Origin of the sequence: Paenibacillus sp. E194 (assembly GCF_000935845.1) — a bacterium.
Classification (GTDB): domain Bacteria; phylum Bacillota; class Bacilli; order Paenibacillales; family Paenibacillaceae; genus Paenibacillus_B; species Paenibacillus_B alvei_B.
The window spans coordinates 1-57,671 of the sequence record NZ_JMDX01000007.1 but is presented as its reverse complement, the minus strand read 5'-3'; the positions used below and the strand labels follow the sequence as shown (position 1 = coordinate 57,671).

At 46.3% G+C, this 57,671-nt stretch carries 56 protein-coding genes (1 of these 56 running past the window's edge); 27 read left to right on the top strand and 29 right to left on the bottom strand.

All coding sequences use genetic code 11. The annotated features are described in order from the left end of the window. The 3 genes from AZ66_RS02130 to AZ66_RS02120 all read left to right on the top strand — a co-directional run. Positions 1 to 262, top strand: partial view of a MerR family transcriptional regulator gene (locus AZ66_RS02130; protein ID WP_044353388.1) — the 3' portion only. It extends 548 nt beyond the left edge of the window; the window shows 262 of its 810 coding nt (coding positions 549–810); its start codon lies beyond the left edge, outside the window; its stop codon occupies positions 260 to 262. A gap of 129 nt (positions 263 to 391) precedes the next feature. Beyond that, on the top strand, positions 392 to 1,168 hold the full coding sequence (locus AZ66_RS02125; protein ID WP_052648342.1) for a CPBP family intramembrane glutamic endopeptidase: 777 nt from the start codon (positions 392 to 394) through the stop codon (positions 1,166 to 1,168). 101 nt (positions 1,169 to 1,269) lie between these two features. Next, on the top strand, positions 1,270 to 1,854 hold the full coding sequence (locus AZ66_RS02120; protein ID WP_044353384.1) for a Crp/Fnr family transcriptional regulator: 585 nt from the start codon (positions 1,270 to 1,272) through the stop codon (positions 1,852 to 1,854). A 7-nt stretch (positions 1,855 to 1,861) separates the two neighbouring features. Here the strand turns inward: AZ66_RS02120 and AZ66_RS02115 are convergent, their stop codons facing one another. Together AZ66_RS02115 and AZ66_RS02110 are read right to left on the bottom strand one after the other, a co-directional pair. After that, on the bottom strand, positions 1,862 to 2,560 hold the full coding sequence (locus AZ66_RS02115; protein WP_044353397.1) for a DUF4386 domain-containing protein: 699 nt from the start codon (positions 2,558 to 2,560) through the stop codon (positions 1,862 to 1,864). A 282-nt stretch (positions 2,561 to 2,842) separates the two neighbouring features. Continuing rightward, positions 2,843 to 3,421, bottom strand: coding sequence for a TetR/AcrR family transcriptional regulator (locus AZ66_RS02110; protein WP_044353383.1), 579 nt, complete (start codon positions 3,419 to 3,421; stop codon positions 2,843 to 2,845). 240 nt (positions 3,422 to 3,661) lie between these two features. Here AZ66_RS02110 and AZ66_RS02105 point away from each other — a divergent pair, with 240 nt between their 5' ends. Next, positions 3,662 to 4,819, top strand: coding sequence for an MFS transporter (locus AZ66_RS02105; protein WP_442950265.1), 1,158 nt, complete (start codon positions 3,662 to 3,664; stop codon positions 4,817 to 4,819). 56 nt (positions 4,820 to 4,875) lie between these two features. Here AZ66_RS02105 and AZ66_RS29585 read toward each other — a convergent pair whose 3' ends face one another. The 6 genes from AZ66_RS29585 to AZ66_RS02075 all read right to left on the bottom strand — a co-directional run bounded on the left by AZ66_RS29585 (position 4,876) and on the right by AZ66_RS02075 (position 11,912). After that, positions 4,876 to 7,131 (bottom strand): M56 family metallopeptidase, encoded by a 2,256-nt coding sequence (locus tag AZ66_RS29585; RefSeq protein ID WP_052648341.1) that lies wholly within the window; start codon positions 7,129 to 7,131, stop codon positions 4,876 to 4,878. Further along, a complete protein-coding gene (locus tag AZ66_RS02095; RefSeq protein ID WP_044353381.1) occupies positions 7,128 to 7,505 on the bottom strand; it encodes a BlaI/MecI/CopY family transcriptional regulator in 378 nt (125 codons plus the stop codon). The genes AZ66_RS29585 and AZ66_RS02095 overlap by 4 nt, the downstream gene beginning before the upstream one ends. 277 nt (positions 7,506 to 7,782) lie before the next feature. Further along, positions 7,783 to 8,271 carry a hypothetical protein gene (locus tag AZ66_RS02090; RefSeq protein ID WP_044353380.1) on the bottom strand — a complete coding sequence of 163 codons (489 nt, stop codon included), beginning with the start codon at positions 8,269 to 8,271 and terminating at the stop codon, positions 7,783 to 7,785. A gap of 20 nt (positions 8,272 to 8,291) precedes the next feature. Further along, positions 8,292 to 9,125 carry a hypothetical protein gene (locus tag AZ66_RS29580; protein ID WP_052648340.1) on the bottom strand — a complete coding sequence of 278 codons (834 nt, stop codon included), beginning with the start codon at positions 9,123 to 9,125 and terminating at the stop codon, positions 8,292 to 8,294. A gap of 244 nt (positions 9,126 to 9,369) precedes the next feature. Beyond that, positions 9,370 to 10,584 (bottom strand): spr1629 family repressor/antitoxin, encoded by a 1,215-nt coding sequence (locus AZ66_RS02080; protein ID WP_044353379.1) that lies wholly within the window; start codon positions 10,582 to 10,584, stop codon positions 9,370 to 9,372. A gap of 137 nt (positions 10,585 to 10,721) precedes the next feature. Beyond that, a complete protein-coding gene (locus tag AZ66_RS02075) occupies positions 10,722 to 11,912 on the bottom strand; it encodes a coenzyme F420-0:L-glutamate ligase (protein ID WP_044353378.1) in 1,191 nt (396 codons plus the stop codon). Between the two features lie 126 nt (positions 11,913 to 12,038). Between AZ66_RS02075 and AZ66_RS02070 the strand changes: the two genes are divergently transcribed. The 3 genes from AZ66_RS02070 (at position 12,039) to AZ66_RS02055 (ending at position 16,294) form a co-directional block, all read left to right on the top strand. Continuing rightward, on the top strand, positions 12,039 to 12,926 hold the full coding sequence (locus AZ66_RS02070; RefSeq protein ID WP_197081639.1) for a LysR family transcriptional regulator: 888 nt from the start codon (positions 12,039 to 12,041) through the stop codon (positions 12,924 to 12,926). Between the two features lie 145 nt (positions 12,927 to 13,071). Continuing rightward, entirely contained in the window at positions 13,072 to 13,824 is a 753-nt protein-coding gene (locus AZ66_RS02065; RefSeq protein WP_044353377.1) for a suppressor of fused domain protein, read from the top strand. Between the two features lie 367 nt (positions 13,825 to 14,191). Further along, the gene (locus AZ66_RS02055) at positions 14,192 to 16,294 is read left to right on the top strand and encodes a TerD family protein (RefSeq protein ID WP_044353375.1); all 2,103 of its coding nucleotides are present in this window, start codon (positions 14,192 to 14,194) and stop codon (positions 16,292 to 16,294) included. A 384-nt stretch (positions 16,295 to 16,678) separates the two neighbouring features. Here the strand turns inward: AZ66_RS02055 and AZ66_RS02050 are convergent, their stop codons facing one another. Beyond that, positions 16,679 to 17,887 (bottom strand): IS110 family transposase, encoded by a 1,209-nt coding sequence (locus AZ66_RS02050; protein WP_044353374.1) that lies wholly within the window; start codon positions 17,885 to 17,887, stop codon positions 16,679 to 16,681. Positions 17,888 to 18,261: 374 nt separating this feature from the next. Between AZ66_RS02050 and AZ66_RS02045 the strand changes: the two genes are divergently transcribed. Next, positions 18,262 to 18,849 (top strand): chloramphenicol phosphotransferase CPT family protein, encoded by a 588-nt coding sequence (locus AZ66_RS02045; protein WP_044353392.1) that lies wholly within the window; start codon positions 18,262 to 18,264, stop codon positions 18,847 to 18,849. A 35-nt stretch (positions 18,850 to 18,884) separates the two neighbouring features. Here AZ66_RS02045 and AZ66_RS02040 read toward each other — a convergent pair whose 3' ends face one another. Then, positions 18,885 to 20,090 carry an MFS transporter gene (locus AZ66_RS02040; protein ID WP_044353372.1) on the bottom strand — a complete coding sequence of 402 codons (1,206 nt, stop codon included), beginning with the start codon at positions 20,088 to 20,090 and terminating at the stop codon, positions 18,885 to 18,887. Positions 20,091 to 20,215: 125 nt separating this feature from the next. On the opposite strand from AZ66_RS02040, the gene AZ66_RS02035 reads away from it, so the two are divergent. From AZ66_RS02035 to AZ66_RS02015, 5 genes are all read left to right on the top strand, one after another. Then, on the top strand, positions 20,216 to 21,169 hold the full coding sequence (locus AZ66_RS02035; protein WP_082061410.1) for a LysR family transcriptional regulator: 954 nt from the start codon (positions 20,216 to 20,218) through the stop codon (positions 21,167 to 21,169). A 165-nt stretch (positions 21,170 to 21,334) separates the two neighbouring features. Beyond that, on the top strand, positions 21,335 to 22,345 hold the full coding sequence (locus tag AZ66_RS02030) for a LacI family DNA-binding transcriptional regulator (protein WP_021260775.1): 1,011 nt from the start codon (positions 21,335 to 21,337) through the stop codon (positions 22,343 to 22,345). A 120-nt stretch (positions 22,346 to 22,465) separates the two neighbouring features. Next, the gene (locus AZ66_RS02025; protein WP_021260776.1) at positions 22,466 to 24,112 is read left to right on the top strand and encodes a glycoside hydrolase family 13 protein; all 1,647 of its coding nucleotides are present in this window, start codon (positions 22,466 to 22,468) and stop codon (positions 24,110 to 24,112) included. A 379-nt stretch (positions 24,113 to 24,491) separates the two neighbouring features. After that, positions 24,492 to 25,715 carry a Fic family protein gene (locus tag AZ66_RS02020; protein ID WP_021260777.1) on the top strand — a complete coding sequence of 408 codons (1,224 nt, stop codon included), beginning with the start codon at positions 24,492 to 24,494 and terminating at the stop codon, positions 25,713 to 25,715. Between the two features lie 76 nt (positions 25,716 to 25,791). Beyond that, positions 25,792 to 26,376 (top strand): GNAT family N-acetyltransferase, encoded by a 585-nt coding sequence (locus AZ66_RS02015; RefSeq protein ID WP_021260778.1) that lies wholly within the window; start codon positions 25,792 to 25,794, stop codon positions 26,374 to 26,376. Between the two features lie 7 nt (positions 26,377 to 26,383). Here AZ66_RS02015 and AZ66_RS02010 read toward each other — a convergent pair whose 3' ends face one another. From AZ66_RS02010 to AZ66_RS02000, 3 genes are read right to left on the bottom strand one after another with little or no spacing between them, the layout of a single operon-like run. Beyond that, the gene (locus tag AZ66_RS02010) at positions 26,384 to 26,989 is read right to left on the bottom strand and encodes a response regulator transcription factor (protein WP_044353370.1); all 606 of its coding nucleotides are present in this window, start codon (positions 26,987 to 26,989) and stop codon (positions 26,384 to 26,386) included. Then, entirely contained in the window at positions 26,986 to 28,101 is a 1,116-nt protein-coding gene (locus tag AZ66_RS02005) for a sensor histidine kinase (RefSeq protein WP_044353369.1), read from the bottom strand. Before AZ66_RS02005 ends, AZ66_RS02010 begins: the two co-directional genes overlap by 4 nt. A gap of 15 nt (positions 28,102 to 28,116) precedes the next feature. After that, complete coding sequence (locus tag AZ66_RS02000) at positions 28,117 to 29,250, bottom strand: DUF418 domain-containing protein (RefSeq protein WP_044353368.1); 1,134 nt, start codon at positions 29,248 to 29,250, stop codon at positions 28,117 to 28,119. 185 nt (positions 29,251 to 29,435) lie between these two features. Here AZ66_RS02000 and AZ66_RS01995 point away from each other — a divergent pair, with 185 nt between their 5' ends. Then, on the top strand, positions 29,436 to 30,656 hold the full coding sequence (locus AZ66_RS01995) for a cation:proton antiporter (protein ID WP_021260782.1): 1,221 nt from the start codon (positions 29,436 to 29,438) through the stop codon (positions 30,654 to 30,656). Between the two features lie 24 nt (positions 30,657 to 30,680). Then, positions 30,681 to 31,169, top strand: a complete 489-nt coding sequence (locus AZ66_RS01990) for a cation:proton antiporter regulatory subunit (RefSeq protein WP_021260783.1) — start codon at positions 30,681 to 30,683, stop codon at positions 31,167 to 31,169. Between the two features lie 71 nt (positions 31,170 to 31,240). On the opposite strand, the gene AZ66_RS01985 is transcribed toward AZ66_RS01990, so the two are convergent. Further along, the gene (locus tag AZ66_RS01985; protein WP_044353367.1) at positions 31,241 to 32,134 is read right to left on the bottom strand and encodes a LysR family transcriptional regulator; all 894 of its coding nucleotides are present in this window, start codon (positions 32,132 to 32,134) and stop codon (positions 31,241 to 31,243) included. A gap of 115 nt (positions 32,135 to 32,249) precedes the next feature. Between AZ66_RS01985 and AZ66_RS01980 the strand changes: the two genes are divergently transcribed. After that, complete coding sequence (locus tag AZ66_RS01980; RefSeq protein WP_021260785.1) at positions 32,250 to 32,678, top strand: tautomerase family protein; 429 nt, start codon at positions 32,250 to 32,252, stop codon at positions 32,676 to 32,678. Further along, positions 32,659 to 32,988, top strand: a complete 330-nt coding sequence (locus AZ66_RS01975) for a carboxymuconolactone decarboxylase family protein (RefSeq protein WP_044353366.1) — start codon at positions 32,659 to 32,661, stop codon at positions 32,986 to 32,988. The genes AZ66_RS01980 and AZ66_RS01975 overlap by 20 nt, the downstream gene beginning before the upstream one ends. 76 nt (positions 32,989 to 33,064) lie before the next feature. Here the strand turns inward: AZ66_RS01975 and AZ66_RS01970 are convergent, their stop codons facing one another. Further along, positions 33,065 to 33,757 (bottom strand): diphthine--ammonia ligase, encoded by a 693-nt coding sequence (locus AZ66_RS01970; protein WP_044353365.1) that lies wholly within the window; start codon positions 33,755 to 33,757, stop codon positions 33,065 to 33,067. Positions 33,758 to 33,990: 233 nt separating this feature from the next. On the opposite strand from AZ66_RS01970, the gene AZ66_RS01965 reads away from it, so the two are divergent. Then, positions 33,991 to 34,551 carry an NADAR family protein gene (locus AZ66_RS01965; protein ID WP_044353364.1) on the top strand — a complete coding sequence of 187 codons (561 nt, stop codon included), beginning with the start codon at positions 33,991 to 33,993 and terminating at the stop codon, positions 34,549 to 34,551. A gap of 77 nt (positions 34,552 to 34,628) precedes the next feature. Here the strand turns inward: AZ66_RS01965 and AZ66_RS01960 are convergent, their stop codons facing one another. The 6 genes from AZ66_RS01960 to AZ66_RS01935 form a co-directional block, all read right to left on the bottom strand. Beyond that, a complete protein-coding gene (locus tag AZ66_RS01960; RefSeq protein WP_231586698.1) occupies positions 34,629 to 36,134 on the bottom strand; it encodes an N-acyl-D-glucosamine 2-epimerase in 1,506 nt (501 codons plus the stop codon). Between the two features lie 17 nt (positions 36,135 to 36,151). Next, complete coding sequence (locus tag AZ66_RS01955) at positions 36,152 to 36,979, bottom strand: carbohydrate ABC transporter permease (protein WP_044353363.1); 828 nt, start codon at positions 36,977 to 36,979, stop codon at positions 36,152 to 36,154. A 1-nt stretch (position 36,980) separates the two neighbouring features. Further along, positions 36,981 to 37,934, bottom strand: coding sequence for a carbohydrate ABC transporter permease (locus AZ66_RS01950; RefSeq protein WP_021260797.1), 954 nt, complete (start codon positions 37,932 to 37,934; stop codon positions 36,981 to 36,983). A 91-nt stretch (positions 37,935 to 38,025) separates the two neighbouring features. Next, on the bottom strand, positions 38,026 to 39,324 hold the full coding sequence (locus AZ66_RS01945) for an ABC transporter substrate-binding protein (RefSeq protein ID WP_021260798.1): 1,299 nt from the start codon (positions 39,322 to 39,324) through the stop codon (positions 38,026 to 38,028). 157 nt (positions 39,325 to 39,481) lie between these two features. Continuing rightward, positions 39,482 to 40,471, bottom strand: a complete 990-nt coding sequence (locus AZ66_RS01940; RefSeq protein WP_021260799.1) for a helix-turn-helix domain-containing protein — start codon at positions 40,469 to 40,471, stop codon at positions 39,482 to 39,484. Between the two features lie 182 nt (positions 40,472 to 40,653). Next, positions 40,654 to 41,394, bottom strand: coding sequence for an SDR family NAD(P)-dependent oxidoreductase (locus AZ66_RS01935; protein ID WP_021260800.1), 741 nt, complete (start codon positions 41,392 to 41,394; stop codon positions 40,654 to 40,656). A gap of 121 nt (positions 41,395 to 41,515) precedes the next feature. On the opposite strand from AZ66_RS01935, the gene AZ66_RS01930 reads away from it, so the two are divergent. The 3 genes from AZ66_RS01930 (at position 41,516) to AZ66_RS01920 (ending at position 43,284) form a co-directional block, all read left to right on the top strand. Beyond that, positions 41,516 to 42,400: a LysR family transcriptional regulator gene (locus AZ66_RS01930; protein WP_021260801.1), complete on the top strand. Its 885-nt coding sequence runs from the start codon at positions 41,516 to 41,518 to the stop codon at positions 42,398 to 42,400. A 143-nt stretch (positions 42,401 to 42,543) separates the two neighbouring features. Next, positions 42,544 to 43,032, top strand: coding sequence for a DUF2975 domain-containing protein (locus AZ66_RS01925; protein WP_021260802.1), 489 nt, complete (start codon positions 42,544 to 42,546; stop codon positions 43,030 to 43,032). Positions 43,033 to 43,047: 15 nt separating this feature from the next. Then, positions 43,048 to 43,284, top strand: coding sequence for a helix-turn-helix domain-containing protein (locus AZ66_RS01920; RefSeq protein ID WP_021260803.1), 237 nt, complete (start codon positions 43,048 to 43,050; stop codon positions 43,282 to 43,284). A 106-nt stretch (positions 43,285 to 43,390) separates the two neighbouring features. Here AZ66_RS01920 and AZ66_RS01915 read toward each other — a convergent pair whose 3' ends face one another. The 3 genes from AZ66_RS01915 to AZ66_RS01905 form a co-directional block, all read right to left on the bottom strand. After that, complete coding sequence (locus tag AZ66_RS01915) at positions 43,391 to 44,875, bottom strand: N-acyl-D-glucosamine 2-epimerase (protein WP_152523819.1); 1,485 nt, start codon at positions 44,873 to 44,875, stop codon at positions 43,391 to 43,393. Positions 44,876 to 45,016: 141 nt separating this feature from the next. Continuing rightward, positions 45,017 to 45,871, bottom strand: a complete 855-nt coding sequence (locus AZ66_RS01910; protein ID WP_021260805.1) for a hypothetical protein — start codon at positions 45,869 to 45,871, stop codon at positions 45,017 to 45,019. After that, entirely contained in the window at positions 45,868 to 46,947 is a 1,080-nt protein-coding gene (locus AZ66_RS01905) for a Gfo/Idh/MocA family protein (RefSeq protein WP_021260806.1), read from the bottom strand. The genes AZ66_RS01910 and AZ66_RS01905 overlap by 4 nt, the downstream gene beginning before the upstream one ends. 311 nt (positions 46,948 to 47,258) lie before the next feature. Here AZ66_RS01905 and AZ66_RS01900 point away from each other — a divergent pair, with 311 nt between their 5' ends. Next, a complete protein-coding gene (locus AZ66_RS01900) occupies positions 47,259 to 47,600 on the top strand; it encodes a zinc ribbon domain-containing protein YjdM (RefSeq protein ID WP_021260807.1) in 342 nt (113 codons plus the stop codon). Positions 47,601 to 47,741: 141 nt separating this feature from the next. Here the strand turns inward: AZ66_RS01900 and AZ66_RS01895 are convergent, their stop codons facing one another. Further along, a complete protein-coding gene (locus AZ66_RS01895) occupies positions 47,742 to 48,641 on the bottom strand; it encodes an SDR family oxidoreductase (protein ID WP_021260808.1) in 900 nt (299 codons plus the stop codon). Between the two features lie 308 nt (positions 48,642 to 48,949). Here AZ66_RS01895 and AZ66_RS01890 point away from each other — a divergent pair, with 308 nt between their 5' ends. The 5 genes from AZ66_RS01890 to AZ66_RS01870 all read left to right on the top strand — a co-directional run bounded on the left by AZ66_RS01890 (position 48,950) and on the right by AZ66_RS01870 (position 55,067). Then, the gene (locus AZ66_RS01890; RefSeq protein ID WP_021260809.1) at positions 48,950 to 50,089 is read left to right on the top strand and encodes a DNA cytosine methyltransferase; all 1,140 of its coding nucleotides are present in this window, start codon (positions 48,950 to 48,952) and stop codon (positions 50,087 to 50,089) included. A gap of 215 nt (positions 50,090 to 50,304) precedes the next feature. Then, positions 50,305 to 51,045 carry a Bax inhibitor-1/YccA family protein gene (locus AZ66_RS01885; RefSeq protein ID WP_021260810.1) on the top strand — a complete coding sequence of 247 codons (741 nt, stop codon included), beginning with the start codon at positions 50,305 to 50,307 and terminating at the stop codon, positions 51,043 to 51,045. Positions 51,046 to 51,743: 698 nt separating this feature from the next. Further along, positions 51,744 to 53,129, top strand: coding sequence for an extracellular solute-binding protein (locus AZ66_RS01880; RefSeq protein ID WP_021260811.1), 1,386 nt, complete (start codon positions 51,744 to 51,746; stop codon positions 53,127 to 53,129). Between the two features lie 220 nt (positions 53,130 to 53,349). Further along, on the top strand, positions 53,350 to 54,237 hold the full coding sequence (locus tag AZ66_RS01875) for a carbohydrate ABC transporter permease (protein WP_021260812.1): 888 nt from the start codon (positions 53,350 to 53,352) through the stop codon (positions 54,235 to 54,237). Then, on the top strand, positions 54,237 to 55,067 hold the full coding sequence (locus tag AZ66_RS01870) for a carbohydrate ABC transporter permease (RefSeq protein ID WP_021260813.1): 831 nt from the start codon (positions 54,237 to 54,239) through the stop codon (positions 55,065 to 55,067). Before AZ66_RS01875 ends, AZ66_RS01870 begins: the two co-directional genes overlap by 1 nt. Before the next feature lie 257 nt (positions 55,068 to 55,324). Here AZ66_RS01870 and AZ66_RS01865 read toward each other — a convergent pair whose 3' ends face one another. From AZ66_RS01865 to AZ66_RS01850, 4 genes are all read right to left on the bottom strand, one after another. Then, positions 55,325 to 55,648 (bottom strand): hypothetical protein, encoded by a 324-nt coding sequence (locus AZ66_RS01865; RefSeq protein ID WP_021260814.1) that lies wholly within the window; start codon positions 55,646 to 55,648, stop codon positions 55,325 to 55,327. A 79-nt stretch (positions 55,649 to 55,727) separates the two neighbouring features. After that, entirely contained in the window at positions 55,728 to 56,516 is a 789-nt protein-coding gene (locus AZ66_RS01860) for a dioxygenase family protein (RefSeq protein WP_021260815.1), read from the bottom strand. A gap of 35 nt (positions 56,517 to 56,551) precedes the next feature. Then, on the bottom strand, positions 56,552 to 57,304 hold the full coding sequence (locus tag AZ66_RS01855; protein ID WP_021260816.1) for an amino acid ABC transporter ATP-binding protein: 753 nt from the start codon (positions 57,302 to 57,304) through the stop codon (positions 56,552 to 56,554). Next, the coding region (locus AZ66_RS01850) for an amino acid ABC transporter permease (protein ID WP_044353362.1) at positions 57,267 to 57,671 on the bottom strand (405 nt) is incomplete at its 5' end. The genes AZ66_RS01855 and AZ66_RS01850, both read right to left, overlap by 38 nt.

Here is a 57,671-nt window from a genome sequence, read left to right as displayed (position 1 = left end):
GGAGAAGCTTGGAGCAAAGCGAACAGAAGAAGGGTGCTATTTGGAGTTTCCCTTATGCATCTACACGATTGTGGAGGATGGCAGGTTCCAAAACGGGAGCGGGGATATTAAGCATCAGGTTTTTGAACATACGTTAGCATGGGGACGGGAACAGGGGCTTGCACCCAAAGGAGTCGCTTTTGTGAATACCCGTCTGATCACGTATCTGGATAACATGGAGCGCGTATTTTTAGAAATTTATATTCCTGTTGAGGGAAAATAGGGACTTTATGATCGATCTATTGACCTGGGTGTAACACCATAGTTTATATTTGGAAACCAATGGAGCATGTGCGCGCAAATTGTTCTATTGGTTTTTTGTTTTATAAACTAGTTACAGGCGGGGATTAATATGAAAGACATATTAAAAAGATATATTCTATGGACCTATGGCATATTCTATGTGTTTCTTCTTCTCATCGGGTTATCCATGTTAGTTATCAAATCTCAACCATTAGCCGAAGTGTTAAAAGTGCTGTCAGCTTGGACGGCTACCTTTGTGTTCATCGCGATGTTCCGTAAAATCAAGCCTCAAGAAAACCTGATTGATTTTATAAAGGGTCAATTTCGTACAAGGATACGCCTATCAACGGTACTGAGCGTTATTTTGCTCCAATTATTCGTTTTAATAGGGAGTCTCTCCGTAGTAACTGCAGTTTGGAATGTGCCCATACGCGAGCAATTAGCTAATTCATGGACAACATTGCTTATCCTGTTTGGTTATAATCTCATTCTGGGGCCGCTTGGGGAAGAGCTGGGATGGAGCGCATTTGTACTCGACGAACTGCAAAAACGATTCAGTCCGTTAAAATCAGCTATTATAGTTGGAGTCACATGGGGATTCTGGCATGCTCCGTTATGGCTGATGACAGGCTATTCAGGAATGGATTTAGTGCTGTATATTGTCTGCTTCTTGGTCTCCATTATCTCTGTCTCGATCATGATAACGGTATTTTATAATTTGAATCATAATCTGATTATTCCTATTCTCATTCATCAGCTTTTTAATTATTTTATGGGGATTCAATTGGGGGAACCTTTGCGTATTATTGTCGTTACGGCCCCATTCTATTTGATCGTTGCTGTAGGTTTGGTTGTATTGAATGATAGAAAGTGCTTGTACAAATAAGTGAGGGGAATACAGGTTCCGTCATGACTTGAAGGGTGAACCTTTTTGTAAGAAATGGTAAAGTAAAATAGAGATGACCTTTTCTACGAGGTGGGAGAAGCATGAAGGAATTATTGGTGAAGTACATGGCGAAATATACATCCCTTACTGAAGAGGAACAGCGGGCTGTTCTTGAAGATATTCATTTAGAGGAATATAAAAAAGGAACAGTGCTCCTTAGACAAGGAGATGTCCCTACGAATTGCTATTTTGTATTACAGGGATGTGTAAGGCAATACTTGATTCATGAATCGGGCAAAGAGGTTACGATCAACTTCTATACCGAGGAGCAAGCCATCACCAGCATCAATGCTCACAAACAAGATAAGTCGTCCGAATATACCTTTACCTGTCTGGAAGATACCGTGTTAGTTGTTGGCGAGCTGGCTGTTGAAAAGGACATGTTTCGAAAATATGGTCAATTGGAATCCTTAACGCGTCAGATGGTGGAAGAAAAGTTTGGCCAAGTCCAAGATGAATATGCTGCGTTTATCGCCTCGACGCCGGAAGAGCGCTTCAAGGCATTGCTGCGAAATCGGCCCAGACTAATCGATCGTGTGCCGCAGCACCAGCTGGCGAGTTATCTGGGCATTACGCCAGAGTCTTTAAGCAGAATCAAGAAGCGGGTACATCAAGACAAGGAATAATCAATAGTCAGGCCGCAATAGGGGTCTTTCCGACCTTCCCGCCTTTGAACAGCATCCATAAACCTAAGCCTAATTCGCCGGCGATCATCGGTACCGTAAATACATAGGTTAGTATAGTTTTAACCTCCTCATATTGGGGGAGGAATACGTTGCATAGGTGAATGAGCATGTAGCCTGTACCAGCAAGCAGCAGCAAGATACTGATGATTTTCGGTATGCTGGCAGATCTTAGGGTCACATAACCGACAATCAACAAATGCCCGCCGAAGATAATTAGCCCCATCGACCAGATGGCGTCAAAAGCTCGTACATACAACATTGCCTGCGTCTGAAGCTGATCAGAGATTGCTGAATGATCTGCACTGCCCGTGAGCAGCAGCACGAATAGTAAGTTTAGAATAGCAATCCCTAGTATCGCTGTATAGATGAGTCGGAACCATGCGCCGAGCAAGGAAAGCCCTTGATGGATAGGCTTTAGAACCATATAGAAAGCCCAAGCAACCACGATATCGGCAATGAGGATCATCAGCCAGCCCAAGATTTCAGCCTTGAATAGTGCGGTCGATGACATGATGTTATGAAAGGTGGCGCTGGCATCTCCTTGTACCACAAGGCTGGCATGGACATAGCCGTACGAGAAAAAGGAAGCCAGCGCCATGATGATCAGCGCTATGCCGGCAGTCAGGGCAGATGCACGCTGATCGATTCGTTGTATGTGTGTCGTGACCATCATTAAATCCCTCCAGGTGTTCGTTATGAATCTTATTGTAAGCAGAGGGTAATGATGGAGCATTGACTTAAATCAAGAGAAATGAAAAGTAGCTATAGATCGTTTAAGCGCCTAAGCCGTGGAAAGAAGCCTTCGGCTTAGGCGCTTTATGTTCCTGCCCTGCACTGAACCACCACAGGCTTTGGGCTGTTCATGGAAAGCATGATAGAAACGATCATAGATTGTTGTTCAATCGCTACTTGTTGCAGCAATTTCGATTCAGCTTGATCGGATTCCTTCAAATGCGTTGATCACCAATTGTTGCACATAGGGCTCGTCCAACGCTTCGCCTGTTACAAGCAAGCGGTAGAAAATCGGGCCATAAATGAGATCAATGCAAATACCAATGTCGAGATTTTGTTTCAATTCCCCGCGCTGAACCCCTTTTTCCAAAATACCCCTTGCCTCAAGTCGACGGGGACGGAAAAACCGAGCTCGATAGGCCTCCGCCAATCCCGAATCAAACTGACCTTCGCCTAATAACTCCGTAATGATGATACCCTCCCGGCTTGTCAAAAACCGGGTTAAATTCGTAGCGTGGATTTGAATATCTTGAAATGTCGAACCCGTATCAGGCACTGGCAATCTGGTCGTAGCGGCGTACAGGAAACCATCCATTACCACGGCAGCCTTGTTAGGCCACCATTTATAAATCGTGGCCTTGCTAACCTGGGCACGATCGGCAATTTTATCGACGGTTACGGCTTGAAAGCCATTTTCCAACAATAATTCGTAAGATGCGGAAAGGATAGACTTTTGTGATTCTACATTACGCGGCCGGCCTCTTTTTCCGGTCATCTAATCATCACCTTTCATCCATACATATCTTGTCCGAGATAAATAAACTATACGTTCAGTATACCAATTATGAATAAAAAATAAAATTGAAGGCTGCCTATTTACAAAACTATACGTTCAGTATATTATTTGGTTATCAAATTTCTAAACTATACGTTCAGTATCTAAAAGGAGGAGGAATCTAAATTGACTATTGCAAAAAATCAAACAGTCGAGAAACATATCTCGACATGGTTAATCATGCTTCTGGCTGCTGCATGCGGTATCATTGTAGCTAATCTTTACTATGCGCAGCCCTTAGTTGGGGTAATTAGTTCTTCAATCGGGTTATCTGCCAACAGTTCCGGATTTATTGTGACGTTAACGCAGATTGGATACGTAGTCGGGCTGTTATTTGTCGTACCTATGGGGGATATTGTTGAAAATAAAAGGCTGATTATCGTATCCTTACTTCTTACAGCGATTTCCCTTGCCATTACGGCATTGTCGAAGCAAGCCTTTCCGTTTTTAGCCGCTTCGTTTGTAATCGGTGTAGGGTCAGTCGCTGCACAAGTGCTCGTACCTTTTGCGTCATACCTTGCACCCGAATCTTCACGCGGTCGTGTTGTCGGCAATGTTATGAGCGGATTGTTGCTTGGGATCATGCTCGCTCGGCCTGTGTCCAGTCTGGTAGCTGACTTCTTTGGCTGGCATGCCGTATTCGCTTTGTCCGCTGCAGCTATACTTATTTTGGCGATCGTGCTGTCGAAGGTGTTACCTACAAGAAATCCTTCGTTAGACACACCCTATACAGCTCTGCTCGGTTCGATGTGGCATTTGCTGCGAACAACCCCGATCTTACGCCGTCGGGCTGTATATCATGCATGTGTGTTTGCGACTTTTAGCTTATTCTGGACAACAGTCCCGTTACTGCTATCCAGCCCGCTTTTCCATTTTTCTCAAAAAGACATTGCATTGTTCGCGCTTGTCGGAGTTGCGGGTGCAGTAGCTGCGCCTGTGGCAGGGCGTTTGGCCGACCGCGGCTGGACTAGACCCGCGACAGGGATTGCACTCGTTACTGTCATCGTTTCTGTTCTGTTGCCGCTTATGATTCAGACGGGTTCACCAATCGGAGTAGCTGTTCTCGTCGTTTCAGCCATATTATTGGATGCCGGTGTATCCGCAAATCTGGTACTCGGACAACGCGCAATCTTCTCTTTGAACCCGGAAATTCGTGGTCGTCTGAATGGGCTCTTCATGGCTATTTTCTTCTTTGGCGGTGCTATCGGATCCGCAATTGGAGGATGGATATACGCCACGGGAGGATGGAGTGCCGCGTTATGGATCGGAATGGCATTCCCGTTCATTGCTATCCTTTATTTTGCTACAGAGAAGAAGCAGGGGGACGATGACTCATAAAATCATTAAGAAACCTCCCCGATCGCTGTTCAGGGAGGTTTTAGATTATGCAGTCATTATTGCAATGGAGCCATAACTAGTGTCTTTAGGAGTTCTTTCGGGTTCTTGTCTATACCACTAAAACCAGCAGCATAATGAACATTGTCCTGCTCCCATAAATAGAAAACTAAATTTAGTTTCTTTGTCTTGTCTTCGGATAAACTAGGTTCATCGTAGACCTGGTCGTTGTCGGTATAAGCTGTAATCTCTACATTATTGATTGTCAGTTTGCGAATGAATGTGAGTTTATTCGTATCGTAAAGTGGAACTTTGCTTTGGTAAAATTCGAGTCCGCTTTGCTTATCATAGACTGTAGTGCCCAATGGTCCATGTATTCTCGTCCACAGCCTGTCCGCAGCTGGTCTGAACGGGAAGCCTGTGTTCTGATCATTTGCCCTCATCAACATGATATCGTTATAACGAAACTCAATGCCCTTGAAGCGAGCGGGCAGCTTCGCCTTAAAGCCAAGAATGTTCTCTGCTGCAGCTAAATCTTTTTCATCGTAAAGATTAAATGAGTTCCCCTCTCCGTCATATCGAACATGCTGAACTTGCTGCGGGGACACAAAGGATTGAACCATTTTCGCCAACTCTTCTTGCGACATATGCTCGCTATAGAAATTGACCGCGTACCATACGCCATGATCATTCCAGTAGAAGCTTTTGCCCGTTTCCGGCCTATTTTTCATAGCCCGCTTATCTGTAAACAAAATGCCTCTGACATTGCCAATCTTAGCTGGCTCTTGTCTATATTCAGGGAGCTTTTCTGACAACCTGGAATAATGAGCTCCCGCTAAAAGGCCGTGCTCCAGCATATTTTCTCTGCCGGCGGCAGCCGCCACTACGTCCAGTTTGCGTTCATTTTTTGTACCAAAGTTAGATACAAAAGAAATGGTTACAGTTTTCAGATAACGTTCTGGATCGTCAGGCATCATGGAACTTTCATTTATCACAACATGCTCAAGCTGATAGCTTTCAGGAACATAGTCGGGTACCTTGAAGTCAAATTTTTTATAGTCTAGCGCTCGATCCAGACTATGAAACCATAAGGGGGATTTATCCATTGAAGAAGGAATTTCGATCTTGGTGCTTCCTCCTCCTTCTTGGGCTTTAACGTCTGGCTCAGAGCTCTTCTTGGTATTCGCGTTGGTAAGAAAAACGGCGCCCAAGACAACTACTAAAAGAATTGCAACGGCGGATAGCTTGTATGATCCTTTTTTGAACTTGGCGATCATGATGATTCTCCGTTTCGTTTCATTCTTGTTGTTTCCGAAATGCGATAGGTTAACCCCGTATGAGGTACCTTGGCGGGAAAATAAACGCGACAGCATGAGCAGGGTCATGCCATAGGACGAGGCCTCGGGCTCATCCAGAGACTCAAGCACACTCGCGTCGCACGCCACCTCTTGGTCGGCTTTCATCTTTCTTACCGCCAGCCATACCATGGGGTTGTACCAGTGCAGCCCAACGGACAACATCCACAAAGCGTTGAACCATAAATCCTTGCGTTTGTAGTGAGTCAACTCGTGCAAAAGGATGTGCGACAACTGCCTTGAGTCGGCGATCGCGATGATATCCGCAGGCACATAAATTCTCGGCTTCCATATGCCATAGAGACAAGGGCTGCGAAGAAAGCTTGTTTCATAGACTTGAATTTGTCTTTTTATATTCAGTATTGTGCTGCACTCTGCAAGGGCCAAGAGTAGCTTATCATCGTCAATTTTGTGGGAGTCTCTAACTTTCACTCTGAATAAGACTGTGCTAGATAGGTAATATCCGCATAAGATTAGGAATCCTCCAAGCCAAACCCATGAGACAATTGTCAGCCAGTTGAGCTCATCCTGATCTCCCGCACCAACTGGCTCTCCCGCATTGGTCTGTTCTTGAACAGCTGGCGTCACGTTCGTTGAGACAGTTTGCTCTGCAAGGCTTAGGTTAGATTCAGCAGGAGCTTGCTTCTCTTCACTACGAGCAGAGGGAGCATCCTTGCTGGAGCTGGATGTGAAAGAGTGCTCAGGCAGCATATTCCTTGGATTGGAATTCATCCATTCAACCGGTGTGGCTTGCGGCATCAGATTGAACAAGCTGATCGCGCTCTGCGGAGCGATGGGAATAAGCAGTTTAATTAATACAAGAAACCACAGCATATATGTAACTTTCGGGCTCAGGCGCTTGTGGAACAACTTCCGGATCAAGAATAGGAACAGTAGGATAACCGTCGATGCCAGTGATGCAGTTACGAAGAGTGAAAAAAGCGCATCCAGGTGCTTCATGATTTTTTCTTGCTCTCCAATATTTGTTGAAGCTCTTCAATATCCTTCTCAGAGAGAGGTTCCTCTTGAATAAATTTGGCGCACAGCAATCCTGCAGCCCCGTCATAGATCCGGTTCAGAAAAGAACGATTTTCTACTTTTAAGTATTCATCATGCGATATTAGTGGATAGTACAGGTAGTTCCTACCGGACTTTTCAAATCGAATTGCATTTTTCTTATGCAGCCGGTTCAGAAAAGTTTTGATCGTTTGATCGGTCCATTGCATTTGCTGCGACAGCTTGGCAATAATCTCGTTTGCAGACAAAGGCTCCTCCTGCCAAAGAAGCTTCATTACTTCGCTTTCGGCTTCTGTAATGCGAGGGGATTCGTTCATCGTCTTCACCTTCTTGATTTATTGTTTACACGTGTAAATGTTTGTTTAGAGTTTACATGTGTAAACGAAATGGGTCAAGGAGAATTTTACAATCTGCTCCAAAAAAATCCCCTTTAAGTTCACTCGTTTGCTCAGGACAACCTGAGTCCACGTTGAGTTTACTTAAAGGGGCTAATGCCTATATCTAAAGTTTGGTTATTGCACTTAGTAATAGGACTTTTTAAAAAGTAAGGAAAAAGGACAGTGCTTAGCACCGTCCTATATTTTGAGACTCATCTTATAGATACCCTCGCTGACTCAACAGCCTTAGATATTTCACATAGTACTCATTATCCAGAGAGCACTCCTCTCGAGGGATACCCAGCATAATCGTAAGGTCATCGACTAATGCCGTACATATTCCCTGTACCGTATAGCTGCTCATGTGCTCTCCATCGTCACTGATTAGAATGACACGGAGCAATTCCCCCGCCCCAATTCGACTCCAATCGGTCTGTGGCGAATCGGGGGATCGTTCATTTTTGTATTCTTCATGGAACATTATGTCCGTATCGTTGAATGCCTGAGTCAAAATGTCTCGATCATCAATTTTATAGCATTTGAATATCCGATCATACTTTCCTTGTGGATCATTCTGCAAATCAGACAATGAAGCCTTAGGAATTTCTTTGGCACCGTACTTCTCTCCAAGCATTGTTTCAACTGCAAGATTCGTGTACTTATGAGGAAGCTGCTGCTCCAAGAATCGTTGATGAAGCTCCTGCATCTGATTACACCTCCATCTGACTAAAAGAACGAATGTCCACCTACACGGTTCCAAGTGTGGTAGTGGTAATAGTACCCGAACCCTAAACCTTCTTTTTCAATTTCAGGACCTATTGGTTCTTTTCCTCCACCTGCTTTTTTAGCTACAAGAGCGGCTTTGGACATAGATCGTGACCATACATCATTTCCAGTAACATTACTGTCTCCATTGAAAGAACCAAGTCTCGTAACTGCCACACTCTCTGAAATAGCAGAACCAATCCATACGTCCTTCTGCATTATTTTAGCATAGTAATGATCATATTTTTGATTATTTCTAAGTTCAGCTGCAATAGAATCTGTTTTAGCAAAATCCATCCCATTTATTGCTACAACAGCCGTAACTAGAAGCAATGCTTCTATTAGCTTTGCTCCAACTACCTCTATAAGAGGGATCACCCAAATAAAGGAAGATACGTTTTCATCGGGATTATATGTAGCAATTTCCCCTGTTTTTTGGTCTTGTATTGTTATATGCGCCCCATTATCAGTAAAGTCATTTAATCGGAGTGAATATTGATGTACATTCTCGTTATTTAGAAAATTGGCAGAAAAAAGATTTGGACTCGATTTAGTTGTTTCAAATGTGGTCATTGTAAGTTTTCTTGTTGCTTGGTCTTGAACCAAAACTCCTATTAAGCCATCAACTTCTACCTTCAGTCTAATTTCTTTTTCATTGTTCGCGAGAACTTCCACACCATTAAGCTTGTCAAGAACTTCCGCTTTAATAGACGAAGGAGTTACGAGACCTGAAAAAATTAATAAGAACGCCAAAAAAACAACCAAAACCTTACTGAAATTGTGTTTTAACAACATTGTTTTATCCTCCTAATTAAATTAATTGATATTGCGATTTTGAATCAAAACCTCCTTTCTTATTACTTAATAGTAAATATTATCCTATAAACCCCTTTTTGAACAGATTAAATTTACATAATTATGCATACCGATTTCTAAACAGACTTCATAAATAATGTCCACCTATAAAAAAATCCCTCTCAAATTCACTCGTTTGCTCAGGATGACCTAGCTTTGAGTTACTTGAAGGGGATAGCGATATCTATGTTTCTATTTTATTGGCAGAAATATGTTCTGTAATTTCAGTAACATTTTGCAGACCAAAGTCCAAGTTTCTTGCCATATACTTCTCGAAAAAGCTTGGGTCAATTCCCGTCATATGATGAAAGAAGGATATTACAACTTTCCAATCGTGTTCGATCATGTGGCCAATATCCATAATTCCCTTCTTTGAAGCGAAATCAATGATTGTTTTGATTTTCATTGGCTTCTGGATCGGAATGGTATCATCAAGCGGCTCCATTTTCAAATAACCTTTGCGGTGCAGTGCTGCGTAGAAATTCCGATGTTCTTTGGCCCCAATGATCCCTAGATTTGCGGCTCTATATCCTAACACTTGCAGCGATGTTTTCCATTTCTTCTTCAGATCTACGTAATCATCAGGATTGGTAAGACGGGACACATCTTTCATATCTAGTGAGAACTCGTCCTCCGGCAATAACAAAGCTCCGGCAAACATGTTTGCTTCATTTTCAATATTTTTGTGTTCTTTTCGATCTAAGTTGACGAACTCAAGCTGGTAATGGAGCAGAAGATGACCGAGTTCATGGGCAAGATCAAAGTTCCTCCTAGAAGCTGATCGTTTCAAATTTCCTAATATAATATAGGGGCGGTCATTTCGAGTCCACAGGCTATAAGCATCGATTTCCTCGCCAATGGCCTTCTCAAACACGAACACGCCACTCTTCTCGATTTGGAACAGGAGATCATCATTGTTGGATATCGATAAATCGAGCCGTTTCCTCGCTAAATGGGCAACACGGTTGATTTGGGCAGTTCTATCGTCGTCCGTATGATCTACATACTCCATCACTTCGTCCCGAAGCTTGATGATTTTAAGGGTCGGATGGCTTACATTAGCCGTTATATAGTTCACAAAAGAATCTAAATATTCGAGATGCTTAGCTTCTGCCTGCGTCTTGGAGATAACATTTAATACCTTGGAGCGATACGCAATATTCATTACATCCACATTCGCAGGCATCATATATTTTGCAAGCATGTCCTTCGAATAAAAGTATTTGCTTTTTACGTTAAAGATTCGTTTCAATTCATTCACGATCTGCATCTTCGGTGTCGTATACGCGTTCTCGTACTGCCAGACTGCTTGTTCGGTTACACCTAACATGTCGGAGAGTTGTTTGCGCGAATATCCGTGCATGATCCGTAAATTGGCCAGATTTTCGCCAATGAACATGCCTGTCCCTCCTAATATCCAAATCAATGTTATATAGACAGTTATATTTTAACAGAAATATGATGTGGGGATATTACTTTTGTCAATAAAAACAAAAACCCCTCCACCATTTTGGCGGAGAGGCTGTTCATTCCACATTAATTCGTATAGTTATCGAAATACCCTTGAATAAAGATAATCGGCGTGCCCTTATCTCCGCTACCGGAAGTCAAATCGGACAGAGAGCCAATTAGATCCGTCAATCTACGAGGAGTTGTGCCTTGCGCTTCCATCGCTCCGACGAGATCTGCATCTTTATTGGTAATATACTGAGAAATTGCTTGCTTCAGTTCTTCACCTTTTAGATGAGCGAAGTTATTATCGGCAAGGTATTTCAATTTCACTTCATTCGGAGTACCGTCCAGTCCTGCCGTGTAGGCTGGCGATACAACTGGGTCAGCAAGCTCCCAGATCTTGCCCACAGGATCCTTGAACGCTCCATCCCCGTAAATCATGACTTCAACCTGCTTGCCCGTCTTTTCCTTGAGCACGCGCTGGATATTGTCTACGATAGGCTGGGAATTGCGCGGGAACAGCTTTACGCTGTTCTCTGTCGATTTGTTGGAGCCTAACAGGCCATATGATTCATTGCATCCGCTGCCGTCAATCGATGCAGTTAGGATGTCGTCGAGACCATATACGTTTTCCCCGCCATTCGCCTTCAAAATTCGCTTCGTTCTGAAGCGAGTATGAATATCGCAAGTCAGCACGTTTTTCGTGTACTCCAAGATTGTCTTTGGATGGTTGGAGAATATAACTTCGCATTCTACACCGTACTCTTCGATCAATGATTTATAGTAATCGATATAATCGACGCCAGTAAAGGTATGCTTGTTATAGCCGAACAGATCACGGAATTGCTGCTCTGTCAGCACATCTGTCCAAGGATTGATCCCTTTTTCATCGAGCAGGTCGAGATCCACCAAGTGGTTGCCTACTTCATCCGATGGATAGCTGAGCATAAGCACAACTTTCTTAGCTCCCTTCGCAATACCGCGAAGGCAGATCGCGAAGCGATTGCGGCTCAAGATTGGGAAAATGACTCCAACCGTCGCATCTCCGAATTTAGCACGTACATCCTGCGCAATGTGATCGATTGTCGCATAGTTGCCTTGCGCACGAGCAACGATGGATTCCGTAACCGTAACGATATCTCTATCTTGAATGTGGAAGCCTTCCGCTTCGGATGCTTTCAACACACTATCTACTACAATATCCTCGATGCTGTCACCTTGATTGATGATGGGGCAACGAAGGCCTCTTACTACAGTTCCAACGACTCTTTCCAATATAATCGCTCCTTAGATCGCTTATAGTGAATACATGACATGGCGTTCCTATTTGTACTATACACCCGTCTAATGGTATAAGTGAAATTAATATATCGAATATTAGGTATAAGGAGTGCTTATGTAGTGAGTAAGTTAGATTTATATAAGGTATTTTGTACGGTTGCGAAACGTGAAAGCTTCTCTAGAGCGGCACAGGATATGTATATGACGCAGCCAGCTGTCAGCCAAGCAATCATGCAGCTGGAACGGGAGTTGGATACTCGTCTATTCACGCGGACATCGAAGGGTGTATTTTTGACGAACGAAGGCCGGCTCCTATTCGAATATGCGAATTCGGCGATGAATCTAATTCACGTCGGCGAGGAAAAAATGCTGGAGTTAAAAAATTTAACGACAGGTGAGTTAAAAATAGGGGTTGGCGATACGATTTCGAGATACTTTTTGCTTCCCTATTTGGAGGAATTCCATAATCGGTATCCCAATATTAAGTTCAAGATTATTAACGGTACCACCCTTGAAATATGTGCGCTGATCAAGTCAGGCGGGGTGGATATTGGAATATGCAATTTTCCGCTGGATGATCCTGCATTGGAGCTAAGACCGTGTGCGGACATTCAAGATATTTTTGTATATGGGGAAAAGTTCAAGCGTCTGTTAACCGGCCCAGTTAGTCTGGACACAATCGTCAAGATGCCGCTGATTTTCCTTGAGTCGAAGTCCAATTCCAGAAAGTATGTTGAGGATTATATTTTGTCAAAAGGCATACAGATTTCGCCGGACTTTGAGCTGGGCTCACACCATTTGTTATTAGAGTTCGCCAAAATTAATTTAGGTGTCGCCTGTGTGACGAGGGAATTCTCGCAAGAGTATTTGGACAAGGGGATATTGCAGGAGGCTCAATTGGTGGAGGAGATCCCGAAGAGAAGCATTGGCATATGTTTTTTGAAAAGTGTATCGTTGTCTCCAGCGTCAACGAAGTTCGTTGAGATTATCGAAAGTAAGAAACTTTGATTATATGCGTCTATATGCGGCGAAATTGTTACAAAACTCCAAAATGAAGCAGCAATAAGAGAGTAGATGAATGGAGGAGAGGCCTGTCCTATGGTAGACTTGTGTTATTAATATTTACCAATTACTAATGAGGCGAGGGGATAAGATGGGGTTTCTGAAGAAGGTATTCGGCGGCAAGAATAATGGGGAGAAAGCGAATGACGGCACTACCATTTACACATATGGCGAAAGTGCCAATGATGGTTATGAGCCGCCTGCACCGATGGAATACATGGAAGAAATCGTTGCCCATTTCGAAGAGGTATTTCCGGGGAGAAACAGCGGTGTCTTTCATGAGCTTATATCTGATGTGGTACATATTGATGTAAATATTATGGAGCCTACGGAAGAAGAACCGTTCTGGGTACTGTACACGACCGGCATGAGTGATTTGCCGATGACGATTCCAGATGAGATACGAGCGGAAATGGATGGAAATTACGATCGGGCGGAAGTGATGATGTTCCTTCCGGCTTCGTGGGAGCTAACCGAAAATGCCTTTAAGGATGACAACAATTACTGGCCGATCCGACTTATGAAGCAGATGGCTCGTTTTCCACATGAGTATAACACGTGGCTGGGATATGGACATACGATACCAAATTTCCAAGACTATGAGCCTTATGCCGATGGGACAGGCTTAAATGGGGTTGTATTTTATCAATTAACAGAGGAAGTCAGCGTCATTCCGACCAAGGATGGCAATCAAGTTCATACATATTTCCTGATCCCTCTGTACAAAGAGGAAATGGATTATAAGTTGGAGCACGGTATGGATGCCTTAATAGACAAATTATCAGAGTTGGAAGATGATTTGTTTGAGTTAAATCCGAAACGAATCAATACGTGCAAGTCGTAATAAATAATTCTAGTTCTTGTCTAGAATCTAAAACGCCAGCTCTTTCACATCATTGAGAGAGCTGGCGACTTTTTTAGGTTAAGTACCTTCCATTTTGTATGAGCAAATCGCGGCAGTCGTAATACTTTCACCCTGTTCGCGTGGTGTGAAGTATGTGAAGATGGAGGCATCAAAGGTTTGAAGCCACTCGGCTTTGAGCTTTTGACCTTCAGGCTATTGCGATCCTTCCTTCTAACTCATTGGCGAATTAGGGTCGCAGCTTTCCTGAAGATGTTACTTAGGAAAGGGGGCATCCAGGCTATCATATTCCTTCCTTCTATTGAATCTTCCATTGAAATTAGGGATATGGCTTTCCTGGAGTCTTTTTATGATGATGAATACCATCTATCTGCGAAGAGCGAATAAGTTGATTGTGAACCAAGGGCAAGGAGAACATCGAATCTCTAAATCCCATTTGGCTACGGCGTTGAAGAACATAGAGCAGCTTGGGTATACGTTCTCCAAGCCATTAATAAATGTTGTCCGTACCTTGTCCAGGGATCAGTTCACTGTATTCTATCAGGAACTGGTCACGGATCTTAAGGTAATGGTAGGTGCCCATGTGGCATACACACCGATGTATCCGGATTTCCCGGAGCAGGTGATGCAGGAAGATGATGTAGAGCTGTACCTGAATGCGATTTATCATTATGTGACCTTGGATGTGCCACGCTACGAGGCAGCAGATCGACCGCCTCTGCAGGATCAGATCGACCTGAAGGTTATTGACCTGGGCAGCAGAGCAGAATTCCATTGGATGATACGCCAGCTTATTCAGGCTAAGGGGTCAATTTCCGAGACAGATCAGAACGATATCGACGTTGCTATCGAAGATGCGGACGCAGATGAATTAGGGGATATTCTTCCTGACGAGATTCCATTCAAAGAGAACGTCGGCTTCGTGGCCGGCTCCTTATTGAAGCATGACAAGGCGAACCTGAATGTGATCCGCCCGTACTTCAAGACGGCTACCGATGTCCTGCGTCTTGCTGTCGCTTGGTCATCTGGCGACGTTAGTCTTGCTGAGCCTACGCACTTCCGCAAGTTCAAGCGGCCGGAGAGACGGCTGCTGCTCGGCCTGCTGGAACAATGCGGAGCGATTACCGAGGATATGCTGAGATATAAGCAGCGCTGGATTCGGTTAGGCGAGATTTTGCATCCATCGGAATATAAGCAGCAATTTGCGCGAAGCAAGGAAGCCTTTGATATATTGCGCAATAACAAGCCCTTTACGACTTATAACAGCAGTGTGGAGCTTGCCTTCCAATATCAGAATGTGTGGACGCTAATTGATCTGTTGACGAAGCGCCCTGGCGAGTTCGCCAGAAGGCTCGATCACTTGCTGCGCATCGCGGAACAAGCGGAGTACGTGGTATTGGCATTCGGCGAAATCGCGAATCAGGTGTCGACACCTGTGCTCATGCAAGTGAAGTCCCATTTCACCCATCGTAACGAGCCCAAGGAGCTTCGTACCTTCTTCCCGAGAGGGAATGTCGCCAAGGCTGTAGCGATTCCTAATACGCTTCCAGAGCTCGATATAGCGGTATGCCAAGATATTGTGCAGCTGTGCGAACAGACGCTTATGGAGCGGTTCTCGGCGCTTCCATCGCTCGGAAAGGTGTATGTCGATGGACGTATGAAGCGGTATAATGTTCCGTTCTCCCAGCGTTCGGCAAGCAAGGCGCTGCATACGATCGTTCGGGGAAGCCGCGTGCCGATGGAGGAAGGGGACACGGTTCGCTTCTTCACCTGGTGGAAGGAAGGTACGGTGAACAGCATTCCTACCGGCCGTGTGGATATCGATCTGTCCGCTGTCATGTACGATCACAATTGGCAGTATGTTGAGCATATCTCATACACGAATTTGCGATCCTCGAAGTACCGGGCTGTGCATAGCGGCGACATCGTGTCCGCACCAAAAGGAGCCTGTGAATTTATTGATCTGCACATTCCATCCATTGTGGATTATGGCGGTCGTTATATTGTCGCTTCGCTTCATTCCTTTACGATGCAGCCGTATTGCGAATTGCCGGAGTGCTTCGCAGGTTGGATGATGCGCAAGAAGCCGGGTTCCGGCGAGATATTCGAACCTGCGACGGTCGCCAATAAGATCGATGTAACGGCTGATACGAGGATTGCAATTCCTGTTATTTTGGATTTGGTAGAGCGAACTATAATTTGGACCGATCTCTCACTGACAAGGCATCCGGACTTCTGCAACAATGTAGAAGGAAATCAAAAAGGGATGGTCTTGATCGGCAAGGCGATGACTACTCTGCAAAAGCCGAATCTGTACGATCTGTTCATGCTTCATGCTGAGGCAAGAGGGGAAGTTGTTGCAACGGCAGATCAAGCGGGTACGATCTTCTCGGTAGACGAAGGAGTTACTCCTTACGATATCGAGCAGATTATGGCAGAATACCTCGTATGAGTGCACATGCTTAGGCTCTAAAGATGGCGGCAGGTCAAGATCCGGTTATCCGGTCTTGGCATGCCGCCCTTGTTTTTAATAGTGAGGCGATTTCGGTAGTCCGTGCATTATAGGTTATAAAAGGTCATGAAGCCCACCATATGCTGAACACAGCTTATGTGGGCTTCTGTATGTTTTTATTTGATTTCACTGTCAGGAGAAAATAAAGTATTAGACTAAGAAAATAAAATTGTAGCCTGGCGCCCGTTGGCTAAGCTATACCAGCTAATAGCTTGTCAAGAGTACCAGTAAAGTGAACCTTAGTCATGTGGTATAGTGAAAAATAAGTATGACAAATAACCCTCCAATCCCTTTGTTTTGGAAGGTTATACCAACATGAAATGATTAAGCAGAACGGAATTTTTTTTTACTTTTAAGGATGACATAAAGCCAATGAACCAGTTTATTCGCACATGCGATCAGAGCTACTTTATGAGGCTTCCCTTCGGCTCTCTTGCGATCATAGAAATCTTTAAGTCGCATATTACGAGAACGGATGAGTCCACACTGGACAGCCATAACTAACGCATAACGAAGTTGCCGGGAACCACGTTTGGTAATTCGATTCCGTGTTGCCGTAAACTTTCCTGAAGCGAATACACTTGGGTCAATGCCTGCAAAGGCTACTAGTTTCTTTGGATGATCAAAACGGTCGACTTCTCCAATTTCCGATAAAATTGTTGCCGCAATTTTATTACCAATACCGGGAATCGACTGGATTAAATCATATTCTTCAATTTCTTTAGCAAGAGCATCTATGTTCTCTTCCAATCGAGATAGATGCTCTTGGTACTGAATAATGAGTGAAATCAAAACTTTTAGATTGATCAAGTGACTAGAGTACATGGTTTGTTGAAAAGGATTTTGTTTTGCTGCATCCAACAACCGCTCAACTCGTACACAGATCCAACTCTCTGAACGCCCTCGTCTTGAAGAAAGCAGTTCTTTAATTTTGGACTTAAGCGTGCCTTCGTCCGATTGCAATACCAAATAGGAAGTTGGAAACTCATTTAAAAATCGAAGTGAGATACTAGAATATATGTCCCCGAAAACACCTTTGTACGTAGGGAAAACTTGATCAAGAACAGCTTGAAACTGCAGTTTAGTTTGTACACACATTTTTGAAAGAGACTCATATTGTCTGGTTAGATAACGCAGATTAAGCAGTTGTACACCTCTTTTTTTATAGGGTTCAAATTCTTCTTTGTAGTACAACTCTCCCAACAGAAAAGCATCAGCAGCATCCGTCTTCACTTTACGAAGGTTGGACTTTCTAAGCCGATTTGAGATGAGTGGATTAATGACAATATACAAATAATGATGCTCCTCTAAGAACTGAACAACGGGACTTTGGTAATGACCAGTTGCTTCGAGAACTAGCAAAGGACGTAGTCCAGAAGCTTTTTCAACATTCTGAATAGCTTGAAGTAGCTTCGCCAGCCCTTCTCGGGTATGTTCGAATTGAAACGTCCCTTTGTACGGTTTACCTCGTTCTAAAAAGGATTGTCCATGGCTTTCATCTTTAGAAATATCCAGACCAATCACTGGATTCATTCAATTCACCTTCCTAAGTTGGTTTTACCGGCAGCCCCTGTGATTTCATCTTGTCGCTCCATAGCATCGCTTGTTATACGGGATCTCAAGTCCCAACCAGCCTCAATCATGGTCATGACAAGTAGGGGTGAACATTATAGCGCTCGGGATCAAGTCCCACGGGCAGGTACGTTCGACCCGGCTACCTCAATTCTCAAAGCTAATGAAAAAAGGATCAACCAGAAAGAACTGGTTGACCTTATAATACGATGGGGCAGAATTGCTTAATCACTACACGAATACCTTAGATATGACGAATTTTACTATGTTTGCAAAAAAAGACGTTATCTGAAAGATACGCAAACGCAATGATTATTTTTGAAGGGGCGATTAAATTGAAGCAAGGGATAATCGTTTTTCTAAATGGAACCTCAAGTTCCGGAAAGACTTCCATAGCGACTGAATTATTAAACCAAAATGAAATCTCGTTTTATCATTTATCAATTGATGATTTTTTTAATGGATTGTTTCATGACTACATTGATTTCATTAACACCAAATATGCAGAAGATGCGCAAGGCCCAACTCATATCATTATTGAACCATTGATTACTTTGTTTTATTCAACAATTAAATTTATGTCGGTAATGGGGACGAATATCGTTGTAGATACAGTAAATGATACTGACGATCGATTTAATACATTTCTAGGTTTATTAATGGATCATCCTGTACTGCTTGTAGGAGTAACATGCTCGAAAGAGGAGCTTATTAGGAGAGAAAAACTAAGGGGAGATAGAGAGATTGGTTTAGCAATCTCTCAGTATGATAAAGTTTATTGCCTTAATGAGTATGACCTTGAACTAAATACTGAAACCTTGAGTCCAGATGAATGCGCCAATTTGATATTAAATTTTATTAGATCAAAACGTGAATACTCTGCTTTTAAGAAGTTAAATAAAAGAAGTGTTAGTGTTTCATAAAAGCCGTATCCTTCAGTTAACAAAACAGCGGCAGTCTAATACTTTATTTTGTTTGGACATTCACAGCATAAGTCGAGTTTCCCCATTCGATTCTTCATACGCCCGCTTAACAGGAAGGAATAGGACGCTGTAACGAAAGCAATAAGAACCATTACACTGCTAATCCAACCGAAGTGGGAAATCGGCACTCGTTCAACTAGTACGCCTCCTACGGCCGCGCCTAAGGAAATGCCAATGTTCAATACGGCTGTCTGATAGCTTAATATGATTTCGGAAGCGGAAGATTTCAAGGAAATGAGATAGATTTGATTGGCCGTGGTTGTCGTCCAAGAAGAGAATCCCCATACCATGATCGTGACCATAGCCCCCCAAGTCGAACCAAGCGCCACAGGCAAAGCAATTAGCGCCAGTACGTGCAGGACGAGGCTGGATCGAATCGTTACGTTTGCGCCCCATTTGTCAGATGCATAGCCGCCGAAGCGAGAGCCGAAAAAGGCAAATATCCCTAAGATAAGGAGTGCCGTACTAATCATTTCAACGGTAAAGTGCCCTATCTCCTGTAAAAGCGGAGAAATGTAAGTAAACGTAATCGTATAGCCGATGATCCAAAATAATGTCGTTAATAAACCACTGAAGACTCGCTTATCTTTTATTATCAGCAGATGCTCTTTTAGCGGTATGGGCGTTTGCCCTGGAGCAGATGAGATCATCCGTGCAAGCATGATAATGAGAAGCACCGTGATTGCACCCATGATAAGGAATATGAAGTGCCAATCCATGTATGACGTTAGCAGCGTTCCAATGGGCATTCCGAACACTAGCGCAGCGCTAAAGCCTGTAGTCACTGTAGCAATTGCAGCACCTTGCTTGCCAGGCGGGGCCAGCTTAGCAGCGAACACGGTAGCGATCACGGTGAACAGACCGCCGCTCGCAGCCAATAGAACGCGTGAAACCATAAGAATTTCAAATCGGGTGCTTAGAAACGCTGTAAGATTGCCAACCAAAAAGATAGCAAGGGAATATAACAATACTTTTTTTCGTTCAAATCGGATCGTCAACGCTACGAGGATCAATGATCCGATAACAAATGAAATAGAAAAAATAGTGACAAGCTGGCCTGCCATCCCAATGGACACATTCATGTCCGCAGCTATCATATTCAAAATCCCCACCGTGATAAAATCCACTGTTCCGATAATAAAAGCGCCTAACGCCAATAAATAGATGCCTACACGATTCATCAACTTGGTCTCCTTTACTTTCAGGGCGCGCGCCAAGTATGAATATCGATTTCTTGCATCAGTATATATCTCGTGTTAGCATGAATCAAACGAATCCTATTCATATATGACATGAGGTTTTACTTATGACAATAGCCAGGTTTGAAGTGTTCTCCCATGTAGTGGAGCAGGGAAGCTTTACGAAGGCAGCGGAAAAGCTGAATATGACCCAATCTGCCGTAAGTCATGCAATAGCCAGTCTGGAATCGGAGTGGGGCGTTGCCCTATTAATTCGTGATCGTCGTAGAGGTCTTCTGCTGACAGAGGTCGGCCAGAAGATGCTGATACCGATGCGAGAAATATTGAACCAAATGGAAATTATCAAGCAAGAAGCCGCCTTGGCTTCCAATCTGGAGGCAGGCACAATCCGAATTGGGAGTTTCCCCAGCGCATCAGCTAATATTTTGCCAAGCATCATTTCGAAGTTCAATCAGAAGCATCCCAACATTGCCTTTAGATTTTACGAAGGAACTTATGAGGAGATTTTGGAATGGTTTGAGACAGGGGTCATTGACATTGGCTTCGTCATCCAGCAGAACAAGGAACTGAATTTGCATATCGTACCCTTAGTTAAGGATAAGATGGTTGTCGCTTTCCCTGCAGATCATCGCTTTCAACGTGAAGATGTAATTGATGTGCATGATCTGCAGGAAGAGGATTTTATTATGCCGAAAGGGCTTTATCGCGCAAATGTAGAGGAAATTTTCGAGCAAGCTCAAGTTACTCCCCGCATACGCTTTGAGGTGCAGGATTGTAATACCATCTCCAGTATGGTGCAGGAAGGGCTTGGCGTTACCATCGGGCCTGAGCTGTCGTTCAAAAATCAGCCCAACATCGGTATCGGTAATCTGAAGCAATCGAGCTGGCGTAAAGTGGCCCTAGCCAGTCCTCCTCTCCAATGCACGTCGCCAGCCGTACAAGCCTTTTTCACTGTCGCAAAGACAATGTTTGCGCGCACGGGAGAGCAAGCTCAAGGATCGGGATCGATTGATGACGAATGTGCCTACACAGAGATGTCCGGTTTCTTGGCAAAAGGGTGAGAGGAGCACAGATTGTATAGACTGAAAACGCTTTAAAAAAGCATTGACATAATAGCGAGAGGGAACTAGTATTGGTTACGTAAACGTTTAACTAACAAAAAGGATGTTCACTGGTCTTATTCAGTTTCGAATTATGAAAAACGTTTACCCACGAGAGGTGGTTAGATGGCAGCTACGATCAAGGATATCGCACGAGTTGCTGGTGTCTCTACCGCGACCGTATCGAGAGTCATTAATAATCTTGGCGGATATAACGAAGAGACGGAGAAGAAGGTTATCGCCGTAGCCAAGGAATTGGGATATCGAAAAAATGAAAATGCAAGAAGCCTGGTGCAGAAGTCGACCAATACGATAGGTGTCATTATGCCGGATGTGGCGACTTCCTTTTATGGGGATATTATTAAAGGGATTGAGGACACTTCGTATGCGCATGGCTACAGCGTGATTTTGACTCATGCCGGCAGCCATGGCTCCCGAATTCAGGATTGTCTGAAATTAATGGGGGAGCGAAGAGTAGACGGGCTCATTATCGTGTCCATCGAGCTGCAAGAGGCTGCAATCGACGCCATGTCATCACTGAGTATTCCCTTTATTTTGCTATCTACCAAGTCGGATCGAGAAGATGTACCTTATCTCAAAGTGGATGATTTCTGTGCTGCATATACCGCAGTTCAGTATCTCACCCAGCATGGTCACCGGAAGATAGGGATGGCCGGAGCCAATCCAAGAGATCCGATATCTGGTGCCCCGAGAATCGATGGATATACACAAGCCTTGCGTGATCTGGGGATCAAGGTAGACTTGAACCTGATTAAGTCAGGGGACTTTAGTTTCGAATCCGGCAAACAGGCCATGCAGGAGTTCCTTGAAGAGGAAGCCGATATTACCGCAGTATTCTGCGCAAGCGATGAGGCTGCACTCGGCATTATATCGACATGTTTTGAACACGGCATTAGGGTGCCAGAGGAGCTGTCCGTGGTCGGATACGATAACTCCAAAGTGTCGCGTATGTCGATTCCTCCACTAACGACAGTCGCACAGCCCTTGTATGAGATGGGGCGAGAAGGCTGCCGGAAATTAATTGACGCGATTCAGCATAGGATGAAGATTGAGTCCGAAGTGATACCCCATGAATTAGTGGTACGCAAGTCGGTCAAATCATTGAATGCAAAGTAATGGCGAGTATATCCATGTGCAATTGCACGTGAATGAAATAGAGATGATTTTTACGCATTACGTAAACGTTTACGTTTAGTCAGATAGCTTCATATTTCAACCCGAGAGGATTGGTATCCGTTGAGTGAAACAATCAAACAAGCAAAAGACGTGAAATGGTGGCAAACCGCCGTTGTGTATCAAATTTATCCGCGCAGCTTCCAAGACAGCGATGGAGATGGCATCGGTGATTTGAGAGGGATCATCAATCGGATCGATTATTTGAAGCTGCTAGGCATTACCGCAATCTGGCTGTCCCCTGTATATAAATCGCCGAATGATGATAATGGGTATGACATTAGCGATTATCAAGATATTATGGACGAGTTCGGTACAATGGATGATATGGATGAGCTGATTACGAAGGCGAATGAGGCGGGTATCAAGATCATTATGGATCTTGTCGTAAATCATACCTCTGACGAGCATAAATGGTTCATTGAAGCGAAAAAAGGCAAAGACAACGAGTACCGCGATTACTATATTTGGCGGGATCCGGTGAACGGAGGCGTTCCAAACGGACTGGGCTCTATATTCAGCGGCTCCGCATGGGAGTTCGACGAAGCGAGCGGCCAGTATTTCCTGCACCTATTCAGCAAGCGCCAACCAGACCTGAACTGGGAGAACCCGAAGGTTCGCCAAGAAGTATATGACATGATGAACTTCTGGCTGGATAAAGGTGTCGGCGGCTTCCGTATGGATGTCATCGATCTCATCGGCAAAATTCCGGATCAAGAAATTACGGGCAACGGACCGAAGCTGCATGAGTATTTGCAGGAAATGCATGAAAAGACATTCGGCTCTCATGATGTCTTGACGGTTGGCGAGACTTGGGGCGCGACGCCGGAAATTGCGAAGCTGTATTCCGATCCAGCGCGCAAGGAGATGTCCATGGTGTTCCAATTCGAGCATGTCGGATTGGATCAGCAGGAGGGCAAGGATAAGTGGGATCTGAAGCCTCTGGAAATTGCCGAATTGAAGCGAGTGCTGGCGAAGTGGCAAACCTCGCTAGGCGACCAGGGCTGGAATAGCTTGTTCTGGAACAATCATGACCTGCCGCGCATCGTGTCCCGATGGGGCAACGATAAGGAATACCATGAGCAAAGCGCGAAAATGTTCGCTGTTCTTCTCCATATGATGAAGGGGACGCCTTACATTTATCAAGGTGAAGAGATAGGGATGACGAATCGCCCTGTGTCGAGCATTGATGAGGTAGAGGATATTGAATCCATCAATATGTATCATGACCGTTTGTCCAAGGGGTACGCGGCAGAGGACATTATCGCCTCGATCAATGCCAAAGGAAGAGACAACGCTCGCACGCCGATACAGTGGAATGACAGCGCGAACGGAGGCTTTACGACGGGTACGCCTTGGCTGCACGTGAATGACAACTATAAGACAATTAACGTGCAGCGTAATCTAGACAACCCGAATTCGATCTTCTATACGTACCAGCGCTTAATCAAGCTGCGCCAAGAGAACCCGATAATCGTATGGGGCGACTTTGAGCTTATTGAGCATACACCGGAAGAGGTATTTGCATACTACCGCATCTATGAAGGCGAGAAATGGCTCGTGGTAGCGAACATTTCTGAACAAGAGCAGCGTTTTGCTGTAGATGAGAAAGTATCCGAGATCATTATGAGCAACTACGACCGCGCTGAAATCGATGTTACTGCATTTACGATGAAGCCGTATGAGGTGTTAGCGGTAAAGTTAGCATAAGGAGAGATTAACTTTTGGTCCACACGCTCTTTGTGTGGGCCATTTACTTTATTAAAGGATTGTTTGGGATAGAGTTTCGCCGATAGTTGGAATCTATCATCAGAATATTTATCAATATTCATGACTATGATAATAACATCTTATTTCAAGATGGGAGTGTTATTGCATGGTTGTGTCTTGTCCATCCTGTAACAAAAAAGTACAAATTAAAAAGAATGGACATGGTAGATGTACATGTGGAGCGAGCGTTAAAATAGTAAGATAGTGATGCCTCAACGGAAGTCTATGTGTAAAAATACCGGATTTTTTAAACATAGATCTAGACAACTTGTTTTTTATATGCAAAAATTCCCCTAAGGATAAAAATGGGGTGACTGTTATGAGATATATTTATAAATTATTTCATGAAAAAAGTGGGACGGAATTTAATGCAATCTATCAAAAGAGAATTGATTATGAAACGACAGAGCGCTTAGGTCTGTATATCAAGCCAATGAACCAACCCCATGTTTTCGAATTATATTATGTACCTACCAATGAAATGATAAAAATGATTCACCAAATCCATGTTATCTCTAGAGAATTCGAAACTACCTTTAAGCAACTCCCTGCAGTCGCTCAGCAGCAATTTATTATGGAGTGTCTGGTAGAGGAACTGTACAATACCAACGAGTTAGAAGGAATAAGAAGTTCTAGAGAGGAAATCGCAAGAAGTACGAAAGAAGTCCTATTTAATAGGAAAACTAAGCAGAGATTTGAAAGTATGATTAAATCTTATATGAGGCTGCTGCAGAACGATATTAGATTTCCCAAAGTACCTCAGGATGTAAGGCTCATCTATGATGATATTACAAATGGAGAAATTGAGACACAGGAATTGCCGGATGGAGACATTTTCAGAAAAGATACGACTTATATTCTAAAAAAATCAGGAACAGGGAAAGTGGTTCATCAGGGAATAACACCGGAATCAGAAATCATACATAAAACGAACGACTTATTGAAATTTTTAAATGACAATGAAGAAATTCCAACGATTATAAAGGTTGCTGTTGGCCATTACTATTTTGGTTATATTCACCCGTTCTATGATGGTAATGGGAGAACCTCAAGATTTATTAGCAGTATGTATCTTTGTGCGGATTTTGGGAATAGCTCTGCACTTTCGTTATCCAGAGGATGCAATAAATACAGAAATAAATATTTAGAGGCCTTCGAAATTACAAATAGTATAAAGAGCAGAGGCGAACTGAACTGCTTTATTGAATCATTTATTACAATTATTTTGAAAGCTCTCATTCAAATGAATGCAGAGTTAAAAGAAAAGAGTGAATTGCTACAAATAGCTCAAAAGAAATTAAAAATGGAGCCTAGATTAACGGATAAGGATCAAATCTATTTTGAAATTTTGTACGTGTTAGCTCAAAATTACTTTTTTGATTCAAGTAGCGGGCTTACCATTAAAGAGTTAGCAAAAATTTTCGAGAAGTCTGAGGCTACGTTGAGAAAAATAATGAAGGAGTTAAATGGGTTATCACTCGTGGAACAAAAAGGAGAAAGACCAATCTATTACTGTATTCAGCAAAAGTACTTTGAGGTGTAAGCATAAATATTTCACAATAAGAAGGGATTACAAATGCGTATCGTCTCCAGACCTCACCGTAAAGGAGAAGCTACTATTGGCGGATGATATCATACAATCAATAAATTATAATCAGGCACTTGCAACCCTGCGGAGAGAGATTGCCGTCTTGCTGCATCGCGTATGGCCGGAGGAGGATGGATTGCTGGAGGATACGATACCGGCTGCCCATCATGAAGCGCTGAATGCGCGTTCCTTCTATGCCTATGCAGATGGAAAGTTAGTCAGCTATACGGGAGTTGTCACCAAAGCGATCGAGCATGAGGGAGAGAGGTTCGTTATATCAGGACTTAGCTGTGTAGCGACTGACCCTGATTATCGTGGTTTAGGCTATGGGCTAAAAACAGTCGCCGCCGCCACTCAATGGATGGAGCAGAGCGGCGTGGATCTTGGCTTATTTACATGCCATCCAGATCTGGCTGATTTCTACCATCGAGCCGGCTCCTGGCCGGCTGTACCCGATGTGAGCCTTGTTGGCAGTCGCCATGAAGGGGCGTTGACGAGCGACTCGTTGCAGGTCGCTGTGCTGATGCGCCTGTTTTCGGCAAAGGCTATTGCCCATAAGAAGGTACTCCGCAACACGACGATCAATCTTGATCTCCCTGTCGGAGAGTTTTTGTAGGGATGGTTCAAAGCCATCCCTTCTCTTCGGCAATGGCTGCGGCCTGCTGTCTCGATTCCGCATCCAGCTTTTGAATGGCAGAAGACAGATAATTCCGCACCGTTCCAATCGTCAAGAAGAGGGCTTTGCTGATTTCGCTTGTCGTCATGCCTTCCTTCGTAAGCCGCAGCATCTCGGCTTCCCTCTCGCTTAATGGATTCTCATTGTTCATGAAGAGCACTGCAGCCAGATCGGTGCTGATCACCCGTTCTCCAGCCATGACCCTACGAATGGATTCAATGAGATAGTCGATCGGTTCATCCTTAAGCAGATAGGCATTCACTTGGGCATTCATTGCCTTTTGCAAATAGCCAGGCCGGGCAAAGGTAGTAACGATCACAATTTTGCAAGGAAGCCCGGCGTTTCTGATTTGCAATGCCAACTCTAAGCCGTTCATGTGCGGCATTTCAATATCCACCACGCATACGTCTGGCTTATGCTGCTGTATGGCCTCCCATGCCTGCTTCCCATCCGCTACTTCCGCCAATACTTCAATATCGTCTTCGAACTTCAGCAATGAGGCAAAGGCACCTCGCAGCATCTGCTGGTCTTCAGCAATCACAACGCGAATCATGTAGCTGCACTCTCCCTTCCGAGATGATGTAGTGGGAGCATCATGGCAACCGCAGTCCCTCCGGCAGGCGAGCATTCCACTGTAAGAGTGCCGTTCAGCGCGTGCATTCGCTCCTTCATTGACAGGATGCCATTTCCGCCTTCTTTGTGGCTTAGCCCGACACCATCATCAGTTATGTATATGGTGTACCTGTTATCTATCATTTGAAGCTGTATCGTGCAGTGCTGCGCCTGACTATGCTTAATCGTATTTGTAATTGCTTCCCGCACAGAGAGAGCTATCATCGTTTCCTCGACGCTGGATAGCAGTGGGGAAGGGCCATGCTCTATAATTTCAAGCTCAATGCCAACCGTATGCAGCAGCTTGCGCGAATGCGCCAGCTCACTTGTCAGTGAAATGAACTTCATCTCGGAAACGAGTTCCCGTACTTGCTTAAGGGCAATTCGCGAGGTGTTGAGGATGTCGTTCAGCTCTTCTTTGGCCTGCTTAGGGTCTTTATCTACCCATCTAGCAGCCAGCTCGCTTTTTAGTTTGATCATCGTTAAGGTTTGTCCCAGCGTATCATGGAGATCGCGTGCGATGCGGTGTCGTTCTTCCTGCAGGGCATATTGTTCAAGCTGTTCATTGGCAGAATCCAGCTGACCTTGCAGGCTGGCTGCTCTCGCTCTTATGTATAAGATTGAAGGCAGGAGTATCTGGATAATGATAATGGGGAGATGCATCATATACCTGGCATAGAAATCACTTACTCCCCATCTTGCGACTACCGCGTACATAAGGGCTATGGCTGCAGTTCCAACGCCGATTTGCCATTTGGACTTCGATCTGCCTAGCAGATCGGCAAATATAAATCCGAACATGAGAAGATTGGGGTCAATAAAGATACTGAGTACCGCAATCGTGCCGAGACCAGATACAACAGCTGCCAGCAGATAGATATTCCGATGCCATAATGCAATATAGAAGGAAATCAAAAATAAGCTTAGGACCATTAGGCATCCCAAGAGACCAAGATCGGAACGCGTGCTCAGGACAAAATAGCACAAATATACGATCGCAATTACATCTATGAGTAGAAACTGTTTCATCTGATCTCTTGGGTAGATCTTCATCGATAGCCTCCAGATTCACCTAGACTGAAAAATGCCTACCGCACGCTTGCGGACAGACTCCATAGGGCCAAGCTTGAAGACCCGCAGCCACCTTGAAGCGAACCATAGCTGGAATACGGAAATCTCAATCCAGATTGCGATAATGGTTAACGAATTCAACTTGCCGCCTAATGCTAAGCCCCAGCCATAACAGAGCACGGATGCAATCACATTTTGCATAACATAGCAGCTTAACGACATCTTCCCTGTGTTTTCAAGCAGGCGCCACAGTCGATCCAATTTGTTATATTGTACCATTTTACCAATGAGTGCTATATACCCAATTGACAGAAAGGGGGCAAATAAATAGCGGACGGGCATGTCGAAAATGCCGCCAGGTATGAAAATAAGCAGGTTCAATGGCACCCCGACATAGATGCCCAGCTTCATAAGCTTGCTGCGTTGCCGCTGCCCATGCTCATCTGGAGCGAACACTCCGGAGCGCATAAGGCGAACGCCGAGTAAAAACAGAAACACATTCAACGGAATGACAAAAATGGGCTCAAAGCGAAGCAGTACGAAATGAGATAGTCGATATTGGACTTGTTCCATCCATGAACCGTCCTTGTAGAGAGTGGCCACCTGATCAAAGTTCCCCAGTGACATATTGGCGCCCATTATCCCAAGCAGAAGGATACTCAAAATTGCGATGACATGTACGCTGCCAATCACTCTCATCGTGTTGGATATGGCGCGATCGCCACCACGAATAATGAAGGCGGCAATCATGCCTGTTATGCCGTAGCTCATTAAGATGTCATACTCCATTACAAGAATAAAATGAAGCAAGCCCTCCAATAGCAGGATAAGAAGCACCCACATATAGACGCCCGGCCAGGCCTTGCCTGCACGCTTCGCCTGCTGATACTTCATTTCCATGCCTACTCCGAACATGATCGTTAATAAGCCGAGCATCTTGCCATTTACAAAAAATAATACGATCATGCGGAGCAGATCATCAAGCTTCCACCAACCCGTATACGCGTACGTAGTGAGATAAGATAAATCTCCTAGATGTGCAAATATCCAAATATTTGTCCCCAATGTGCCCAGAATCGCGAATCCCCGCAATATATCGAGCAGACGGATCCTCTCCTGACGTTGTTCCACATGTACTCATCCTTCCCTCTTATTCATCATGCAGCTTTATTGTAGTGGGGAAGAGGGGGAGCGGAATATTCACAGCTGTAAAGGAATTAGGATGACAGGTGTCATATTGTTCGAATCTGGATAGCAAGGAATATTGTTGCGCAGGATAAGGCTACAGGATTTTGAAAGAAGGAGATAGCCGCCATATGGATCATATGATTTTTCAGGTTGGAACCGCCCTGCTGTTAGTTACCGCCGCCTCGCTTATCGCTGGGAAGCTAAAGTTTTCGATCATTCCATTCCTTATCGTTCTCGGTATGTTGGTCGGACCGCATGCTCCAGTGATCGGCTTGTTCGACTTAACCTTTATAGAGAGTCAGTACATAATAGCTTTTCTCGGGCGGATGGGAGTACTATTCCTGCTCTTCTACATTGGTCTAGAGTTCTCGGTTTCGAAGTTAATTAAGTCTGGGGGCAATATTGTATTTGGTGGTACCGTATATGTCGTACTGAACTTCGTGCTGGCAATGGCTTACGGATTTTTGGTTAATTTTCCGCTGTATGAAACGCTAATCATTGCAGGGCTGATGTCTGTATCCTCCACAGCCATCGTAGCCAAGGTTTTGGTTGATCTTAGACGTACAGGCAACTCCGAAACAGAGCTGATATTGGGCATGATTTTGTTCGATGATCTCTTTCTGGCCGTGTTCTTATCCGTTATGTCCGGCCTTCTGCTTGGAGGGGCCACATCTATTGGCGGAATATTGCTCTCCGTAGGGATTTCCATGGGGTATATGCTCGTGTTCTTCATCATCGCAAGAGTAGGGCCGCCAGTATTAAATAAGCTATTGAATATCACATCGAACGAAATATTTATTATAGTCGTATTCTCCCTGCTATTCTTTATTGCCGGGTTCTCGGAAACCCTGCATGTAGCTGAGGCTATCGGTGCGCTCTTATTTGGACTTGCTTTGTCAGAAACAGAGCATAGCAAGCGAATAGAGCATCTGGTTGTTCCTTTCCGGGATTTCTTCGGCGCGATCTTCTTTTTCAGCTTCGGTCTAAGCATAGATCCACTAACGCTTGGCGATGCTGCATGGATGGCACTGGGAGCTGTGCTGCTCACAGTAGTGTCCAATATGGTTGCAGGCTGGATTGCAGGACGTAAGGCGGGATTATCCTATAAGGCTTCGACGAATATTGGACTTACCATCATGGCGCGGGGGGAATTCACTATTATAGTGGCGAACTTAGGTATATCAGCCGGTTTGATGCCTTTACTTAAGCCTTTCTCCGCGCTGTATGTACTCGTGCTGGCTATAGTTGGTCCACTGCTGGCGAAAGAATCGAAATATGTGTATAGTGGTCTGAACCGCATATTCAAATGGAGCAATAACAAAGAAAAATCAAACGTACCAAATAAATAGGATTGAAGGGAGATGTCAGGCCATATGGCAACGATAAGGGAAACGGAACTACCGGGTATCGGGAAAAAGTATCAGATGGAAGCTGCGTCGGGAGATAAGGTCGTCGTCGTTATCCATGATGATGGCAGAAGAGAAGTATACCATTTCGAAGATAATGATCCAGAGCAGAGCATTTCCCAAATAACGTTGGAGGACGAAGAAGCAAGACAGCTTGCGTCTATTATCGGAGGCATGAGTTATAAGCCGAAGGCATTGGATACTATCCAAGTGGAACTTGATGAACTCGTCATTGAATGGTGCAAGGTAGGGTCGTCCTTTCCATGCATCAATAAATCCATTGCCGAGCTGCAAATTCGCCAGCGCACGGGAGCAACAATCCTGGCAGCTATAGAAAAAGGAAAGCAGTATATCAATCCCGATCCTGAGGTACAGCTTACGCCCAATATGACACTCGTCATTGCAGGAGAGCGCAAACAAATAAAGCAGCTCAAAGAGCTGCTCGCACAAGGATAACGGATAATTGTAGTCAGAGAGCATCTGCTTGGATAATAGCAGGTGCTCTTTTTGTTTTGCTGAGATAAGGCTTAGCTTTGTCTGATACCTCCCTCCATTTCTTCTCTAATGATCTGCATGAGCAGATTAGCAGAAGATGCTTGCATATATTCCCGGCCGCCTCGCCTCTGCAAGAAGCCGATTTGAATCAGGGGCTCGGCCATATTGACATCAATTGCTTTGATCTCCTTCGCCAGCGGTGTTGTATCCAATACGACGCCCACGGCAGAAGTACCCTTCACAAAGTGTGGAATTGAAGATATCTGACTTACAGTGTTCAGGTTAGGTGATGATTCGTATCTGGCGAAATGCTTAGCTAAACGCAGCGAATATAAGCAGTTTGGTCCGCCAGCTATGATCGGGTAATGGAGAAGCTCTTCCAATGAGATGTTCTCCTGTGCACACAAAGGATGCGCCTGATCTGCAATGAACGTGATCCTCTCTTGATACAGCGGCTGAAAATAGAAGGGAGACGCGTCGGAAGGCTCGCCACAGATGGCAAAGTCCAGCTCCTTTTGCAGGATGGATTGGGAAAGGAAATCGGTATTTCCCGCCACAACGTGACATTGCATGTTCGGCTTATGCGCTCGGAACTTCCGCAGTGCATTAGGGAATACCGTCTCCATCATGGATTCAATTCCTCCAATCCGTACAGACCCAATTTCGTCCTGCTGCAATGCTTTCGCCTGTTCCGAGATATAGTTCCAATGCTGAATGAGACTATCAATCTCCGCTGCCAGCATGTGGCCGGCACGGGTCAATTCCGCATCCCAGCCTCTGTTGAACAATGGTATGCCCAGCTCTTTTTCCAAGCGTTGGATTTGACTCGTAATGGTAGATTGCGCGTAATTCAACTTCTCGGCTGCTCGGGAGAAAGTCCCTTCTTCAAGTATGGTTTTGAATGCGGTTAGTTCTTTGAGATCCATTTGCTTGTTGTCACCTCTATCGAAATAATCGAATAAGATCATGATTTTATTCAATTATACAAATGAAATTATCGGGCGTACAATGGAGGCATCTCAGAGAAGGAGTTGATCGGACATGCCATTCATTCGGGTTAGTTACATGGAGGAGCAATATGACACCCGCCAACTTGAACAAATCAGTAAGACAATCATGTGCGCTTTGATCAAACACTTCAATGTGCCGGAAGATGATTATTTTCAAGTCTTTCATGCCCATAGGGCGGGGGAATTTTTCTACAGCAAGAATTACTTGAATGTTGAACGGAGCGACGACTTGCTCTATATCCAAATTACACTTAAATCGGGGAGGTCGGAACAGCAGAAAACAAGCTTTTATGCGATGCTGGCAGAGGAGCTGTCCAACACGGTGAGTATACGAAAAGGGGATGTCTTTGTCGTGCTTGTCGATAATGAATTCGAAGATTGGTCATTCGGCAATGGCATTGCTCAAATGCTGGATCGTCAGACAAAGGGGAGTGATTGGCATGGCACATCGAGCAATTAGCCCGCAAGTAAGCGAGACGTTAAGAGAATTAGCTCCGGCATTCGTTGATTATTCCGAGAACGTATTGTTCGGAGACTTGTGGCGACGGGAGCAATTATCGCTGCGGGATCGGAGTCTGATTACGATTTCTGCGCTAGTTGCGGGCGGATTGATGGAACAGCTCCCGTATCATTTGCGACTAGCGGTAGAGAATGGACTTCAGCAGGAAGAAATCGTGGAAGTGATAACACACCTTGCGTATTATGCAGGCTGGCCCCGTGCAGCTTCGGCGCTGCAGGTCGTAGAGGCGATCTTCGGGAACAAGGCGTAATCATGGATAGAAAAAGCACAGAACCTAGCGAATGGCTAAGCACTGTGCTTTTTATGTTCAAGCAACTATTGCTGACCTACGAATTCTGTAACTCCAAAGGCAAAAATGCATAATCTCCGTCTCTTACGATCTCACATTTGCGAACCGGAATCGGATGCTTAAATAGAGGGCCGTCAATTACGGTCGTATGGAACTCTCCACCTTCACCACATGGATCGATTCCGCGTGCGAGAAGCTCTTCCACAAACTCGTGAGTCAGAGCACGTCCTAAATCTTCTTCCTTCATGCCCTTCGACAGATTGACTGTCACCAGCATCGTAACAAATCCAAGATTGATGAATTCCTGAACTGCCCCCAGATGATCCATTTCCCAGAGCGGCATTCCTAAGCCTAGCCCTGCATTCTTCGTCACTCGATCATGCCAGCAGCCGTGTTCGGGTACATCCAAGTCACCCGTTACTAGTACTTCGGCGCCTTGCTCCTTCGCATGCGCCAACAGCCCCATGAAGACGGACTCATAGTCTGTCCAGCTTGCCGCACCTGCAAATATAGGCAGCCCGATGGCCTCGGCTTGTGCACGGATAAGCTCAGGCGGCATGCCGTGGGAGCGGGAACGTTTGCCCTCTTCTTCAAGCATGACGATTAAGCCGACTGCTTCTCCGCCCTGCATGGCCTTATAGAGTGCCAATGTACTGTCTTTTCCTCCGCTGAAGGATGCAATGAATCTATGTCCGTGAGCACCGTTCTTCCAAGTTGTTGCGTCTGTCATGGTTGTACGCTCCTTTGTATGTGCAATGTAGATGTGGCTCGGTTGATAAAAGAATGTCGCACGACATGCGTTTTATATAGGGATACTTTATTTTATCACTATTACGTGTGAAGAAATATGCGCAATGCAATAGTAGACGTTTCTGATTTTAGGCATGAGAACCTTCGATGGAGACCGCCTTTTGATTGCAATTATAGTAAAATGGTAGGATGAACCAAGTTGAGGTGACAGAGATGATATATAATCTTGAAGCGTTACAGAAAGCGCACCAAGCGGGGAAGAAGTTCAAGTACCTATTCTTCTGGGGGCATACGCCTCCTGCTGACGGAAGCATCAATCAGAGCTGCTTCAGCCAATGGTGGACAGCTAGCTTTACAGTAGATGGCCATAAATATAGCTGCACGGAGCAGTATATGATGGCAGAAAAGGCAAGGCTGTTCGGTGATAACGAGATGTTGGAAGCCATTATGAACGCGAAGCATCCGAAGCAAATGAAGGCGTTCGGTCGCGCCGTGAAACGTTTTGACAACGAGGTATGGAGCCGCGAATGCTATGACATCGTGAAGCGGGGCAACTTCGCAAAATTTTCGCAAAATGAGGAGCTGTGTGCATTCCTCAAGGCGAGCAAGCAACGGATTTTAGTGGAGGCAAGTCCAGTTGACCGCATCTGGGGTATTGGAATGGCCAAGGATCATCCGGATGTGGAGAATCCGATGAAATGGCGGGGCGATAATTTGTTGGGATTCGCCCTAACCGAAGTGCGAGATCAGTTAATGGCGAATGGAACGGAGTGACCCCACACCATCATAGCTAAATAGGCTGCCCCTACTGCCTTTGTTAGAAGGTAGGGGGCAGCCTATACACTTAACTGCTAGTGATTCTTCTTGCCAACGGTAACGATCGTATTGCTCGCGATTACATGTGGAGCCCCATCTTTATAGTAGTACCAATAAGGCGGCTCATCGGTTATGTTCTCGATTCGCAGACGGAATTCTTTTTTGGGCAGGTCGCTCGATTGAATCATCAGCATATTGCCATCCACCGTAATATTCTCCGGGGCAATAGTGGTTTCGCAGTCCTTCGTAATGATGTTCAGACTGCCGGGAAGTTTGGCGGAAGCCTCATCGATCCGTTTCTGGAACGAAATCAGAACCTTATTGTGCTCCGGGCGGGCGATGGCAGTGGGAACCGGTGCTTCATCGTACATGTATTTGCCTAGGTGATACTCATAGGCCGTCCAAGTGCCAATCCCCATACTTTGCGCGACTTCACCGAGCGCATTGTACCAAGCGCGATCCTTCAACATCCACGTCCTAGACCCGATATCAGCCTGCACGCCAAGTGGAATATTCGGGTGGACTGCGCGTATCTCATCGACGAAATTCTGATAGTTGTGAATATACTGCGGAGGCAGCTCTTCTTCGGGCTTCGTCCAATCCGGCCAATGCGTCTGCAACATATGCAGGTCGGGACGGACAGCCGATATCATTTCCGCCGCATCTAGACCTTGCAGTTCCCGCAGCTTGGTTACCGAATCAGGGCCTGCGTCTATCGCCAGAGTCCAAGTTGCGACCAAAATATCGCGTCTTGCTTCCCGTACCCCGCCTTTTCCATTAATGACCTCATTGAGAAAGCTGTTGACCGCCTTCACCCGAAAGTCGATCCAATCCTGATACAGTTCTTGATTGGTCTGATAATAATCGGGGTTCTGTGGGTTTCTGAAATCAGGAATGTTGGCATGGCCGTACTGCTTAAGGAATGCCGCTTGGGCAAGTGGGCCGACATCACCGTACAATCCGCTTTCTAATCCACCCCATTCAGGGAAATAAGGCTCCGCCACTTCAATGCCGTCGAATGGGTACTCCCTAACCAGTTGAGCGAGCCTGGTCTTTTTCCACTGCACATAGCCCTCGCTATGAGGGGAGAAGCGATAGTACCCGTCATTGACTGGCGTCAACAGCTGCATCTGCCAGCTCGGCCATTCGGCGGGGAACCCCTCGACGGAGTATGAGCCATTGCCCAGAACGAGTGCCCATACCTTGATTCCTCTTTCTCGAAATGCCTCAATTAACTCGCGATTAATATTATTTTCGTTGACAACGAAGTACCGGACGGACTTATATCCGTTCTGTACAATCTCATCGGCGATACTTGCCGCAGAGCGATTCTTGTAATAAGCGAACAGAGGATCAATCTGGATCGTTGGCCCGGATAGTGCCGAAGTTTTATGCTTATTAACACTTGCGATCTGTTCCTCTTCGCTATCCGCGAATGCGTAATGGGAAGGCAAGAGGAAGTATATCAAGAGCAAGGCGAGCGCATATATCCCTGCAATGTAGAACGTATGAGGCTTATGCATCGTTGTGGCGCGATTCATTCGATTTCCCTCCTCTCTTATTTAAACCCGGTTAAGGCTGAGCCAGACTGCATGAAGTATTTCTGCCCGAAGAAGTAGAGGACGATCATCGGCAGTGTCATAATGGTGGAGGCGGCCATGAGCTTCTCCCACTGCGCCCCGTGATCCTGCTGGAAGCCTTGCAGGCCAAGCGTGATTGTCCATTTGGCTGAGTCGTTCAAATAAATTAGCGGCCCCATAAAATCCACGTACGACCATACGAAAGAGAACAATGCCACGGTAACGAGGGCGGGCTTCAGGATTGGCAGGATAATTCGGATATAAATTCGAATCTCAGAAGCCCCATCTATCTTAGCCGCCTCAGACAGCTCTGTCGGTATACCCATTAGAAATTGCCGCAGCAGGAAGATAAAGAAGGGCGCCCCGAAGAAGGCTCCGATCATTAACGGCAAAATCGTATTCACCCACCCAAGCTTTGTGAAGATGATATATTGCGGGATCAACTGTACCTGTGCGGGCAAAATCATCGTGGCAACAACGATCGAGAAGATGATGCCGCGCCCTTTCCACGGTATTCTTGATATGGAATAGGCAACAAGCGGCGATGCGAATAATTGTCCGACAATATTGACGGCACAGATGATGAGCGTGTTGGTCATATACCGGGCAAAGGGGATGGTTTCTAGTGCGGCTTCATAGTTGGACCATTGGAAAGTATCTGGCAAAAGGTTAGGCGGAAGCTGGAAGATCTCATCCGGTGTCTTCAAGGAGGTCATGACCAGCCATAAAAACGGAAATAGAAACAGAAACGAGAATAGAATGAGCACGGCATGCGGCAAAATCGATTTTCGAAGCTTCGCGGCCACGTCAGTCACCTCCGTAATAGACCCAGCGTGCCGAGGTCTTCATGAGCACGAATGTAATGAACAGGACAAGGATGAATAGAATCCAGGCAAGAGCAGAGGCATAGCCCATTTTCAAGTACACGAATGCTTCTTGATACAGGTTAACCGCATAGAACAGCAGGGATTGATCCGGCCCGCCGAGCGACTTACCCCCGTCTACCTTCCCGCCCGCCAGGATGTACGATTCCGTGAAGATCTGAAATGATCCGATCAAACCCATAATGAGCTGGAAGAGGATGATAGGTGACAGTCCAGGTATGGTGATGTTCCAAAATCGATGCCACCAGTTCGCCCCATCAACTTGAGCGGCTTCGTAATATTGCTTCGGCACGCCCTGCAAGGCAGCGAGAAAGATGAGAGCTCCTGCACCGGTTCCCCATAAGCTCATGAGAATTAATGAGGGCTTCGTATACTGGGGATCCAGCAGCCAAGCAGGATCAGGAAGTCCTAAGGAGCGGAGTAGGGTATTGATTAGGCCAAAATCCGGGTTCAGCATCCACGTCCACAAAAGGGCGCTGGCGACGATCGGAATGACGGACGGCAAATAGAAGATCGTCCGATAATAGTTGATTCCCTTTACCTTCGTATTTAACAGCAGGGCAATCAACAGGGAGACAATAAGCGTAATAGGCACGGCAATGAAGGTCATGAATAAGGTGTTGCGGAGTGAACGATAGAAGCTCTCATCCTCAAATATTTGCTTATAGTTATTTAATCCAACCCACTTGGGCGAGCTGAACAGATCATACTCTGTCAGGCTGAAATATAAAGAACTGAAGAACGGATATACCGTAAAAGCTAGAAATCCGATAACCCAAGGGGCAGCGAACGCTAGACCGAGGAGGAAGGTATGCCGCTCCTTCTTCGACCAGCTTCTCTTCTGCTTAGGTGGGGCAATGGATGAGGAGACTTTCATCTTGAGTGTCCTCCTTTCGTCGACAATACGTGAATCGGCTCTGGCTTTGCTGCAAGCAACCGGATGCGAAGGCCATAAATCTACACAGCTTTTATTTCACTAACGGCTGAATCTTGTCTTTCACCTTCTTCAATCCTTCTTCCATGCTTACGGTACCCCTCAGAATGGCATCAACCTGTACGGCGAACTCCGCAATATACTCGTTGGCGAAGGAAGTGGCAGGGAAAGAGCGCAAGTTCTGGCTCGTGGAGTAATCCAAGAACTCCTTAAATCCAGGCACGTCATTATAGGCGGGATTCTTCAGCGCAGACAGCTTCGTCGGCAAATTCCCAATCGCTGCCGTGAATTCGGCCATCTGCTGCGGCTCTGTCATCCACTTCAAGAACTTCCAAGAAGCTTCGGGATGCTTCACACCCTTCGGGATGTAGAATACGCTTGTCGTTACATTGCCCGGATTCTTCAGGTCTGGGTGATTCTCGTCGTAAGGGATAGGGGCGATGCCGTAGTTGAGAGTAGGAGCGAACTGCTTAATGAAGGTTGGCAGCCATTCGCCGTCGATCGTCATGGCATACTTGCCGGAGAAAAACGGATTTTGGGCGGACATATACTGTCCGAGACCGGAAGAGAACCGATCCAAGTTAGCTGAGCCGTACTGATCCCAGATGCCCTTGGATAGTTCGAGTGCAGCTTTGACCCCAGCATTGTCGGGTGTTACCTGCTTCGCAGCCTCATCGTAGAACGAGCCATTGTACGCATTCGCGAAGGTGTACGTGTCCATTCCTGGCCATAATCCGAGCCGTTGCAGGCGGCCGCCACTTTCCACAATGCTAAGTGCCTTAATGTACTCCTTAAGTTGGCTGATCGTCTCCGGCGGCCCGCTGAAGCCGGCCTCTTTCAAAATATCTTTGTTATAAAACAGCATCGTTACATGCATGGCAATCGGTATGGCATATGTTTTGCCATCGTGCTGTGAAGTGCTTATAGCAGCGGGAACGAAGTCTTTCATATCGACGCCGTCCTTAGTGATGTAATCATCAAGCGGCATCATGGCACCGCGAAGTCCCCAAGGCACTACATTTTGCCCGAATTGGGACGCGATATCGGGAGGATTGCCTCCCGTGATGGCGGTCAGCTGCTTCTGATAATCACTCTGGGACAACCCCTTCACCTGAATATCTGAATTGGCGGAGTTCCACTTGGCAATCAGCTTCTCCAGCGCTGCGGCCTCCGGCCCAGTCCATCCATACCAGAAGCTCAGTTCTACCTTCTCCTTGGAGGATGAATTGCCAGACGATCCTTCTTCGCTGGAGGTGCTGCCCCCAGAACAACCTGCAAGCATAGAGAACGCGAGAATGAATGCAAGACACCACATCAACGGCTTTCTTTTCATGACGTTTCCCCCTCCATCATTCAGAAATGTATACTTCCGATTACGCAGAGCGTGTGCGTAGGGCATGCTGCCTGAAGCACCCGGAAGTGTTCAAATATCGCCGTCAATTTCCCTCCCTTCTGGACTTGAAGTATTCCCATGGTAGCATGTATGCGCTTTATTTTGATTTCATTTTCGTGTGCAAAAGTGGGATTATCGTATGAGTGCCTGGCTCCTGTTGGATCGCTTGCTTGCGGTAGGAGGTAGGGGAAATGCCAGTGTATTTCTTGAAGATGCGGCAGAAATAAGAAAGTTCGTTGAATCCGATCGCATAGCAGACATCGGTAACGGACAGTTCGGGCTGCTTCAACATCGTAAGGGCATGGAACATGCGAAGATCCGCTAGGTAACGATTGAACGTCTTGCCTGTCCATGCCTTGAATATGCTGCAAAAGGTGGAGCGGGACAATTTCGCGAGTGAGCAGAGCGTATCCAAATGGAGATCCTCATGATAGGCTGCATGGATATAATCGATAACCCCTGTCATAATCGACCGATATTTCTCGATTTTCTCGTATCCCTCCTGCACAAGATCCTTGTTAATTTCCCGGATGAGCATCGAGAGGAGGAGGAGCAGGTTGGATTTCAGTACGATTTGGAAGAAGGGGGATCGCCGCTCATATTCGGCAAGCATTTCTTTGAGCACATGACGGACGCGTATTTCCGTAATGTGTTCGAGTGTAATTTTCGATTGTGTGCTATCATCGCCGCTGAGGAAATATTCCAGATAGGCGACATCGAAAAAGAAGGGTTCCATCGGCTTCTCTTCGAAGCGCTCGTTAATAAAAGAAGGCATAAACTCACAGCCGTAGATCTCGATGTTCTGTTCGGGGGGAATATCAATACTGTGCAAGGTAAATGGGGGGATTACAAAAATATCACCCTGTTCAATCTCGAATCTCCGATTGCTGACGGTATGCCGGAAAGCTCCTTTCGCCACATACCAAATTTGAAAATAGTCATGGCAATGATAGGTCAGACTATGCTGCTTGTACAGCCTGTACATTTTGCAGGGCAAGCCTTCGAGCATTTCCATTTTGGATGTGAAGTAGATAATGCCCGAGCGAGTCCACTTTCCGATGTCGGCTGCTTTCCACTGAATATCCAACGCCGTTCACTCCTTTGCATCATGTAAATGGGGATCGACTGAAGAGAATGCCATTTCATCGAGCATGCTAGTCAGTTAGCTGTAAGATGCAAATATCCTCCCGCAGAAGAAGTGCAGGAGGATATTTATCTTATTGCAAGTATATTCGCGTGCCCCTCGAAACCTTGACTACGTTTCACAGATTACAGGGTTTGTCCGCTGTCTACCGTGATGATTTGCCCCGTCATTGCTTCTTGCTCCAAGGCGGAGCAGATGAACTGAGCAATATCTTCTGGTGTGGAGATGCGCTGCAGCAACAGATTCGGAGCCAGACGCTGCATACGTTCTTCCTGTCCGAGCCACCATCTTGTCGCTACCGCCCCCGGAACAACGCAATTGACCCGAATGCTGGGTGCAAGCGCTCGTGCTAAGGATTTGGTCAAGCCATGAACTGCCGCCTTGGATACCGCATAGGGAAGGGAAGAGCCGAGTCCCGTCTGTCCAGCTATACTGCCGACGTTGACGATCGCACCACACTGCTTCTCCTTCATATAAGGCGCGACGGCCCGCGCACAGTAGAACATCCCCTTCACATTCACAGCGAACAGTTCATCCCATACGTCCTCCGTTGCAGCGTCGAGATCCTCCATCGGAATATGCTTCGTGATGCCTGCGTTGTTCACCAGTACATCTATCGTCCCAAAGGCTTGAACAACCTCATCAACCATTGTTCTAACTTCATCATCTTGCGAAATATCGGCTTGAACGGCTATGGCGCGCCCGCCACTTGCACGAATGAGTTGTACGGTTTCTTCTGCATCGGCCTCGGAACGCGAGTAGTTAATGGCAACTGCTGCTCCACGCTTTGATAGAGTAAGAGCGACAGCCCTGCCAATTCCAGTGCCTCCACCCGTTACGACTGCCACTTTATGCTTCAAATTCATACGTATTCCCCTCTCCTTGTCCATCCTATTGTCCATTGTATTGGCTACCTATCTATTTGTATAATTGAATGATATGAAGAGATAATTCAATAATATTGAACTTATGAGCAGGAGAATGCTAATGGATATCAAAACCTTAAAAACATTCCAGTGTATCGTTAAATACGGCAGCTTTAACCGTGCGGCAGAGGAAATGAACTACGCACAATCCACCATTACGATGCAAATACAGAAGCTGGAGAAGGAGATAGGCGCACAGCTTTTTGACCGAGGAAAAACGATTCAACTGACAGAGGCAGGCAGAATGTTCTACGAACAGAGCCTGGATATTGTACAGCGCATGGAACAGCTGCAGGTCAATATTGCGGATATGAACAACGGGGAAGCGGGATCAGTCCGCATTGGCGTAACGGAACCGACGGCTAGCCATCGGCTGCCGATTCAGATCGCACAATTCATGGATAACTATCCGAGGATTCGTATTGCTGTAGAAATTGCGAGCACGCCTGTATTGACGGAGAAGCTGCTTGGCGGCGAAATTGATTTTGCGATTTGCTCGTCTCCAGAAGTAGGCACCGATCTTCACTTCGAACCATTATTCGTAGAGAAGTTTGTTCTGTTTTTGCCAGAAAATCATTCGCTCACTGCACGTAATACCATTCAACTGGCAGATATCGAGGGACATCGCTTATTGATCACGGCAGCGACTTGTCCGTATCGCAAAAAGCTTGATTTCATCCTGCAGGGAGCCGGACAGTTATCTATGGACACCATGGAGATTGGCAGCATGACGGCACTGCAGCATTACGTACAAAGGGGGCTAGGAATTGCTTTAGTCCCGGAAATAATGGTGAACCCGTTACCTGAAGGGACAACTGTACGAGCGATAGGCGGAGCCGAAGTGGACATGCAGTCCGGCATGCTCAGTAGATCAGGGGAACATCCGTTAAGGTGTGCAGCCGCAAATATATATCGGTTTTTGGAGAAGGAACTTCGCCAGAACTGATGTGGACGAATGTTTAGCTTATCTGTAACAAGTCTGCAAAACGTTGCAATTATTGTTAGGGGGTTAATATTTATTGACTAACAATAAATACTGATCTACAATGGGTCTCAAATCCATAGAAAACGGAAGTTGAGGCTGGGGAAATGAAAACATCCATGAGTTCAAGAGTTGTGAACATCATTGTGGCATGCGGTATTGTGTTAACCTTGCTCGCGCTTTTGGCGACTCCTTTACTGCTGACTGCCTTTTTGAAGAGTGCCTATTCGATTCTCGATCAGGACATGGTGACCGTGATAACGTGCAGTATTTATTTATGCGCGGTGCCGTTTGTGATGGCTTTATTTCAGCTCAAGAAACTTAGTAAAATAGCGTTAGGCGGCAATCCGTTCACCCATCATACCGCAAAGGCATTGAAGGTCATTGCAGTCTGTGCATTTATTGAGATTGTCTTGTTCAATGGTTGTTCCGTATTTTTGATATACGCTTACGATCTATTCTTATATGCGGCGACTATCGTCCCGATGGTAGTTGTAACGTTCATTTCGCTAACAGGTGGGTTATTGAGCTTAACCTTGGCTCAGTTGTTTGAGGAGGCTGCGAGAATCAAGGAGGAAAACGATCAAACGATATAAAGCGAGGTTATAGTTGTGGCAATTATCGTGAATCTGGATGTAATGATGGCCAAGCGAAAGATGAGCTCAACCGAGCTCTCGAAGCAATTGGGCATTACGATGGCTAACCTGTCGATATTGAAGACGAATAAAGCGAAGGCGGTGCGCTTCTCTACACTCGATGCACTATGCAAAATTTTAGACTGTCAGCCCGGCGATATTCTCGAATATGTTGAGGATGAGGAAGAGCAGGAAGACAGCTCGCACACCTAAGAAGTGCCAAAAATTCGTCTATAAGCCGAACACCACAAAAAGCAATCAACAGCCGTCCGAATAGTCTCGGGGCGGGTGGTGGATTGCTTTTTTTGTTTGTTGTCTGTTATTGTACCGTCACAATCGTAACGCCCTTCATCACATTGGCGGGCTTATCCTTGTTATACAGCCAATAGGCAGGTGTATCCGCAATCTGTTGAATTCGTAGGAAGAACGCTGACTGTGGCAGTTGATCCGATTGAATGATAAGCATATTGCCGTCGACAGAAATAAGTTCTGGTGGGAGGGGGAGCTCTGCCTTGCCCGTTACAATGCTCACACTGCCTGGACGCTTGGCGGAAGCTTCATCAATCCGCTTTTGAAACGAAATCACGACCTTGTCTCGCTGTGGTCTGGCGACTGCAGTTGGAACAGGGGCTTCGTCGTACATATACTTGCCGAGATGATATTCATAGGCAGTCCAAGTAGAGAACCCCATGTCCTGTGCTACCTCGCCGAATTCTTGAAGCCATCTGCGATCCTTCACCATCGATAGGGTAGAGCCGATATCAGCCTGCACACCTAGCGGAATGTTCGGATGGACGGCACGTATCTGATCCACGAAGTTCTGGTAACTACGAATATACTGCGGCGGTAGCTTGCTCTGCGGCTTCATCCAATCTGGCCAATGCGTCTGCAGGAAGTGAAGGTCAGGCTGAACGGCAGAGATCATCGCTGCAGCATCGAGCCCTTGCAGCTCGCGCAGTTTGGCAACAGAGTCAGGCCCAGCGTCTATTGCAAGTGACCAGGTAGCCACCAGAATGTCGCATCTGGCTTCTCGTACTCCGCCTTCTCCGTTCATGACCTCATTCAGGAAGCTGTTTACCGCTTTGACGCGAAAATCGATCCAATCCTGATATAGCGCCTTATTGGTCAGATAATAGTCTGGATCGCGTGGGTTGGTAAAGTTCGGTATGCGTGGGTGCCCGTACTGTTCCTTGAATGCCGCTTGGGCAAGGGGGCCAACATCGCCGTATACACCACGCTTAATTCCGTCCCATTCAGGGAAATAAGGTTCTGCTACCTCGATCCCGTCAAAAGGATAATCGCGTACCAATTGGGCGAGCTTCTGCTTCTTCCACTGAACATAGTCCTTACTATGCGGGGAAAAGCGATAGTACCCGTCATTCACAGGCTTCAGCAGTTCCATCTGCCAGCTCGGCCATTCCGGAGGGAATCCCTCTACGGAGTAAGATCCGTTGCCGAGTACAAGCGCCCATACGTACAACCCTCTTTGTTTGAAAGCCTCGATGAGTTCACGATTGACGTTGTTTTCGTTCACGACGAAATAATGGACGCCCACAAAGCCATTCTGGATAATCTCATCAGCAATGCTGGCTGCCGAGCGATCTTGATAATAGCGGAAAGTCGGATCTACCTGGATCGTAGGCCCTACAAGGGCAGGGGAATGTTGCTTCGCAAGCGGTGAGCAGGGATGCAGCTTCTGCTTGGGCGATGTATTCGTGATCGATGACAGCAAGATGGGAGGAGGTAAGCGATCCGTATGGGAACCGGTTAATCCGAAATTGCGAAACGAACGAAATGAAAACATCACAATACCTCCTCTTATGCCGGCTTCTTGCTGCATCTGCATCATGTCGAACCAGAGCCTACTGCGGGCTCAATCATTATTTTCCCTTTATAACGAATTGGTTCATGAAATGCAAATTGTCCATTCCACTTTTCACTCACATTACGAATGGACAGCAGCGCAAGGGAGCTCTATCCATTCATACGGCTGCTGCAATGCTTTCATACCATTTTCAATGATGGAAATGATCGCAATCGTCTGCTCAGACGGAACGGTCGTATGACCAGACTCGAAGAAAGCAACCAAGTCGCGGGCGAACAGCTGGAAGAAGTCCGATTCTGCCCTCAAGATGCGGCTGCTGCCAGAGCGATATTTCACCGCCATCGTAAATGGGCATTCGTCGCCAAGATGGCGAACTGTTGCTTGCCTGCCATCCCCGAATTCAATCAGCAGCGCTGGGGCTGTCTTCGTTCCGATTGACATTACTCGCTTCGCGTCTGCACCCATGAGCGAAATAATCGGTTCAATCTGATGGATGGAGTAGTTATGAAATGCACCAGGCCCCAAGCTGGATATAACCTCAATCCCTTCACGATCTGCTTTAGTATATTCAGCAGCATAACGCAGGGCCGATGAGGAGTACAGCGGCGTGCCGTGCTTAGCAGCATGTTCGAACAAGCGAATGGCTGCAGCCCGATCAGGGGCGAACGTCTTATCGATATACGTCGGCTTGCCAGAAGCCAGCGGCAGCTCAGCAAGTAATTCGTGCTGCTCTGGATGGTCAGGGGCGAGCACGATTAGGTAATCACTCTGCGCGACAACTTGCTCAATGCTGTCCAATAGCTGAACACTATGCTTATCCGCCCATACAGCATTGCTGATCCCATGTTCCGAATCCTTCAGGCCATAGGCATAGGCGACCTCCATGGTTCCTTCAGAGGCATTGCGAATCCATGCTGGATAATTATTGGCATGCCATTCGTCTAAGTAATAATCGATAAACCCGATTTTCTTCATGCGAATGAACCTTCCTTCGCGAACGAAACTTCCTTTCTTTGTTCGGATGAATCGTAAATAGCTTGCAGCATCTTGGCAGTCAGAATAACCGTATCAATATGGGAAGGCAGCTTCTCGCCGGATTTGATACAGGAGATGAAGCTGTCAATCTCGTTCTGGAACATATCTGTCTTATTGAACTTCGGCGTGCTCTCCATCAGAGCCCCGTGCTTCGCGCTGTAGATCGTGAAGTCTGCGCCGTACTGCAGGCGGATGCCAGCCTTGTCGCCGAGGAAGTCGATGTACATTTCGTCCACACCAATGTTCTGTGCCCAAGCGCCATTGACCGTAATGGAAGGGCCGGAAGTGCGGATCATTGCCGTTACGAAGTCATCTACATCGTACGTGCCTGCATAATTCGGAGGTCCTGCCCACATGTTGATATAGGAGTAGTTCTCCATATCCTTGCCCAGCTTGCTATAAGCCTGACCGGTTACGGTCTGCGGATCTGGATCGCCCGTGCAGTACATTACGATATCGAGGAAATGTACGCCCCAATCAATGAGTGCCCCGCCGCCGGCAACAGCCTTGTTCGTGAAGTCCCCGCCAAGACCCGGGATCGAACGTTGGGAGCGGAAGCTGACGTAAACATGGTACAGTTCGCCCAGATCGCCGTCGGCAATCATCTTTTTAATAATATTCACGCCTGTATTGAACCGATTTACGACCCCGATGTTCAACGTCATGCCTGTCTCATGCTGCACCTTCTGCATCTCCAATGCCTCTGCATACGTTCTGGCAGCTGGCTTCTCGCACAGCACATGCTTGCCTGCGCGCATGCAATCAATCGCGATGGAGGCATGGCAATAGTTCGGTGTACAAATGGACACAGCTACGACTTCCGGATCACCCAGAATGATATGATAATCCTCAATTGCTACCCCACACTCGTACTTCTCGGCAGCTTGCTCTGCCCGTTCCTTGCGAATATCACAGAAATACTTAATCTCCACCTCTGAATTCGCCATATAAGACGGGATGTGGGCACTGTTCGCAATCGTCCCGCAGCCGATAATGGCAACAATCGTTTTACTCATATCGAATCCCTCCAAGGTATGGGGCCAGTAAGGAACTAGGCCGAATTAGTTCTAGTGACTTGCGCAATAAGTACTCCCATGGTAGCATGTATGCGCTTTAATTAATTTGACTTTCGTATATAAAATTGGGATTATCGTTCGATTTTCGAGTAGGGATCGCCTCAATCTACGTCTTCTACAGAGCTGATACAATAGGCATGCATATTTTACAGATTCCGAACAAATCCCATATATAGTGGAATCCTTGCCATCTATCCCATATACTTAGAGCTTACTGATTTGAAAATATAAAATGAATGGGGATATGAATAATGTCTAATTTGCCTAACTGCCCTTCCTGCCAATCGGAATATACGTATGAGGATCGCAATATGCTGGTATGCCCGGAATGCGGGCACGAGTGGTCTGCGAATGCAGATGCTAGCCATTCGGAAGATGACAAGGTCATTCGCGATGCGAACGGCAATATATTGAACGACGGAGACATGGTATCCGTCATTAAGGATTTGAAGGTAAAGGGGAGCTCTTCCGTAATCAAAATCGGAACTAAGGTGAAAAATATTCGCCTTGTTGACGGCGATCATGATATAGATTGCAAAATCGATGGTTTTGGCGCAATGAAGCTGAAGTCTGAATTTGTGAAAAAGATATAAGCGAGCTATGCGAAAATGTAAAACCCACCTAGACGACTGTCACAGGTGGGTTTTATTGTGTCCGCTATTCAATTTGCAAGATTGAATTGGGCATCGCTGAGCAACGGGTGTGTCACGTGAACAACGTTGTTTTGCTTACGCTCAGCTTTCGGACATGATACCTCCATTGACATGAAGCACCTGGCCTGTGACATAGGAGGAATCATCAGAAGCTAAATAAATATAAGTCGGTGCAAGTTCAAATGGCTGTCCGGCACGTCTCATTGGGGTGTCACGTCCAAAGGTTGAGACATAGTCAGCTGAGTAACTGGATACGGTAAGCGGCGTCCATATCGGGCCCGGAGCGACAGCGTTGACGCGTATGCCTTTATCAACAAGCTGCAGTGACAATGAACGTGTAAAGGATACGACGGCTCCTTTGGTAGAGGAATAATCAACTAGCAATGGAGCGCCTGCATATGCGGTTACAGAAGCAGTTGAGATGATGGAGCTCCCCGGCTGTAGATGAGGGAGGGCGGCTCTGGTCAAATAAAACATTGGGAATATGTTCGTGCGGAACGTATTTTCCAGCTGTTCGTCAGAAATGCAGAGCAAACTTTCCTGAGGGAACTGAACGCCCTGGTTCAGCACAAGCACATCGAGCCGACCATAGTGTTCGATTGTTCTGCGGACGACCTCTTGGCAGTGTGCTGGCTGACGGAGATCAACTTCAAGCAGCAAGCATCGCGCTCCATAGCTTTCAACCATTTGGCGAGTTGCCTCTGCATCTACACGCTCGTATAGATAGGCGATCGCAACGTCTGCCCCTTCTTTGGCAAAGCCGATGGCAACAGCACGTCCGATGCCGCTGTCACCACCAGTAATAATCGCTACCTTGCCCGCCAGTTTGCCGCTGCCCTTGTAACCTGGATTATCGGATATTGGCAGAGGGTGCATCAAATATTCAAGTCCTGGCTGTACATTCTGATGCTGCGGCGGGAAGGTAAGGGGGACTTGGCGACATTGTGTTTCATAGCTGTAATAAGGAATCATCGGAATCATGACAAGATCCTCCTGTGACTTTGTAAACTTACAGGCAGGATATTCGCCTACGCTAAGATCGGTGCTTCGGAAGTAAGATCGTGACACATGACCGAGTCTTTATTGTGCAAACGGAATGTGAACATGTTATACAAACAAGAGACTTGTCCCATCGAATACATCTCCCCGGTTCTATGATGAACCTAGGAATATGTTGTGCCTGTGCGAATTTGGCAAATAATAAACAAGCACAAGTCGGGAATGTTCATGGACCTGTCAGGAGGTAGATGGTATAATACGAGGTAGAACAACAGGTTGAGGTGGCAATTATGGCAACGGCAATTTCTTTTTTTGCAGGTGCTGGTGGACTCGATACAGGCATTCACCAGGCAGGCTTCGATATTAAACTATCACTTGAAATAGAACCTATATTTTGCGAGACGCTTCGGGCAAATTATCCGGATATGAATGTGGTCGAGGGCGATATTTCGGACTATTCTCGGGAACGCATCTATCGAGAGGCGGGCTTGGATGAGAGGCAGGACATTGATCTCATGTTCGGCGGCAGTCCTTGTCAATCATTCAGCACGGCGGGCAAAAGGCAGGCATTTGAAGATCCGCGCGGCAATGCGATGTTGAAGTTCGCGCAGCTGGTGGAGGAGACACGCCCCAAGGTATTTCTATTGGAAAATGTGCGCGGACTGCTGTCTGCTTCTTTGAAACATAGACCACTGCGCCAGCGGGGAGAGGAGCATGCTCCGCTTGAACCGGAGGAGATGCCCGGCAGTGCGCTCACACATTTGCTCCAGCATTTCCATGAATACAATGTGACCTATGAACTGCTGAAAGCAGCTGATTACGGGGTTCCTCAGTCGAGGGAGCGGGTATTCTTTGTCGGCGTACGCAAGGACTTGAGTACAACATATGCGTTTCCTGCCAAGACACACGACGCTGAGGGCAGCGAAGGGCTGCCGAGATGGGTGACGCTTGGAGATGTTTTGCGCGACTTGAACGTAGAAGAGCATCATTACCCTCGGTATTCACCGGAGAGATTGTATTACATGCACATGATTCCGCAGGGTGGAGGTAACTGGCGAAGCTTGCCCGAGGAGTTCGTAGAACTGGCTATGGGCGGTGCCTATGAGTCAGGCGGAGGCAAGGTAGGCTTCTATCGGCGCCTATGGGTCGATCGGCCAGCCCCAACGCTGCTGACCTCACCCATTCAGAAGAGTACGAATCTCGGACACCCGTATGAGGATCGTCCGATAAGCATTGAGGAATACATTGCCCTGCAGGAATTCCCGAAGGAATATCATGTAGCAGGCACATTATCACAGCAATATACGCAGATTGGAAATGCAGTTCCCGTCCGTCTTGCAAGAGTGCTGGGCAGTTCGATCATGCAGCTGCTTGAGCGCATTACAGAGATACAAGAAGCGAATCCAATGGAAGCAGCAGCAAGCAGGTAACATGGGTTGGGTTGCTTATAAGAGTACAAGGACTTCAAGGTGCAGAAATCATTTCTGCACTTTTTTTGTGTATCCATACGTGTAGAAGAATAAGTAGAATTACCTTTCGTGGTTAGGACTTTAAGTGGTTTACATGAATCATTCAATTACCCATATAGGCTGAATGACATGCATATGGTACAATAGATGGAACCAATAATTAGGAGGTATACTCATTGATCGGACGTAGCGGAAATCCAACGCTTAATGAAGAAACGTTTGCAAATCAGGGTAACTATGAGAATCAAGAACGAATGACGATCGGCGGTACCGTCAATAAATCGTTCATGGCGCTGGCGCTGCTTGTTGGAGCGGCAGTCATATCGTGGACCATGTTCGCGAATGGATACAATATGAATCCATATTTAATAGGTGGAGTAATAGGCGGCGCGATTATAGCACTTATTATCAGCTTTGTGCCGACAACGGCCCCGTTCCTTACGCCGATTTATGCGATAGCCAAGGGACTTTTCTTAGGTGCTATATCTGCAAGGTACGAAGCATGGCAAGGAGGAATCACCCTTCAGGCAGTATTGCTGACAATGTGCGTATTCATGGGCATGCTGCTGGTGTACAGACTTGGACTAATCAAGGCGACAGACGGATTCCGTAAAGGTGTCATTACGGCGACAGCAGGGGTTGCCCTTGTCTACTTGTTCAGCTTTATTTTAGGGTTTTTCGGTATTACCATTCCTTATTTGCACGAGAGCTCGCTTATAGGCATTGGAATATCTGTCGTTATCATCATCATTGCAGCATTAAACTTCATTCTTGACTTTAATTTGATTGAAGAAGGTGCGGAACAGGGCGCTCCAAAGTATATGGAGTGGTATGGTGCATTCGGATTGCTCGTGACGCTTGTATGGCTGTACATTGAGATTATTCGTTTGCTTGCCAAGATTGCTAACCGAGATTAATAGATCTGCATGTATTTTTAAGCCATTCCTCTCTAGGGATGGCTTATTTCATGTACTTCTGTAGAGAGAGTAGGCTGAAATAAGCTGTTCACTCTTAGGCATATGGGAAGTGCTTTGCTCATTTATAGCTAATATAGGCTCCATTTTCGTTAAATTTATCCCTCGAGTAGAGGAATTCACCCTTGTAGTGGCATCCTGTATCCCTCTACAATGTAAGCAATTAGACCTAGTAGTTATCGAGCCTGCATCACCAGCCACGAGTAGTCTCGGTACTACCGCATATCCATTCTTATATTCACATCCAATTTTTTACTTTTTCCCGAGTAGACATTCATCTTATCCTCATCACCGTATAGAGCAATCTTCTTACCTAGTTCCGTAAGCGCTTTAATTAATCGACTCCTCACTCATTTGGTAAGCGCTTTAATTATTGCCAGACCACACTTTTATATCTTCTCGGTAGCATTCGCCTACATCATGATCATATTTCATTCCACTTTTGACTCTGGCAAGGAGGTGATCGCTGCCACAATGACTTTGTAACATCCACCGTAACAATTCAAAAGAGGGTTATACCAACAACAGTCAACAAGATACAGCCTCATTTCGCTAGCTCTAAGATACGCAGAAGCTTGAATGGTAGGATAGTGCCATTTTTTTAGGCTTGGACAAATTTGAACATGCGGGAGTGTTATGAGATGAAAAAAAGCTTGATGTTGTTAATGATTATCGCCTTGATGGGCATGATGGCTTTGTCTGGCTGCGGCAGTAAAGATGCGGGAAAACCGGCTGAACCAGCGAAGGAGCAGACAACAACGACAACGCCGCAGGAACCTGCGAAGCAAGAACCTGCTAAAGAGGAGAAGGTTGAAGAATTCTCCATGGTCATTCGTCACATCAACGTCCGTGACACTGCGAAGGCGACGCTGAAGCAGCTGGAGGATGTTGTGGCGAAGACAGAACAGGATGTTCCTGGCTTGAAGTTCAAGTTGGACGGGGTAGAGGATACAGTTAACCGTGACGTGAAGCTGAAGGCGGAGATGTCCGCTGGCACGCAGCCTCCGATCTTCAACCTGTTCGGTGGCGATGACACGGTGAAGTACTCTAAGGCAGGCCGTTTGCTTGATTTGACTGGGATTTTGGATGAACTGGGCTTGAAGGATGCATTCTTCAACTTAAGGGAATTTACAGTGGACGGTAAAATTTACGGCCTCCCTGAGGCTGGTTATATCGAAGGCTTCTTCTACAACCAAAAACTGTTCAAGGATGCGGGCGTAGAAGTGCCTAAGACATGGGATGAATTGATCAAAGTGTGTGAAGCCTTGAAAGCAAAAGGTATTACACCAATCGCCTTGGGCTCAGGCGCAGGGGATGGCTGGGCAGCCAACATGCTGGTGAACTCCCTGTTCGTCGGCTTAGGTGGACCGGATCTGCAAGAAGGCTTTGCATCCGGAAAGACAAAGTGGACTGATCCGGCAATCGTCGAAACATTTAAGCGTGTTCAAGACTTCAAAAATAAAGGCTACATTGACCCGAACGTACTTGGTCTCAAGTATCCGCAAGGTCAAGCGAATTTCTACACAGGCAAAGCTGCGATGCTGTTCGATGGCAGCTGGGCAGCAAATGCAATTACAGGTGATACTTCTACGGTGAAGGATGTAGCTGGATTCTTCCGCATGCCTGATGTAGGCGGCCCTGGCGACGGCTTGATCAATGGCGGTTGGTCAAACGGCTATGGCTTCTCCGCAACGCTGAAGGACAATGAGCTGAAGGCTGTTAAAGCATTCATTAAAAATTTATACACGATCGAAGAACAAAAGCGCAGCCTTGTTGAATCCAGCCGTATCCCTGCTATGAAGGGTGTGAGCGGTGTCGAGGGTGGTACGGAATTAGTGAAGGCGCTCGGCGAATCACAAGGATCGGCGAAGGGTGCATTCCCGGCATTTGATGCGCTCGTACAGAAGAGCGTGAAGGTAACTTTGGAGCAAACCGTACAAGAGGTGCTTGGCGGCAAGCTTACGCCTGAGAAGGCAGCTGAGCGTATGCAGCAAGCACAAGAGAAGGGCAATAAGGAAGGGAAATAATCTCGTCGCATTGCATAGTTGGGGGCCGCAGCAGCGCTGTGGTTCCCCTTTCTTATCAGGGTTGCGTATATGCTGGTTCGTCAGGCATTACTGCTCTGACCAGGAAGAAATAGCAGCTGATTAGGCAGTCTTCATCGATGAATGGACTTCAGCAGGTGTTTTCCTATCATTTTGTCCCGGTTATGGCCCCACGCTCACCGGATAATGGGAGATGTGAATCATGAACAAGATACTCCGGAATCGTGTCGCTTTCTTTCTATTTGTAGTTCCGGCACTGGCACTCTACATTACGTTCTATTTAGTGCCTCTATTCAAGTCGCTTCAATATTCCGTAACGAGTTGGGACGGCATTACGGAGCCAGTCTTTAACGGATTCGATAACTTCGCCAAGGCATTGTCAGATGAGAAGTTTTGGATCGCGTTCAAGAACAATATTTATTTTGTGTCTTTCTCCGTATTTATTCAGGTACCCATGATTGTGTTCGTCTCCATTTTGGTCAGCGGTGTAAAACGGATGCTTGATTTCTACAAGCTGACTGTATTTATGCCGAGTATCCTCTCGACCGCTTCGATTGCGGTTATTTGGCAGTTCATTTATTCACCCGATGCAGGTCTGCTCAATCAAATCTTGAAGGCAGTCGGCCTAGATACGTGGACAAGATTGTGGCTGGGGGATGAGAATACCGCAATGCTGTCCGTACTCGTGACCAATGCTTGGCAATGGACAGGATTCTACATTGTCCTTGTGTTGGCGGGCATATTCGCGATTCCGAAGGAGATGTTGGAGGCCGGAGAAATAGACGGTGCGGTCGGCTGGCGCAAGGCATGGCTGCTAACCATTCCGCTCATTCGCCCTGTTATTGTAGTAACAATGCTGCTTTCCATCACAGGTGCCATGAAGGCGCTGGATATTGTACTCATCATGACGAATGGCGGTCCATTCGGCAGTTCTGAAGTTATGGCGACGTACATGTATCAGCAGGCATATGCGCTTGGCGACTTCGGTTATGCGAATGCCATAGCGATCATCATTACGGTATTTACTGCAATCCTCTCGCTCATTTACCATATCATTAACAAGAAGACGTCGAAGGAGGCGGAATACTAATGAGGGCTTATCGATCCAAGCGTATTCTGTCTCATGTCGTGCTTCTTATCTACGTGGTCATCGTTATTTTCCCTATATTGTTCGTTGTGCTCTCTTCCTTCAAGGACAATACAGAGATCTTCAATAATCCTTGGGGATTGCCAGCTAGACTAAGCTGGGACAATTATGATAATGCCTTGTCGAGTGCACATATAGGCCGGTACTTCATAAACAGCTTATATATTAGCGTGATCGCGACGACCGCGACCATACTTCTCTCTACAGCGATTGCTTATGCAGTTACACGGATGAGGTTCCCATCTTTAAGCAAGCTTGTTATGGGGCTCCTGCTCTTGTCGATCCTCATTCCACCCGCATCGCTGCTTGTACCGCTGTATATGATGATTAAGGACTTCGGTATCTACAACACTCCGTTCGCCCTGATGATTCCGTATGCGGCATTCGGCATCCCGTTAACGACGTTCGTCATCGCTGCCTTCCTCAAGTCAATTCCAACAGAGCTTGAAGAAGCAGGGGTTATGGATGGACTGTCCACTTACGGATTGCTGCGCCGTATCATTATCCCATTGACGATGCCGACTCTCGTCACGGTCTTTATTTTGAATTTCATCAGTCACTGGAACGAGTACATTATGGCGAACCTGTTCTTGTCCGATCAGGAGCTGCGTACGCTGCCGGTTGCAGTCGTATCCTTTGCCGACAAGTTCAATATGAACTACGGGGCGCTCACTGCAGCCATTACGATCAGCGTCGTGCCTGTCATTGTCATTTATGGTGTTCTGCAGAAGCAAATTATTGAAGGTGTGACAGCAGGAAGCGTTAAGGGGTAATCGATTTAGCAAATAGCTAGAAATGGGGAATAGGGCTGTCTTCTAGTTATAGAGGACAGCCTTTGTCATGTTAAATAGAGGTAACAGGTCGCGTGCGATTGTGCTTGTTCGTTATCGTATATCAGTTTCAGTGCCTAGAAAGGGATGGATCGCGTAGGGAAGGAGAAAGAGATACCATCGTCCCACATACAAGAAGGCCTACCCTTGAGAGCAGGCCTTAGTTGGATGGTTGATGATACGAGGGTGATTGGGCGTAATTAGTTGATGGATAGAGCGCCGTTTTTGATCAAGTTCAATGTGGGGGAACCTTCAGTAAGCACAAGCTTCTCTTCCGCATCACGCGCTTCTTGCTTGGGCTCGACAACGTAGCGATAGTTTATGGCATGTTCAAGCAGATACGGCTCTTCCCCATTCACGTAATCGAGATAGCGTGCACGCAAATTCGTAGTCTGTTCCACGTAGATGACTTTGTACATCCGATTGTCCAGCTGCTTCGTCAGGAACACGAAGATGCCGATCTCTTCAGGGATAAGCTCCGCTGATTCAGGGGTAAATGGCAGTACTCGCGACCAATCCGCCATCTTCATCGCCTCCATTTCGTTTCAAATTATTTCACATGACGTGTAAACAAGGACGTCTGCAGATACCCTCAGGCCTAGCTCAGAATTGATAGCACAAATAGCTAAGCAGACCTGCATAATCTCGGTAGATGACCTTAGCTTCGCGTTCTGGTTCTCCGCTTCCTAGTGCGATTAGGATCGGAACGAAATGTTCCGGTGTAGGCACAGCGAGCTTCGCGTGGGGGGCGTCTTCGGCATAATTGAATAGCGCTTCAACGTTTTTGCGTTCAATGTTGTCGATTAGCCAGTCGTCGAATTCCAGCGCCCAATCCTCGGTCACATCACTGTGCAAGCTCAGATTGTGAACGGTCACGCCGCTTCCGATGATAAGTACACCTTCATGCTGCAGATCCCGAATGGCACGGCCAATCAAGAATTGATCCTTGGCGCTCAGATTCGGATTCACTGACAACTGTACGACTGGAGTGGAAGCGTTCGGATCGAACTGCTTGAGCAAGGACCATGTGCCATGGTCAAGCCCTCGCTCGGCATCCAGCTCACTCTGGATATCGTGTTGGTTCAATAGATTGTGGATGCGGAGAGCCAGCTCTTTATTTCCCTTAGCAGGATATTGTACGGCGAACATCTCATCCATCCACCATGGTCCAAAGTCATGAATGGTGTGGTAGGTATCGTCCGTGTACGTTATTCGCGTGCTGGATTCCACCTCCCAATGCGCAGTGAATACGACGAAGGCAGTTGGTTTTACAGGCAAATCCTTGGCAAATTGGGCTAAAAAGCGGGTATAGTCATTCTCCTGAATGGCGATGAGCGGCGATCCATGTGCAAGAAATAATACAGGCGCCGAAGTCGTTGTAGCGGTGGACATGATTCACACACCTTCCTCTTTTATATCTCTTAGCGTTAAATCACATAATCAGCAGGTCGGCTGACACGGGAGAGGAACTGCTTCGTCCGATCGTGCTTCGCAGCTCTGAAGATTTCTTTTGGTGTTCCTTCTTCCACGATCGAACCCTGATCGAAGAAGATCACTTTATCTGCAATTTCCTGAACAAACCCCATCTCATGAGACACGATAATCATAGTCCGTCCTTCCTTGGCAGCTGCCCGAATAACGGCAAGCACTTCGCCGACCATCTCCGGATCAAGTGCGGAAGTTGGCTCATCGAGCAGAATTACCTTCGGTTGAAGGGCGAGTGCCCGGGCAATGCCGACACGCTGCTGCTGACCGCCTGATAGCTCGCGAGGGTAGTAGTCTTTGCGATCCTGAAGTCCGACTCGATCCAAGTAGCTGCTTGCGATGTCACGGGCTTGCTGTGTCGTCATTCCTTGTACCGTCACGAGACCTTCCATAACATTTTCAAGAGCTGTCTTGTACTTCAGTAAATGGAACTGCTGAAATACCATCGCGGTATTGCGGCGCAAATACAGAATGTCGCGCTTCGTCGCCTTGGACATATTCAGTTCATAGTCGCCCAGTGCAATTGAGCCCGCTTGCGGTGTCTCCAGGAAGTTCAGGCAGCGAAGCAGTGTAGACTTGCCTGAGCCTGAAGGGCCGATGATGGCGACAACCTGACCTTCTTCAACCGTCAGATCCACATGGTGCAGCACGACATGTTTACCGAATGTTTTGTGTAAGCCTTGGATTCGGATCATCAGCTGCCACCCTCCTCTCGTTAACCTTCAGCCGCTTCTCCCAGCGCGCAATTAGGCGCTCTAACACAATTGTCACGAGCCAGTAAATGATCGCAAGCGACACATACACTTCGAAGAAGCGGAAATTGCGGGAAGCCATCAGCTTGCCTGCGGCCGTCATCTCCACAACCGAGCATACAAAGGCAAGTGAAGTGCCCTTAATCAACCCGATTAGAGAATTGCCGAGGGTTGGCAGTGCAACGACGAGCGCTTCGGGCAAAATGATGCGGCGCAGAACCTGCGTTGTCGTCATTCCCATAGAATATCCGGCTTCAATGCCACCCTTATCGACAGATTGGATAGCAGCCCGAATACTCTCTGAGTTGTA

What these genes read in the sequence shown, in the direction of transcription:
- AZ66_RS02030 (WP_021260775.1), top strand. Translation starts at nt 21,335, where the DNA reads ATGGCAGCTACGATCAAGGATATCGCACGAGTTGCTGGTGTCTCTACC.
- AZ66_RS01975 (WP_044353366.1), top strand. Translation starts at nt 32,659, where the DNA reads ATGGCACATCGAGCAATTAGCCCGCAAGTAAGCGAGACGTTAAGAGAA.
- AZ66_RS01905 (WP_021260806.1), bottom strand. Translation starts at nt 46,947, where the DNA reads ATGAGTAAAACGATTGTTGCCATTATCGGCTGCGGGACGATTGCGAAC.
- AZ66_RS01990 (WP_021260783.1), top strand. Translation starts at nt 30,681, where the DNA reads ATGGCAACGATAAGGGAAACGGAACTACCGGGTATCGGGAAAAAGTAT.
- AZ66_RS01970 (WP_044353365.1), bottom strand. Translation starts at nt 33,757, where the DNA reads ATGACAGACGCAACAACTTGGAAGAACGGTGCTCACGGACATAGATTC.
- AZ66_RS02055 (WP_044353375.1), top strand. Translation starts at nt 14,192, where the DNA reads ATGATGATGAATACCATCTATCTGCGAAGAGCGAATAAGTTGATTGTG.
- AZ66_RS02125 (WP_052648342.1), top strand. Translation starts at nt 392, where the DNA reads ATGAAAGACATATTAAAAAGATATATTCTATGGACCTATGGCATATTC.
- AZ66_RS01980 (WP_021260785.1), top strand. Translation starts at nt 32,250, where the DNA reads ATGCCATTCATTCGGGTTAGTTACATGGAGGAGCAATATGACACCCGC.
- AZ66_RS02010 (WP_044353370.1), bottom strand. Translation starts at nt 26,989, where the DNA reads ATGATTCGCGTTGTGATTGCTGAAGACCAGCAGATGCTGCGAGGTGCC.
- AZ66_RS01985 (WP_044353367.1), bottom strand. Translation starts at nt 32,134, where the DNA reads ATGGATCTCAAAGAACTAACCGCATTCAAAACCATACTTGAAGAAGGG.
- AZ66_RS02005 (WP_044353369.1), bottom strand. Translation starts at nt 28,101, where the DNA reads ATGAAGATCTACCCAAGAGATCAGATGAAACAGTTTCTACTCATAGAT.
- AZ66_RS01945 (WP_021260798.1), bottom strand. Translation starts at nt 39,324, where the DNA reads ATGAAAAGAAAGCCGTTGATGTGGTGTCTTGCATTCATTCTCGCGTTC.
- AZ66_RS02080 (WP_044353379.1), bottom strand. Translation starts at nt 10,584, where the DNA reads ATGTTCATTGGCGAAAATCTGGCCAATTTACGGATCATGCACGGATAT.
- AZ66_RS01995 (WP_021260782.1), top strand. Translation starts at nt 29,436, where the DNA reads ATGGATCATATGATTTTTCAGGTTGGAACCGCCCTGCTGTTAGTTACC.
- AZ66_RS01960 (WP_231586698.1), bottom strand. Translation starts at nt 36,134, where the DNA reads ATGAATCGCGCCACAACGATGCATAAGCCTCATACGTTCTACATTGCA.
- AZ66_RS01860 (WP_021260815.1), bottom strand. Translation starts at nt 56,516, where the DNA reads ATGTCCACCGCTACAACGACTTCGGCGCCTGTATTATTTCTTGCACAT.
- AZ66_RS02090 (WP_044353380.1), bottom strand. Translation starts at nt 8,271, where the DNA reads ATGCAGGAGCTTCATCAACGATTCTTGGAGCAGCAGCTTCCTCATAAG.
- AZ66_RS29585 (WP_052648341.1), bottom strand. Translation starts at nt 7,131, where the DNA reads ATGAAGCACCTGGATGCGCTTTTTTCACTCTTCGTAACTGCATCACTG.
- AZ66_RS01915 (WP_152523819.1), bottom strand. Translation starts at nt 44,875, where the DNA reads ATGTTTTCATTTCGTTCGTTTCGCAATTTCGGATTAACCGGTTCCCAT.
- AZ66_RS02035 (WP_082061410.1), top strand. Translation starts at nt 20,216, where the DNA reads ATGACAATAGCCAGGTTTGAAGTGTTCTCCCATGTAGTGGAGCAGGGA.
- AZ66_RS01875 (WP_021260812.1), top strand. Translation starts at nt 53,350, where the DNA reads ATGAACAAGATACTCCGGAATCGTGTCGCTTTCTTTCTATTTGTAGTT.
- AZ66_RS02065 (WP_044353377.1), top strand. Translation starts at nt 13,072, where the DNA reads ATGGGGTTTCTGAAGAAGGTATTCGGCGGCAAGAATAATGGGGAGAAA.
- AZ66_RS01855 (WP_021260816.1), bottom strand. Translation starts at nt 57,304, where the DNA reads ATGATCCGAATCCAAGGCTTACACAAAACATTCGGTAAACATGTCGTG.
- AZ66_RS01890 (WP_021260809.1), top strand. Translation starts at nt 48,950, where the DNA reads ATGGCAACGGCAATTTCTTTTTTTGCAGGTGCTGGTGGACTCGATACA.
- AZ66_RS01895 (WP_021260808.1), bottom strand. Translation starts at nt 48,641, where the DNA reads ATGATTCCGATGATTCCTTATTACAGCTATGAAACACAATGTCGCCAA.
- AZ66_RS01870 (WP_021260813.1), top strand. Translation starts at nt 54,237, where the DNA reads ATGAGGGCTTATCGATCCAAGCGTATTCTGTCTCATGTCGTGCTTCTT.
- AZ66_RS02095 (WP_044353381.1), bottom strand. Translation starts at nt 7,505, where the DNA reads ATGAACGAATCCCCTCGCATTACAGAAGCCGAAAGCGAAGTAATGAAG.
- AZ66_RS01965 (WP_044353364.1), top strand. Translation starts at nt 33,991, where the DNA reads ATGATATATAATCTTGAAGCGTTACAGAAAGCGCACCAAGCGGGGAAG.
- AZ66_RS01865 (WP_021260814.1), bottom strand. Translation starts at nt 55,648, where the DNA reads ATGGCGGATTGGTCGCGAGTACTGCCATTTACCCCTGAATCAGCGGAG.
- AZ66_RS02110 (WP_044353383.1), bottom strand. Translation starts at nt 3,421, where the DNA reads ATGACCGGAAAAAGAGGCCGGCCGCGTAATGTAGAATCACAAAAGTCT.
- AZ66_RS02105 (WP_442950265.1), top strand. Translation starts at nt 3,662, where the DNA reads ATGCTTCTGGCTGCTGCATGCGGTATCATTGTAGCTAATCTTTACTAT.
- AZ66_RS01935 (WP_021260800.1), bottom strand. Translation starts at nt 41,394, where the DNA reads ATGAATTTGAAGCATAAAGTGGCAGTCGTAACGGGTGGAGGCACTGGA.
- AZ66_RS02020 (WP_021260777.1), top strand. Translation starts at nt 24,492, where the DNA reads ATGAGATATATTTATAAATTATTTCATGAAAAAAGTGGGACGGAATTT.
- AZ66_RS01880 (WP_021260811.1), top strand. Translation starts at nt 51,744, where the DNA reads ATGAAAAAAAGCTTGATGTTGTTAATGATTATCGCCTTGATGGGCATG.
- AZ66_RS02120 (WP_044353384.1), top strand. Translation starts at nt 1,270, where the DNA reads ATGAAGGAATTATTGGTGAAGTACATGGCGAAATATACATCCCTTACT.
- AZ66_RS02040 (WP_044353372.1), bottom strand. Translation starts at nt 20,090, where the DNA reads ATGAATCGTGTAGGCATCTATTTATTGGCGTTAGGCGCTTTTATTATC.
- AZ66_RS29580 (WP_052648340.1), bottom strand. Translation starts at nt 9,125, where the DNA reads ATGTTGTTAAAACACAATTTCAGTAAGGTTTTGGTTGTTTTTTTGGCG.
- AZ66_RS02050 (WP_044353374.1), bottom strand. Translation starts at nt 17,887, where the DNA reads ATGAATCCAGTGATTGGTCTGGATATTTCTAAAGATGAAAGCCATGGA.
- AZ66_RS01930 (WP_021260801.1), top strand. Translation starts at nt 41,516, where the DNA reads ATGGATATCAAAACCTTAAAAACATTCCAGTGTATCGTTAAATACGGC.
- AZ66_RS01925 (WP_021260802.1), top strand. Translation starts at nt 42,544, where the DNA reads ATGAAAACATCCATGAGTTCAAGAGTTGTGAACATCATTGTGGCATGC.
- AZ66_RS01950 (WP_021260797.1), bottom strand. Translation starts at nt 37,934, where the DNA reads ATGAAAGTCTCCTCATCCATTGCCCCACCTAAGCAGAAGAGAAGCTGG.
- AZ66_RS01910 (WP_021260805.1), bottom strand. Translation starts at nt 45,871, where the DNA reads ATGAAGAAAATCGGGTTTATCGATTATTACTTAGACGAATGGCATGCC.
- AZ66_RS01900 (WP_021260807.1), top strand. Translation starts at nt 47,259, where the DNA reads ATGTCTAATTTGCCTAACTGCCCTTCCTGCCAATCGGAATATACGTAT.